The 54,447-nt window shown below is 68.0% G+C and carries 60 protein-coding genes, 1 tRNA gene, 1 other RNA gene and 1 riboswitch (2 of these 63 running past the window's edge); of the genes, 17 read left to right on the top strand and 45 right to left on the bottom strand.

The window, feature by feature from the left end; genetic code table 11:
- From BUE42_RS23320 to BUE42_RS23220, 21 genes are all read right to left on the bottom strand, one after another.
- A protein-coding gene (locus BUE42_RS23320) for an NADH-quinone oxidoreductase subunit M (protein WP_073467681.1) crosses the window boundary here: on the bottom strand, positions 1-1,457 show its 5' portion. It extends 19 nt beyond the left edge of the window; 1,457 of the gene's 1,476 nt are visible here — the first part of the coding sequence; it begins with the start codon at positions 1,455-1,457; its stop codon lies off the left edge, out of view.
- A gap of 22 nt (positions 1,458-1,479) precedes the next feature.
- On the bottom strand, positions 1,480-3,531 hold the full coding sequence (gene nuoL, locus BUE42_RS23315; protein WP_073467680.1) for an NADH-quinone oxidoreductase subunit L: 2,052 nt from the start codon (positions 3,529-3,531) through the stop codon (positions 1,480-1,482).
- 7 nt (positions 3,532-3,538) lie between these two features.
- Positions 3,539-3,865, bottom strand: a complete 327-nt coding sequence (gene nuoK, locus BUE42_RS23310) for an NADH-quinone oxidoreductase subunit NuoK (RefSeq protein WP_056807921.1) — start codon at positions 3,863-3,865, stop codon at positions 3,539-3,541.
- Entirely contained in the window at positions 3,862-4,536 is a 675-nt protein-coding gene (locus BUE42_RS23305; RefSeq protein ID WP_073467679.1) for an NADH-quinone oxidoreductase subunit J, read from the bottom strand. The genes nuoK and BUE42_RS23305 overlap by 4 nt, the downstream gene beginning before the upstream one ends.
- A gap of 40 nt (positions 4,537-4,576) precedes the next feature.
- On the bottom strand, positions 4,577-5,074 hold the full coding sequence (gene nuoI / locus BUE42_RS23300) for an NADH-quinone oxidoreductase subunit NuoI (protein ID WP_073467678.1): 498 nt from the start codon (positions 5,072-5,074) through the stop codon (positions 4,577-4,579).
- Between the two features lie 12 nt (positions 5,075-5,086).
- On the bottom strand, positions 5,087-6,151 hold the full coding sequence (nuoH, locus tag BUE42_RS23295) for an NADH-quinone oxidoreductase subunit NuoH (RefSeq protein ID WP_073467677.1): 1,065 nt from the start codon (positions 6,149-6,151) through the stop codon (positions 5,087-5,089).
- A 10-nt stretch (positions 6,152-6,161) separates the two neighbouring features.
- Positions 6,162-8,480 carry an NADH-quinone oxidoreductase subunit NuoG gene (nuoG, locus tag BUE42_RS23290; RefSeq protein ID WP_073467676.1) on the bottom strand — a complete coding sequence of 773 codons (2,319 nt, stop codon included), beginning with the start codon at positions 8,478-8,480 and terminating at the stop codon, positions 6,162-6,164.
- A gap of 18 nt (positions 8,481-8,498) precedes the next feature.
- Complete coding sequence (nuoF, locus tag BUE42_RS23285; protein WP_073467675.1) at positions 8,499-9,866, bottom strand: NADH-quinone oxidoreductase subunit NuoF; 1,368 nt, start codon at positions 9,864-9,866, stop codon at positions 8,499-8,501.
- A gap of 14 nt (positions 9,867-9,880) precedes the next feature.
- Positions 9,881-10,363: an NADH-quinone oxidoreductase subunit NuoE family protein gene (gene nuoE, locus BUE42_RS23280; RefSeq protein ID WP_073467674.1), complete on the bottom strand. Its 483-nt coding sequence runs from the start codon at positions 10,361-10,363 to the stop codon at positions 9,881-9,883.
- On the bottom strand, positions 10,360-11,616 hold the full coding sequence (locus BUE42_RS23275; protein ID WP_073467673.1) for an NADH-quinone oxidoreductase subunit D: 1,257 nt from the start codon (positions 11,614-11,616) through the stop codon (positions 10,360-10,362). The genes nuoE and BUE42_RS23275 overlap by 4 nt, the downstream gene beginning before the upstream one ends.
- Before the next feature lie 24 nt (positions 11,617-11,640).
- Complete coding sequence (locus tag BUE42_RS23270; protein ID WP_073467672.1) at positions 11,641-12,237, bottom strand: NADH-quinone oxidoreductase subunit C; 597 nt, start codon at positions 12,235-12,237, stop codon at positions 11,641-11,643.
- Positions 12,238-12,245: 8 nt separating this feature from the next.
- On the bottom strand, positions 12,246-12,722 hold the full coding sequence (locus BUE42_RS23265) for a NuoB/complex I 20 kDa subunit family protein (RefSeq protein WP_047502926.1): 477 nt from the start codon (positions 12,720-12,722) through the stop codon (positions 12,246-12,248).
- A gap of 3 nt (positions 12,723-12,725) precedes the next feature.
- On the bottom strand, positions 12,726-13,085 hold the full coding sequence (locus tag BUE42_RS23260) for an NADH-quinone oxidoreductase subunit A (protein WP_047502928.1): 360 nt from the start codon (positions 13,083-13,085) through the stop codon (positions 12,726-12,728).
- 61 nt (positions 13,086-13,146) lie between these two features.
- Positions 13,147-13,231, bottom strand: a tRNA-Leu gene (locus BUE42_RS23255).
- Between the two features lie 154 nt (positions 13,232-13,385).
- Positions 13,386-13,826 carry a preprotein translocase subunit SecG gene (gene secG, locus BUE42_RS23250; RefSeq protein WP_073467671.1) on the bottom strand — a complete coding sequence of 147 codons (441 nt, stop codon included), beginning with the start codon at positions 13,824-13,826 and terminating at the stop codon, positions 13,386-13,388.
- 33 nt (positions 13,827-13,859) lie between these two features.
- Positions 13,860-14,600: a triose-phosphate isomerase gene (tpiA, locus tag BUE42_RS23245; protein ID WP_073467670.1), complete on the bottom strand. Its 741-nt coding sequence runs from the start codon at positions 14,598-14,600 to the stop codon at positions 13,860-13,862.
- A 23-nt stretch (positions 14,601-14,623) separates the two neighbouring features.
- Entirely contained in the window at positions 14,624-15,610 is a 987-nt protein-coding gene (locus BUE42_RS23240) for an NAD(P)H-quinone oxidoreductase (RefSeq protein WP_073467669.1), read from the bottom strand.
- Positions 15,611-15,680: 70 nt separating this feature from the next.
- Positions 15,681-17,795, bottom strand: coding sequence for a polyribonucleotide nucleotidyltransferase (gene pnp, locus BUE42_RS23235; RefSeq protein WP_073467668.1), 2,115 nt, complete (start codon positions 17,793-17,795; stop codon positions 15,681-15,683).
- A gap of 207 nt (positions 17,796-18,002) precedes the next feature.
- Positions 18,003-18,272 carry a 30S ribosomal protein S15 gene (rpsO, locus tag BUE42_RS23230; RefSeq protein WP_073467667.1) on the bottom strand — a complete coding sequence of 90 codons (270 nt, stop codon included), beginning with the start codon at positions 18,270-18,272 and terminating at the stop codon, positions 18,003-18,005.
- 155 nt (positions 18,273-18,427) lie between these two features.
- Entirely contained in the window at positions 18,428-19,579 is a 1,152-nt protein-coding gene (locus BUE42_RS23225; RefSeq protein ID WP_073467666.1) for a pyridoxal phosphate-dependent aminotransferase, read from the bottom strand.
- Positions 19,576-20,871, bottom strand: a complete 1,296-nt coding sequence (locus BUE42_RS23220; protein WP_073467665.1) for a branched-chain amino acid ABC transporter substrate-binding protein — start codon at positions 20,869-20,871, stop codon at positions 19,576-19,578. Before BUE42_RS23220 ends, BUE42_RS23225 begins: the two co-directional genes overlap by 4 nt.
- 93 nt (positions 20,872-20,964) lie before the next feature.
- Here BUE42_RS23220 and BUE42_RS23215 point away from each other — a divergent pair, with 93 nt between their 5' ends.
- Positions 20,965-21,393 carry an Hsp20/alpha crystallin family protein gene (locus BUE42_RS23215; RefSeq protein ID WP_073467664.1) on the top strand — a complete coding sequence of 143 codons (429 nt, stop codon included), beginning with the start codon at positions 20,965-20,967 and terminating at the stop codon, positions 21,391-21,393.
- On the opposite strand, the gene tsaD is transcribed toward BUE42_RS23215, so the two are convergent.
- Positions 21,386-22,441, bottom strand: coding sequence for a tRNA (adenosine(37)-N6)-threonylcarbamoyltransferase complex transferase subunit TsaD (gene tsaD / locus BUE42_RS23210; RefSeq protein ID WP_073467663.1), 1,056 nt, complete (start codon positions 22,439-22,441; stop codon positions 21,386-21,388). The two genes, BUE42_RS23215 and tsaD, sit on opposite strands and share 8 nt — an antisense overlap.
- 184 nt (positions 22,442-22,625) lie before the next feature.
- Between tsaD and BUE42_RS23205 the strand changes: the two genes are divergently transcribed.
- The 5 genes from BUE42_RS23205 to BUE42_RS23185 all read left to right on the top strand — a co-directional run bounded on the left by BUE42_RS23205 (position 22,626) and on the right by BUE42_RS23185 (position 26,884).
- A complete protein-coding gene (locus BUE42_RS23205) occupies positions 22,626-22,919 on the top strand; it encodes a hypothetical protein (protein WP_143171705.1) in 294 nt (97 codons plus the stop codon).
- 64 nt (positions 22,920-22,983) lie between these two features.
- Entirely contained in the window at positions 22,984-23,634 is a 651-nt protein-coding gene (locus BUE42_RS23200) for an ANTAR domain-containing response regulator (RefSeq protein WP_073467661.1), read from the top strand.
- A 287-nt stretch (positions 23,635-23,921) separates the two neighbouring features.
- On the top strand, positions 23,922-25,145 hold the full coding sequence (locus BUE42_RS23195; protein ID WP_369822992.1) for a CmpA/NrtA family ABC transporter substrate-binding protein: 1,224 nt from the start codon (positions 23,922-23,924) through the stop codon (positions 25,143-25,145).
- A gap of 21 nt (positions 25,146-25,166) precedes the next feature.
- Positions 25,167-26,075, top strand: coding sequence for a nitrate ABC transporter permease (gene ntrB, locus BUE42_RS23190; protein WP_073467659.1), 909 nt, complete (start codon positions 25,167-25,169; stop codon positions 26,073-26,075).
- Positions 26,076-26,077: 2 nt separating this feature from the next.
- Positions 26,078-26,884, top strand: a complete 807-nt coding sequence (locus BUE42_RS23185; RefSeq protein WP_073467658.1) for an ABC transporter ATP-binding protein — start codon at positions 26,078-26,080, stop codon at positions 26,882-26,884.
- 3 nt (positions 26,885-26,887) lie between these two features.
- Here the strand turns inward: BUE42_RS23185 and BUE42_RS23180 are convergent, their stop codons facing one another.
- The 11 genes from BUE42_RS23180 to uvrB all read right to left on the bottom strand — a co-directional run bounded on the left by BUE42_RS23180 (position 26,888) and on the right by uvrB (position 35,820).
- On the bottom strand, positions 26,888-27,211 hold the full coding sequence (locus tag BUE42_RS23180; RefSeq protein ID WP_073467657.1) for a type II toxin-antitoxin system RelE/ParE family toxin: 324 nt from the start codon (positions 27,209-27,211) through the stop codon (positions 26,888-26,890).
- The gene (locus BUE42_RS23175; RefSeq protein WP_073467656.1) at positions 27,208-27,480 is read right to left on the bottom strand and encodes a YlcI/YnfO family protein; all 273 of its coding nucleotides are present in this window, start codon (positions 27,478-27,480) and stop codon (positions 27,208-27,210) included. The genes BUE42_RS23180 and BUE42_RS23175 overlap by 4 nt, the downstream gene beginning before the upstream one ends.
- A 182-nt stretch (positions 27,481-27,662) precedes the next feature.
- Positions 27,663-28,001, bottom strand: coding sequence for an ISC system 2Fe-2S type ferredoxin (gene fdx, locus BUE42_RS23170; RefSeq protein WP_047502959.1), 339 nt, complete (start codon positions 27,999-28,001; stop codon positions 27,663-27,665).
- A gap of 6 nt (positions 28,002-28,007) precedes the next feature.
- Positions 28,008-29,864 (bottom strand): Fe-S protein assembly chaperone HscA, encoded by a 1,857-nt coding sequence (gene hscA, locus BUE42_RS23165; protein ID WP_073467655.1) that lies wholly within the window; start codon positions 29,862-29,864, stop codon positions 28,008-28,010.
- 5 nt (positions 29,865-29,869) lie between these two features.
- On the bottom strand, positions 29,870-30,388 hold the full coding sequence (gene hscB / locus BUE42_RS23160) for a Fe-S protein assembly co-chaperone HscB (RefSeq protein WP_073467654.1): 519 nt from the start codon (positions 30,386-30,388) through the stop codon (positions 29,870-29,872).
- Between the two features lie 65 nt (positions 30,389-30,453).
- Positions 30,454-30,777: an iron-sulfur cluster assembly protein IscA gene (iscA, locus tag BUE42_RS23155; protein ID WP_073467653.1), complete on the bottom strand. Its 324-nt coding sequence runs from the start codon at positions 30,775-30,777 to the stop codon at positions 30,454-30,456.
- A gap of 4 nt (positions 30,778-30,781) precedes the next feature.
- On the bottom strand, positions 30,782-31,201 hold the full coding sequence (gene iscU, locus BUE42_RS23150; RefSeq protein WP_073467652.1) for a Fe-S cluster assembly scaffold IscU: 420 nt from the start codon (positions 31,199-31,201) through the stop codon (positions 30,782-30,784).
- A 30-nt stretch (positions 31,202-31,231) separates the two neighbouring features.
- On the bottom strand, positions 31,232-32,446 hold the full coding sequence (locus tag BUE42_RS23145; protein ID WP_073467697.1) for an IscS subfamily cysteine desulfurase: 1,215 nt from the start codon (positions 32,444-32,446) through the stop codon (positions 31,232-31,234).
- Positions 32,447-32,500: 54 nt separating this feature from the next.
- Positions 32,501-33,037 (bottom strand): Fe-S cluster assembly transcription factor, encoded by a 537-nt coding sequence (locus BUE42_RS23140; RefSeq protein ID WP_056807984.1) that lies wholly within the window; start codon positions 33,035-33,037, stop codon positions 32,501-32,503.
- Positions 33,038-33,220: 183 nt separating this feature from the next.
- Positions 33,221-33,718 carry a low molecular weight protein-tyrosine-phosphatase gene (locus BUE42_RS23135; RefSeq protein ID WP_073467651.1) on the bottom strand — a complete coding sequence of 166 codons (498 nt, stop codon included), beginning with the start codon at positions 33,716-33,718 and terminating at the stop codon, positions 33,221-33,223.
- On the bottom strand, positions 33,715-35,820 hold the full coding sequence (gene uvrB / locus BUE42_RS23130; RefSeq protein ID WP_304442396.1) for an excinuclease ABC subunit UvrB: 2,106 nt from the start codon (positions 35,818-35,820) through the stop codon (positions 33,715-33,717). Before uvrB ends, BUE42_RS23135 begins: the two co-directional genes overlap by 4 nt.
- Positions 35,821-36,036: 216 nt before the next feature.
- Here uvrB and BUE42_RS23125 point away from each other — a divergent pair, with 216 nt between their 5' ends.
- The 6 genes from BUE42_RS23125 (at position 36,037) to nth (ending at position 40,641) form a co-directional block, all read left to right on the top strand.
- Positions 36,037-37,236, top strand: coding sequence for an amino acid aminotransferase (locus tag BUE42_RS23125; protein ID WP_073467650.1), 1,200 nt, complete (start codon positions 36,037-36,039; stop codon positions 37,234-37,236).
- Positions 37,237-37,425: 189 nt separating this feature from the next.
- Positions 37,426-38,721 (top strand): polyhydroxyalkanoate depolymerase, encoded by a 1,296-nt coding sequence (locus tag BUE42_RS23120; RefSeq protein ID WP_073467649.1) that lies wholly within the window; start codon positions 37,426-37,428, stop codon positions 38,719-38,721.
- Positions 38,722-38,728: 7 nt separating this feature from the next.
- Positions 38,729-39,370 (top strand): electron transport complex subunit RsxB, encoded by a 642-nt coding sequence (gene rsxB / locus BUE42_RS23115; RefSeq protein WP_073467648.1) that lies wholly within the window; start codon positions 38,729-38,731, stop codon positions 39,368-39,370.
- Positions 39,371-39,415: 45 nt separating this feature from the next.
- Complete coding sequence (locus tag BUE42_RS32535; RefSeq protein ID WP_143171704.1) at positions 39,416-39,727, top strand: CsbD family protein; 312 nt, start codon at positions 39,416-39,418, stop codon at positions 39,725-39,727.
- A gap of 42 nt (positions 39,728-39,769) precedes the next feature.
- Entirely contained in the window at positions 39,770-39,907 is a 138-nt protein-coding gene (locus tag BUE42_RS33165) for a hypothetical protein (protein WP_159445480.1), read from the top strand.
- Between the two features lie 59 nt (positions 39,908-39,966).
- On the top strand, positions 39,967-40,641 hold the full coding sequence (gene nth / locus BUE42_RS23105) for an endonuclease III (protein ID WP_073467647.1): 675 nt from the start codon (positions 39,967-39,969) through the stop codon (positions 40,639-40,641).
- Here the strand turns inward: nth and BUE42_RS23100 are convergent.
- Genes BUE42_RS23100 through BUE42_RS23045 form a run of 12 tightly spaced genes read right to left on the bottom strand, consistent with a single transcriptional unit; the run spans position 40,605 to position 52,083 of the window.
- Positions 40,605-41,147, bottom strand: coding sequence for a histidine phosphatase family protein (locus BUE42_RS23100; protein WP_073467646.1), 543 nt, complete (start codon positions 41,145-41,147; stop codon positions 40,605-40,607). The genes nth and BUE42_RS23100 overlap by 37 nt on opposite strands.
- Positions 41,144-41,935: an adenosylcobinamide-GDP ribazoletransferase gene (gene cobS / locus BUE42_RS23095; protein ID WP_073467645.1), complete on the bottom strand. Its 792-nt coding sequence runs from the start codon at positions 41,933-41,935 to the stop codon at positions 41,144-41,146. The genes BUE42_RS23100 and cobS overlap by 4 nt, the downstream gene beginning before the upstream one ends.
- A 3-nt stretch (positions 41,936-41,938) precedes the next feature.
- Positions 41,939-42,982 carry a nicotinate-nucleotide--dimethylbenzimidazole phosphoribosyltransferase gene (gene cobT / locus BUE42_RS23090; protein WP_073467644.1) on the bottom strand — a complete coding sequence of 348 codons (1,044 nt, stop codon included), beginning with the start codon at positions 42,980-42,982 and terminating at the stop codon, positions 41,939-41,941.
- 3 nt (positions 42,983-42,985) lie between these two features.
- Positions 42,986-44,443, bottom strand: coding sequence for a cobyric acid synthase (locus tag BUE42_RS23085; protein WP_073467643.1), 1,458 nt, complete (start codon positions 44,441-44,443; stop codon positions 42,986-42,988).
- Complete coding sequence (locus BUE42_RS23080) at positions 44,440-45,396, bottom strand: aminotransferase class I/II-fold pyridoxal phosphate-dependent enzyme (RefSeq protein WP_073467642.1); 957 nt, start codon at positions 45,394-45,396, stop codon at positions 44,440-44,442. The genes BUE42_RS23085 and BUE42_RS23080 overlap by 4 nt, the downstream gene beginning before the upstream one ends.
- 1 nt (position 45,397) lies before the next feature.
- A complete protein-coding gene (gene cbiB, locus BUE42_RS23075; protein WP_073467641.1) occupies positions 45,398-46,288 on the bottom strand; it encodes an adenosylcobinamide-phosphate synthase CbiB in 891 nt (296 codons plus the stop codon).
- Positions 46,288-46,857, bottom strand: coding sequence for a cob(I)yrinic acid a,c-diamide adenosyltransferase (gene cobO, locus BUE42_RS23070; RefSeq protein WP_073467640.1), 570 nt, complete (start codon positions 46,855-46,857; stop codon positions 46,288-46,290). The genes cbiB and cobO overlap by 1 nt, the downstream gene beginning before the upstream one ends.
- Positions 46,858-46,861: 4 nt before the next feature.
- Positions 46,862-47,623 carry an ABC transporter ATP-binding protein gene (locus BUE42_RS23065; protein WP_073467639.1) on the bottom strand — a complete coding sequence of 254 codons (762 nt, stop codon included), beginning with the start codon at positions 47,621-47,623 and terminating at the stop codon, positions 46,862-46,864.
- Entirely contained in the window at positions 47,620-48,582 is a 963-nt protein-coding gene (locus BUE42_RS23060; protein WP_073467695.1) for a FecCD family ABC transporter permease, read from the bottom strand. The genes BUE42_RS23065 and BUE42_RS23060 overlap by 4 nt, the downstream gene beginning before the upstream one ends.
- Positions 48,583-48,628: 46 nt before the next feature.
- A complete protein-coding gene (locus BUE42_RS23055) occupies positions 48,629-49,516 on the bottom strand; it encodes an ABC transporter substrate-binding protein (protein ID WP_369822991.1) in 888 nt (295 codons plus the stop codon).
- Positions 49,513-50,073 carry a bifunctional adenosylcobinamide kinase/adenosylcobinamide-phosphate guanylyltransferase gene (locus BUE42_RS23050; protein WP_369822989.1) on the bottom strand — a complete coding sequence of 187 codons (561 nt, stop codon included), beginning with the start codon at positions 50,071-50,073 and terminating at the stop codon, positions 49,513-49,515. Before BUE42_RS23050 ends, BUE42_RS23055 begins: the two co-directional genes overlap by 4 nt.
- A gap of 12 nt (positions 50,074-50,085) precedes the next feature.
- Positions 50,086-52,083 carry a TonB-dependent receptor gene (locus BUE42_RS23045; protein WP_083614445.1) on the bottom strand — a complete coding sequence of 666 codons (1,998 nt, stop codon included), beginning with the start codon at positions 52,081-52,083 and terminating at the stop codon, positions 50,086-50,088.
- 73 nt (positions 52,084-52,156) lie between these two features.
- Positions 52,157-52,393, bottom strand: a riboswitch (cobalamin riboswitch).
- 60 nt (positions 52,394-52,453) lie between these two features.
- On the opposite strand from BUE42_RS23045, the gene zapB reads away from it, so the two are divergent.
- The 5 genes from zapB to BUE42_RS23020 form a co-directional block, all read left to right on the top strand.
- Positions 52,454-52,684 carry a cell division protein ZapB gene (gene zapB, locus BUE42_RS23040; protein WP_073467637.1) on the top strand — a complete coding sequence of 77 codons (231 nt, stop codon included), beginning with the start codon at positions 52,454-52,456 and terminating at the stop codon, positions 52,682-52,684.
- The gene (locus BUE42_RS23035) at positions 52,681-53,001 is read left to right on the top strand and encodes a cell division protein ZapA (RefSeq protein ID WP_073467636.1); all 321 of its coding nucleotides are present in this window, start codon (positions 52,681-52,683) and stop codon (positions 52,999-53,001) included. Before zapB ends, BUE42_RS23035 begins: the two co-directional genes overlap by 4 nt.
- Positions 53,002-53,039: 38 nt before the next feature.
- A non-coding RNA gene (ssrS, locus tag BUE42_RS23030) (6S RNA) lies at positions 53,040-53,224 on the top strand.
- A gap of 45 nt (positions 53,225-53,269) precedes the next feature.
- Positions 53,270-53,722, top strand: a complete 453-nt coding sequence (locus BUE42_RS23025) for an EVE domain-containing protein (protein ID WP_304442394.1) — start codon at positions 53,270-53,272, stop codon at positions 53,720-53,722.
- A protein-coding gene (locus BUE42_RS23020) for a sulfite exporter TauE/SafE family protein (RefSeq protein WP_073467634.1) crosses the window boundary here: on the top strand, positions 53,722-54,447 show its 5' portion. It continues 102 nt past the right edge of the window; only the first 726 of its 828 coding nucleotides appear in the window; its start codon is at positions 53,722-53,724; the stop codon falls past the right edge of the window. The genes BUE42_RS23025 and BUE42_RS23020 overlap by 1 nt, the downstream gene beginning before the upstream one ends.

The raw sequence follows: 54,447 nt of genomic DNA, 5'->3' as shown, positions 1-54,447 counted from the left end.
GCCACGTGCTTCAGCAGCTCGGTCACGCTGACGTGCATGGTGTCGGTAAAGGGCTTCGGGTACACGCCCATCCACAGCACGGCCACGGCCAGCAGGGCGAGCATCAGGAATTCGCGGGCGTTGATGTCTTCGAGCGCGCGCACGTCTTCGTTGGCCACCGGCCCGAAGTACACGCGCTTGACCATCCACAGCGTGTAGGCGGCGCCGAACACCAGCGTGGTCGCGGCCGTCGCGCCGAGCCAGAAGTTGGCCTTCACCGCGCCGAGGATCACCATCCACTCGCCGACGAAGCCGCCGGTGCCCGGCAGGCCGCAGTTGGCCATCGCGAACAGCACCGCGAACGTGGCGAACTTCGGCATCGTGTTGACGACGCCGCCGTAGCTCGAGATCTCGCGCGAGTGCACGCGGTCGTAGAGCACGCCGATGCACAGGAACATCGCGCCCGACACGAAGCCGTGCGAGATCATCTGCACCAGCGCGCCCGAGACGCCCAGCTCGCTGAAGATGAAGAAGCCGAGCGTCGCGAAGCCCATGTGGGCGATCGACGAATAGGCCACCAGCTTCTTCATGTCCTGCTGCACCAGCGCGACCAGGCCGATGTAGACCACCGCGATCAGCGACAGCGCGATGATGAACCAGTCGTAGGCATGGCTAGCGTCGGGTGCGATCGGCATCGAGAAGCGCAGGAAGCCGTAGGCACCGAGCTTCAGCATGATGGCCGCCAGCACCACCGAGCCGCCGGTCGGCGCCTCGACGTGGGCGTCGGGCAGCCAGGTGTGCACCGGCCACATCGGCACCTTGACCGCGAAGGCCGCGAAGAACGCGAAGAACAGCAGCGTCTGCGCATGCATGCCCAGCGGCAGCTTGTGCCAGGTGAGGATCTCGAAGCTGCCGCCCGACTTGAAGTACAGGAAGATCAGCGCGATCAGCATCAGCAGCGAGCCGGCCAGCGTGTACAGGAAGAACTTGAACGCCGCATAGACCCGTCGCGGGCCGCCCCAGACGCCGATGATGATGTACATCGGGATCAGCGTGGCCTCGAAGAACACGTAGAACAGCAGGCCGTCGAGCGCGCTGAACACGCCGACCATGATTCCCGACAGGATCAGGAACGCGCCCATGTACTGGTTGACGCGGTCGGTGATCACCTGCCACGCGGCGATCACGACGATGATCGTGATGAAGGCCGTCAGCAGCACGAACCACACCGAGATGCCGTCGACCCCCAGGTGGTAGTGCACGTTCAGGCGCTCGATCCAGTTCAGGTTCTCCTGGAACTGCATCGCGGCGGTACCGGCATCGAAGCCGGTGATCAGCGGAATCGTGACCGCGAAGCTCGCGATCGCGGCGACCAGCGCGATCCAGCGCACCGCATTGGCATGCTCGTCGCGGCCGACCAGCAGCAGGACGATGCCCGCGACGATCGGCAGCCAGATGGCAAGGCTCAGCAAACCCATGTTCTTGTTCTCCGTGCCACTTTTACTTGCTGAACAGGCTGCCGGCCGCGCTCATCAGCGGACCCCACAGCTGCCAGGTCATCAGGAGGATCACGCCGAGGATCATCACCAGCGCATACCAGTAGAGGTAGCCGGTCTGCACGACGCGCACCACCGACGCGAACGCACCGACCGCACGCGCCGAGCCGTCGATCAGCACGCCGTCGATGATGGCGGCGTCGCCGCCCTTCCACAGCCCGCGGCCCAGCAGGCGCGCGCCGGCCGACAGCACGTTCTCGTTGAACCAGTCGAAGAAGTACTTGTTCTCGAGCAGCGTGTAGACGAAGCCGAACTTCGACTTGATCCACGCCGGAATGGCCGGCTTGACCATGTAGAACACGTAGGCGGTGACGACGCCGGCGAGCGCCAGCCAGAACGGCAGCGACGTGAGCCCGTGCAGTGCCATCGCGACGGCACCGTGGAACTCGTTCTTCATCTCTTCCATCGCCGGGTGCTTTTCCGGGTTGATGAAGATCGAGTCCTCGAAGAAGCCGCCGTACAGCATGCCCTGGATCGTCATGAAGCCGATCACCACCGACGGGATCGCCAGCAGCAGCAGCGGCGCGGTGACGACCCACGGCGATTCGTGCGGCACGTGCGGTTCATGGTGGCCGTGCTCGTCATCGTGGTGACCGTGCTCATCGTCTTCCACCGGGAACGGCTTGTGGCGGAAGTTCTCCTTGCCGTGGAAGACGAGGAAATACATCCGGAACGAATAGAAGGCCGTGACGAACACGCCGACGATCACCGCGATGTACGCGAAGCCGGCACCCGGCAGGTGGCTCGCATGCACCGCCTCGATGATGCTGTCCTTCGAGTAGAAGCCCGAGAACAGCGGCGTGCCGATCAGCGCGAGCGAACCCAGCAGCGACGTGATCCAGGTGATCGGCATGTACTTGCGCAGGCCGCCCATGTTGCGGATGTCCTGGTCGTGGTGCATGCCGATGATCACCGAGCCGGCCGCGAGGAACAGCAGCGCCTTGAAGAACGCATGCGTCATCAGGTGGAACACCGCGACCGAGTAGGCCGAGGCGCCGAGCGCCACCGTCATGTAGCCGAGCTGCGACAGCGTCGAGTACGCGACGACGCGCTTGATGTCGTTCTGGATGATGCCGAGGAAGCCCATGAACAGCGCGGTGATCGCGCCGATCACCAGCACGAAGCTCAGCGCCACGTCGGACAGCTCGAACAGCGGCGACATGCGCGCCACCATGAAGATGCCGGCCGTCACCATCGTCGCCGCGTGGATCAGCGCGGAAATCGGCGTCGGGCCTTCCATCGAGTCGGGCAGCCAGACGTGCAGCGGCACCTGCGCGCTCTTGCCCATCGCGCCGATGAACAGGCAGATGCAGGCCACCGTCAGCAGCATCCATTCGGTGCCGGGGAACACCGCCTTGGCCAGCTCGGGCGCCTTCGCGAAGATCTCGCTGTAGTTCAGCGTGTTGCCGAAGGCCAGCAGCAGGCCGATGCCGAGGATGAAGCCGAAGTCGCCGACCCGGTTCACCAGGAAGGCCTTCATGTTGGCGAACACCGCCGACGGCCGCGTGAACCAGAAGCCGATCAGCAGGTACGACACCAGGCCCACCGCCTCCCAGCCGAAGAACAGCTGCAGCATGTTGTTGCTCATCACGAGCATCAGCATCGAGAAGGTGAACAGCGAGATGTACGAGAAGAAGCGCTGGTAGCCCGGGTCTTCTTCCATGTAGCCGATGGTGTAGATGTGCACCATCAGCGACACGAAGGTCACGACGCACATCATCATCGCGGTCAGGCCGTCGACCAGGAAGCCGATCTCCATCTTCAGCGCGCCGAGCGTCATCCACTCGTAGACGGTGGCGTTGAAGCGCGCGCCGTCGACGGCCACCGCCTTCAGCGTCATCGCCGAGATGATGAAGGCGATCAGCACGCCGAGGATGGTCACGGTGTGCGCGCCGCGGCGGCCCACCTGCTTGCCGAAGAGACCGGCGACGACGGCACCGACCAGCGGCGCCAGCGGCACCGCGAGCAGCATGTTCTGGGAGAGTGTTGCGGACATGTGGTGCTCAGCCCTTCAGCGAGTCGAGCTCGTCGACGTTGATCGTGGCGCGGTTGCGGAACAGCACGACCAGGATCGCGAGACCGATGGCCGATTCGGCCGCGGCGACGGTCAGGATGAAGAACACGAACACCTGCCCCGCCATGTCGCCCAGGAAGTGGGAGAACGCGACGAAGTTCAGGTTGACCGCCAGCAGCATCAGCTCGATGGCCATCAGCAGCACGATCAGGTTCTTGCGGTTCAGGAAGATGCCGATCACCGACAGCGCGAACAGGATCGCGCCCAGCGTCAGGTAGTGGCCCAGCGTGACCGGGCCGAGGGCGAAGGTGCTCATGACTTGGCTTCTTTCTTGGCTTCCCCTGCGACCAGCGGCGCGCTGTCCAGCGACGCGGGGGGCGCGGGCGGCGGCTCCACCTCGGCCTTCATCTTGATGATGCGCACGCGGTCGGCCTTCTTCGCGCGGACCTGCTGCGACGGGTTCATCGCCTTCGAATCCTTGCGCTGGCGCAGCGTCAGCGCGATCGCCGCGATGATCGCCACCAGCAGCAGCACGGCCGCGATCTGCAGCGGGTACAGGTAGTGCGTGTAGATCTGGATGCCGAGCAGCTTGGTGTTGCCCAGCTGCAGCGCGGCGGCATCGGCCACCGGGGCGCTGCGCACGTCGAAGCCGGGGATCAGCACCGCGGCCATCTCGAGCACGATGATCACGCCGACCAGCGCCGCGACCGGAAAGTGCGTCCAGAAGCCCTGGCGCAGCGAGTCGACGTTGATGTCGAGCATCATCACGACGAACAGGAACAGCACCATCACGGCGCCGACGTAGACGAGCACCAGCGAGATCGCAAGGAACTCGGCGTGCAGCAGCATCCACACGCAGGAGGCCGAGAAGAACGCCAGCACCAGGAACAGCGCGGCATGCACCGGGCTGCGCGCGGTGATCACGCGGAACGAAGCTCCCAGCAGCACGGCCGAGAAGATGTAGAAGAGCGCGGTCGGAATGTCCATATTCTTGTCGAGCACCGTGCCGACCGTCCTCGGGGGACGGTCAACGATAGCGGGCGTCTGCCTCCTTGTTTGCCGCGATTTCCGCCTCGTAGCGGTCACCGACGGCCAGCAGCATGTCCTTCGTGAAGTACAGGTCGCCGCGCTTTTCGCCGTGGTATTCGAAGATGTGCGTCTCGACGATCGAGTCGACCGGGCAGCTCTCTTCGCAGAAGCCGCAGAAGATGCACTTGGTCAGGTCGATGTCGTAGCGCGTCGTGCGGCGCGAGCCGTCGTCTCGCACCTCGGATTCGATCGTGATCGCCATCGCCGGGCACACCGCTTCGCACAGCTTGCAGGCGATGCAGCGCTCTTCGCCGTTGTCGTAGCGGCGCAGCGCGTGCAGGCCGCGGAAGCGCGGCGACGCCGGCGTCTTTTCTTCCGGGAACTGCACGGTGATGTGCGGCGACAGGAAGTGCCGGCCGGTCAGGGCCAGGCCCTTGAACAGCTCGGTGAGCATGAAGCTCGAGAACAGGTCCTTGATGGAAGCCACTGCAGACATGGTCTTCTCTCCTTACTTCCAGAGGCTGAGAGGGGACTGCAACCACAGCCCGACGACCACCAGCCACACCAGCGTGACCGGGATGAAGATCTTCCAGCCCAGGCGCATGATCTGGTCGTAGCGGTAGCGCGGGAAGGTCGCGCGCACCCACAGGAACATGGTCACGACGACGAAGGTCTTGGCACCCAGCCAGATCCAGCCCGGCACCCAGTTGAACAGCCAGTGGTCGACCGGCGACAGCCATCCGCCGAGGAACAGCGTCACGCACAGGATCGACACCAGGATCATGTTGGCGTATTCGGCCAGGAAGAACATCGCGAACGACATGCCCGAGTACTCGACCATGTGGCCGGCGACGATTTCCGATTCGCCTTCGACGACGTCGAACGGGTGGCGGTTGGTTTCCGCGAGCCCCGAGATGAAGTAGACGACGAAGATCGGCAGCAGCGGCAGCCAGTTCCACGAGAAGATCGTGAAGCCGTGGCTGGCGGCGAAGCCCTTGCCCTGGCCGAGCACGATGTCGGTCATGTTGAGGCTGCCGCTGACCATCAGCACGACGACCAGCGAGAAGCCCATCGCGATCTCGTAGCTGACCATCTGCGCCGAGGCGCGCAGCGCGCCGAGGAAAGCGTACTTCGAGTTCGACGCCCAGCCGGCGATGATCACGCCGTAGACCTCCATCGAGGTGATCGCCATCAGGAACAGCAGGCCGGCGTTGATGTTGGCCAGCGCCACCTCCGGGCCGAACGGCACGACGGCCCAGGCGGCCAGCGCCGGCATGATCGTCATCACCGGACCGATCAGGAACAGCGGGCGGTTCGCCGCGGTCGGCAGGATGATCTCCTTGAAGATCAGCTTGACCGCATCGGCGATCGGCGTCAGCAGGCCCCACGGGCCGACGCGGTTCGGACCCGGGCGGATCTGCGTCCAGCCGATGGCCTTGCGCTCCCACAGCGTGAGGTAGGCGACGCAGCCCAGCAGCGGCAGCACGACGACGATGATCTTGATCAGCGTCCAGACCACCGGCCAGGCCGCCCCCAGGTACTGGGTGCCGTAGAGGTTGAAGGTATCGATCATGGTGGGTGCTTCAGGCCTTCTCGATCGACAGCGGGCCGAACATCGCGCCGAGCGCGGCGGTCAGCGCGTGGCCGGCGGGAACGCGGACGGTGCCGGCCGCCAGGCTCGCGTCGAGCCGCGCGGGCAGCGTGATGGCGGCGCCGCCTTGCGAGACGCGCACGGTGTCGCCGTCCGCCAGGCCGAGCTGCGACCACTGCGCGCTGCCCAGCGATGCGACCGGCGGGCGGGCATCGGCGGTCAGCTGCAGCGACGTGGCACGGCGCACCAGGCTGTCGGCCGCGTAGATCGGCACGTCGGCGATGCGCTCGGTGCCGGCGGCGGCGGCCGACGCGGTGGCCGCCTGCGTGGTGGCATTGCTCAGGCGCGCGGCCACGGTGGCGACATCGCCCAGCGCCTCGGCCCGCACTTCTTCCGAGGTCTCCTGGTCGAAGCCCTTCAGGCCCAGCAGGTTGCCCAGCACGCGCAGCACCTTCCAGGCCGGACGGGCGTCGCCCAGCGGCTTGACGACGCCGTGGAAGCTTTGCACCCGGCCTTCGGCGTTGACGAAGGTGCCCGAGGTCTCGGTGAACGGTGCGATCGGCAGCAGCACGTCGGCGACGTCGAGCGCGGCGTCCTTGAAGGACGTGAGCGCCACCACCATGTCGGCCGACTGCAGCGCTGCCTTCGCGGCCAACGGGTTCGCGGCGTCGAACTCGGGCTCGACGTTCAGCAGCAGGCAGGCGCGCAGCGATCCGCCGAGCATCTGGCCGGCGTTCAGGCCGCTGGCGCCCGGCAGCGCGTTGACGAGCTGCGCGCCGACGCTGTTGCCGGCTTCGGTCAGGTAGCCGACGCTGGCGCCGGTCTGCGCGCCGATCCAGTTGGCGAGCGCCAGCAGCTCGGTGGCTTGCGGATGCTGCGCGGCCGCGTTGCCCAGCAGCACGGCCTTGCGCTCGCCGCTCAGCAGCGATGCCGCAACGGCATTGGCGGCATCGGTCGCGGCGAACGACGACGGTGCGGCCACGCCCTTCGCAGCGGCCACGGCCGCGGCGATCGCGCCCAGCGCGTTGACCCAGCCGCTCGGCGCCACGGCCTGCTGGCTCGCCATCGGCATCAGCCAGTCATCGGCCAGCGCGTGCAGGCTGTGCACCTTGGCGCCCTTGCGGGCGGCCTGGCGGATGCGCTGCGCGAACAGCGGGTGGTCCTTGCGCAGGAACGAGCCGACGACCAGCACGCGCTGCAGCGTCGACAGCGATGCGATGCTGGTGCCCAGCCAGCGCACGCCGGCTTCGCCCGCGCTGCGGAAATCGGCATGGCGGGTGCGGTGGTCGATGTTCTCGCTGCCGAGCCCGCGCACCAGCTTCGCGAGCAGGTGCAGCTCTTCGACGGTGGCGTGCGCCGAGCCGACGGCGCCGATGCTCTTCGCACCGTGGTCGGCCTTGATCTGCGACAGGCCCTTGGCCACGTACTCGAGCGCAGTGGTCCAGTCGACGGTGGTCCACTCGCCGCCCTGCTTGATCATCGGCGCGGTCAGGCGCTGGTCGCTGTTGACGGCTTCGTACGAGAAGCGGTCGCGGTCGGCCAGCCAGCATTCGTTGACGTCTTCGTTCTCCAGCGGAACGACGCGCAGCACCTTGTTGTTCTTGACCTGCACGATCAGGTTGGCGCCGGTGCCGTCGTGCGGGCTGACGCTCTTGCGGCGCGACAGCTCCCAGGTGCGGGCGCTGTAGCGGAACGGCTTGCTGGTCAGCGCGCCGACCGGGCAGATGTCGATCATGTTGCCCGACAGCTCGCTGTCGACGGTGTCGCCGACGACGGTGGTGATCTCGGAGTGCTCGCCGCGGTGGATCATGCCGAGCTCCATCACGCCCGACACTTCCTGGCCGAAGCGCACGCAGCGCGTGCAGTGGATGCAGCGGCTCATCTCTTCCATCGAGATCAGCGGGCCGACGTCCTTGTGGAAGACGACGCGCTTTTCTTCGGTGTAGCGCGACGACGAACCGCCGTAGCCGACCGCCAGGTCCTGCAGCTGGCACTCGCCGCCCTGGTCGCAGATCGGGCAATCGAGCGGGTGGTTGATCAGCAGGAACTCCATCACGCCCTGCTGGGCCTTCAGCGCCTTGTCGCTCTTGGTGCGAACGACCATGCCCTGCGTCACCGGCGTGGCGCAGGCGGGCATCGGCTTCGGCGCCTTCTCGACGTCGACCAGGCACATGCGGCAGTTGGCCGCGATGGACAGCTTCTTGTGATAGCAGAAGTGCGGGATGTAGGTGCCCGCCTTGTCGGCCGCATGCATCACCATGCTGCCTTCGGTGACCTGGACCTTCTGGCCGTCGAGTTCGATTTCAATCATGTGAGGGAGCCCAGCAGGTCAGGCATGCACCTTGACCGCGCAGGTCTTGTGCTCGATGTGATGGATGAACTCATCACGGAAGTGTTTGATCATCGCGCGCACCGGCATCGCCGCCGCATCGCCCAGCGCGCAGATGGTGCGGCCCTGGATGTTGTCGGCCACCGAGTTCAGCAGGTCGATGTCTTCCATGCGGCCCTGGCCGTGCTCGATGCGGTCGACCATGCGGTACAGCCAGCCGGTGCCTTCGCGGCACGGCGTGCACTGGCCGCAGCTCTCGTGCATGTAGAAGTACGACAGGCGCAGCAGGCTCTTGACCATGCAGCGCGAGTCGTCCATCACGATGACGGCGCCCGAGCCGAGCATCGAGCCGGCCTTCGCGATGGCGTCGTAGTCCATCGTCGTGTCCATCATGATCGACGCCGGCAGCACCGGGGCCGACGATCCGCCGGGGATCACCGCCTTCAGCGTGCGGCCCTGGCGCACGCCGCCGGCGAGTTCGAGCAGCTTCGAGAACGGCGTGCCCAGCGGCACCTCGAAGTTGCCGGGGCGCTCGACGTCGCCGACCACCGAGAAGATCTTGGTGCCGCCGTTGTTCGGCTTGCCGATCTCGAGGTAGGGCTGGCCGCCGTTGCGGATGATCCACGGCACCGCGGCGAAGGTCTCGGTGTTGTTGATCGTGGTCGGCTTGCCGTACAGGCCGTAGCTGGCCGGGAACGGCGGCTTGAAGCGCGGCTGGCCCTTCTTGCCTTCGAGCGATTCGAGCAGCGCGGTTTCTTCGCCGCAGATGTAGGCGCCGAAGCCGTGCGCGCCATGCAGTTGGAAGCTGAAGTTCGAGCCGAGGATCCGGTCGCCCAGGAATCCGGCCGCACGGGCTTCCTCCAGCGCGGCTTCGAAGCGGTCATACACCTCGAAGATCTCGCCGTGGATGTAGTTGTAGCCGACGCTGATGCCCATCGCGAACGCGGCGATCGCCATGCCTTCGATGACGATGTGCGGGTTGAACATCAGGATGTCGCGGTCCTTGCAGGTGCCCGGCTCGCCTTCGTCGGAGTTGCAGACGAGGTACTTCTGCCCCGGGAACTGGCGCGGCATGAAGCTCCACTTCAGGCCGGTCGGGAACCCCGCGCCGCCGCGGCCGCGCAGGCCGGAGGTCTTGACTTCGGCGATGACCTGCTCGGGCGTCATCGGCTCGCCGGTGGCGCCTGCGAATTCGCCGGTCAGGATCTTGCGCAGCGCCTGGTAGCCGCCGCGCGCGACGTAGTCCTTCAGCGACCAGTTGCTGCCGTTCAGGTCGGCATAGATCTGCGCGCCGATGTGGCGGCCGTGGAAGCAGGTCTCGGCACCGGTGGCCTGGAACTTCGAGAGGTCCAACAAGGGTTGCGACATGGTTCGGTTTCCGTTCACTTCGCCGCGCGCAGCGTGTCGACGAGTTCGTCGAGGCGCTGCTCGTTCATGAAGCTGCACATCTGGCGGTCGTTGACCAGCATCACCGGCGCATCGGCGCAGGCGCCCAGGCATTCGCTCTTCTGCACGGTGAAGAGCCCGTCGGCGGTGGTGCCGCCTTCGTCGACGCCGAGCCGGCTGCACAGGTGCTCGAGCGCGGTCTGGCCACTGCGCAGCTGGCACGGCAGGTTGGTGCAGACGTTGAGCTTGAAGGTGCCCCGCGGCTGCTGGTTGTACATGTTGTAGAAGGTCGTCACCTCGTGCACCGCGATCGGCGGCATGCCGAGGTACTCGGCAACCAGCTTCTCGCTGTCGGCCGAGACGAAGCCCTGCTCCTGCTGCACGATGGCCAGGCAGGCCATCACGGCGGACTGCTTCTGGTCGGCGGGGTACTTGGCCACTTCGCGGTCGAAGCGGACGCGGGTCGATTCCGAAATCATCGGTCGATTTCTCCAAACACGATGTCCATGGTGCCGATCACGGCAACGGCGTCGGCAATCATGTGGCCGCGCGCCATCTCGTCGAGCGCGGCAAGGTGCGCGAAGCCGGGGGCGCGGATCTTCAGGCGATACGGCTTGTTCGCACCGTCGCTGACGATGTAGATGCCGAACTCGCCCTTCGGGTGTTCCACCGCCGCGTAGGCCTCGCCTTCGGGCACGTGGAAGCCTTCGGTGAAGAGCTTGAAATGGTGGATCAGCTCTTCCATGCTGGACTTCATGTCCACGCGCCCGGGCGGCGCCACCTTGTGGTTCGCGGTGATGACCGGGCCGGTGGGGTTGGCACGCAGCCAGTCGACGCACTGCTGCACGATGCGGTTGGCCTGGCGCATCTCTTCGACGCGCACCAGGTAGCGGTCGTAGGTGTCGCCGTTGACGCCGACCGGCACGTCGAAGTCCATCTGGTCGTAGACGTCGTAGGGCTGCTTCTTGCGCAGGTCCCAGGCGATGCCCGAGCCGCGCAGCATCGGACCGCTGAAGCCGAGGTTCAGCGCGCGTTCGGGCGACACCACGCCGATGCCGACGGTGCGCTGCTTCCAGATGCGGTTGTCGGTCAGCAGCGTTTCGTAGTCGTCGACGTTCTTCGGGAAGCGCTTGCTGAAGTCTTCGATGAAGTCGAGCAGCGAACCCTGGCGGTTCTCGTTCAGGCGGCCGATGGTCTTCGCGTTGCGGACCTTCGAGGCCTTGTACTGCGGCATCGCGTCGGGCAGGTCGCGGTAGACGCCGCCCGGGCGGAAGTAGGCCGCGTGCATGCGCGCGCCCGACACCGCCTCGTACATGTCGAAGATGTCCTCGCGCTCGCGGAAGCAGTAGATGAGGATGTTCATCGCGCCGCAGTCGAGCCCGTGCGCGCCCAGCCACAGCAGGTGGTTCAGGATGCGGGTCAGCTCGGCGAACATCACGCGGATGTACTGCGCGCGCAGCGGCACGTCGACGCCCAGCAGGCGTTCGATGGCCAGGCAGTACGCATGCTCGTTGGACATCATCGACACGTAGTCGAGGCGGTCCATGTAGGGCAGCGACTGGATGTAGGTCTTGCTCTCGGCGAGCTTCTCGGTCGCGCGGTGCAGCAGGCCGATGTGCGGATCGGCGCGCTGGATCACTTCGCCGTCGAGCTCCAGCACAAGCCGCAGCACGCCGTGGGCTGCAGGGTGCTGGGGTCCGAAATTGAGCGTGTAGTTCTTGATTTCAGCCATGTCATCGCCTCGAGGCCCGAGCCTCTAGTGCAGCCCGCCGTAGTTGTCTTCGCGGATGATCCGGGGAGTGATCTCGCGCGGCTCGATCGTCACCGGCTGGTAGATCACGCGCTTCTGCTCGGGGTCGTAGCGCATCTCGACATGGCCCGAGGTCGGGAAATCCTTGCGGAACGGGTGGCCGATGAAGCCGTAGTCGGTCAGGATGCGGCGCAGGTCGACGTGGCCGTCGAACAGGATGCCGTACAGGTCGAAGGCCTCGCGCTCGAACCAGTTGGCCGAGTTCCAGATGTCGTTGACGGACGCGACCATCGGCAGGTCGTCATCGGGCGCGAACACCTTCAGGCGCAGCCGCCAGTTGTGCGTGATCGACAGCAGGTGCGAGGCGACGCAGTAGCGCAGGCCTTCGTTCGGCTGGTCCTTGTACGACGAATAGTCGAGGCCGCACAGGTCGACCAGCTGCTCGAAGCGCAGCGTGGGGTCGTCGCGCAGCACGAGTGCGACGGCGGCATAGTGCTCGGCGGTGACGGTCAGCGTGAGTTCACCGCGGTCGCGCACCAGGCGCTTGATCTTGCCGGCAAAGGCCGCTTCGAGCGCCGCCTGCAGGGTATCGAGTTTGCTCATGCGGGCTTTCAGCGGGCGATCGTGTTTTCGCGGCGGATCTTGGTCTGCAGCTGCAGCACGCCGTACAGCAGCGCCTCGGCCGTCGGCGGGCAGCCGGGCACGTAGACGTCGACCGGCACGATGCGGTCGCAGCCGCGCACCACCGAGTAGCTGTAGTGGTAGTAGCCGCCGCCGTTGGCGCACGAGCCCATCGACAGCACCCAGCGCGGCTCGGCCATCTGGTCATAGACCTTGCGCAGCGCCGGCGCCATCTTGTTGCACAGCGTGCCGGCGACGATCATCAGGTCGCTCTGGCGCGGGCTGGGGCGAAACAGCATGCCGAAGCGGTCGATGTCGTAGCGGGCGGCGCCCGCGTGCATCATTTCCACCGCGCAGCAGGCCAGACCGAAGGTCATGGGCCACAGCGAACCGGTCTTCGACCAGTTGATCAGCGTGTCGACGCTGGTGGTGACGAAGCCTTCCTTGAGAACGCCATCAATGCTCATAGCTCACTCCCAGTCAAGGGCGCCTTTTTTCCACTCGTAGGCAAAGCCGACGACGAGGATTCCCAGGAACACCATCATCGACCAGAAGCCCGCCGGACCGATTTCCTTGAGCGACACCGCCCACGGAAAGAGAAATGCAATCTCGAGGTCGAACAGGATGAAGAGAATCGCGACGAGGTAATAGCGCACGTCGAACTTCATGCGCGCGTCTTCGAAGGCCTCGAAGCCGCATTCGTAGGGGGAATTCTTCGCGGCGTCCGGCTTGTGCGGACCCAGCAGGAAACCGAGCACCTGAGGCGCTACGCCTACCCCTACGCCGACCAGGATGAACAGGATGACGGGCAGGTAGGGAGCGAGGTTCATGGTGTGGTTTGAGCGGTCTTGAAACAAACGAGGCACTGGGTAAGTGCCTCGTTCAAAGATCTGGTGCCGTCGGCGAGACTCGAACTCGCACAGCTTTCGCCACTACCCCCTCAAGATAGCGTGTCTACCAATTTCACCACGACGGCTGCACTCAAAATCGCTGTTCGGTTGGCATGAGGACTGGCTTACCGAACAGCCGCAAATTCTAACCTCAAAGACCCCGGGTTTACGCGCTGTGCACCGCAGTGCAGCACGACAGTCGGATACCCGCAAGCCTTCGAGCCTCAACTCACCCGCGAATCACTTGGTCGGGATCGCGCCCGCCCCCGACGCGGCCTGCACCGGCGCGGCCGGAACGACTGCAGCCGAAGCGGCGGCATCGGCCGGGATCGCGCCCGCACCCGAAGCCGCACCCGATGCGCCACCGACGGGAGCGCTTGCAGCGAGGCCCGGCGCGCGGTCGAGGATGGTCGAGGTACCCGACTGGGCCGCGCCGATCGCGCGCTCGTGCGAGAAGTACGCGAGCGTCAGCGTGCAAACGAAGAAGACCGCCGCGCACACCGCCGTCGAGCGCGACAGGAAGTTCGCGCTGCCGGTGGCACCGAACAGGCTGCCGGACGAGCCGCTGCCGAACGAGGCGCCCATGTCGGCCCCCTTGCCGTGCTGCACCAGCACCAGGCCGATCATGATCAGGGCCGCCAGCATCTGGATGGCCACGACGAAATTCAACAGCACTTGCATTGTTCTTGCTCCAGAAAAATCAGGGGCCGCGGATCAGGCCGCGGCTTTGCATATGGCCGCGAAATCCGCGGCCTTCAGTGACGCCCCGCCGATCAACCCGCCGTCGATGTCGGCTTGGGCAAACAGGCTGGCGGCGTTGTCGGCTTTCACACTCCCGCCGTACAACAACAACATCTCATCGGAATTCTGCGTCGCCGCGTGCAGCTGCGCGCGCAGCAGCGCATGCACCGCCTGCGCCTGCTCGGGCGAGGCGGTCCGGCCGGTGCCGATCGCCCACACCGGCTCGTAGGCCACGACGACCTGCGAGATGCAGTGCGCGAGCGTGTGGATCACCGCCGACAGCTGGCGCTTGACCACCGCATCGGTCTGGCCGGCCTCGCGCTCGGCCAGCGTCTCGCCGACGCAGACGATTGGCGTCAGCTTGTGGGCGAGCGCCGCCTTCGCCTTGTCGGCGACCAGTTGATCGGATTCGGCATGCAGCGCACGGCGCTCGGAGTGGCCGACGATCACGTAGCGGCAACCGAACTCGGCCAGCATCGAGGCCGACACCTCGCCGGTGAACGCACCGCTGTCGTGCTTCGAGCAATCCTGCGCGCCCCAGGCGAGGCGCTGGCCTTGCAATGACAGCGCGACCTCGCCGAGGTACGGGAACGGTGCGCACACCGCGACGTCGGCATCGAACGGACCTGCGGCCACCAGCCCGGCCAGCAGCTCGGCATTCGCCACGCGGCTGCCGTTCATCTTCCAGTTGCCGACGACGAGTTTGCGACGCATGCCCGAAGCTCCTTGTTGAGCACTCACCATGTGAGCACCAGCTTGCCGATGTGCTGGTTCGATTCCATCAGCGTGTGGGCCTCGGCCGCCTGCGCGGCCGGGAACACCTGGTGGATCACCGGCTTCACGCGGCCGGCTTCGAGCCACGGCCACACCTGCTGGCGCAGCGCCTTCGCGATCGCGGTCTTGAACGCGACCGAGCGCGGGCGCAGCGTCGAGCCGCTGATCGTCAGCCGCCGGCGCAGCACGGCACCGGCGTCGATCTGCGCTGCGGTGCCGCCCTGCACCGCGATCAGCGCGATGCGGCCGTCGTCGGCCAGGCACTGCAGCTCGCGGGCGATGTAGTCGCCGGCCACCATGTCGAGGATCACGTCGGCGCCACGGCCATCGGTGACCCGCTTCACTTCGGCGACGAAGTCGTGCGTGCGGTAGTTGATCGCGTGGTCGGCGCCGAGCGCCACGCAGGCGGCGCACTTGTCGTCGCTGCCGGCCGTCGCGATCACGCGCGCGCCGAAGGCCTTGGCCAGCTGGATCGCGGTGACGCCGATGCCGCTGGTGCCGCCCTGCACCAGCAGCGTCTCGCCGGCCTGCAGGTGCGCGCGCTCGAACACGTTGGACCAGACGGTGAAGAAGGTCTCGGGCAGGCTGGCGGCCTCGATGTCGCTGAAGCCCTTCGGCACCGGCAGGCACTGGCCGACCGGTGCGACGCACAGCTCGGCATAGCCGCCACCGGCGACCAGCGCGCAGACACGGTCGCCGACCGCGATGCCAGCCTCGGCCAGCGCCGCCGCATCGCCATCGACCACCTCGCCCGCGACCTCCAGCCCCGGCAGGTCGGACGCGCCCGGCGGCACCGGGTACAGGCCCTTGCGTTGCAGCACGTCGGGCCGGTTGATGCCCGACGCGGCCACGCGGATCAGCAACTCGCCGGCCGCAGGCACCGGTGCCGCGCGCTCGATGGCGCGCAGCACGTCGGGCGCGCCGGGGGTGGTGATCGCGATGGCTTTCATCGGAAGCTCGGTGGGCAGGACGCCGCCACACGGCCACCGCGTCGAGACGCAGCAGCCGCGCGGCCGGTCATCACTCCTGCACAGGCGCCTGGTCGCGGTCGATCAGGGCCTTCATCGACAGCTTGACGCGGCCCTTCTCGTCGGTCTCGAGCACCTTGACCTTGACGATCTGGCCTTCCTTCAGGAAGTCGGTGACCTTCTCGACGCGCTGGTGCGCGATCTGGCTGATGTGCAGCAGGCCGTCCTTGCCCGGCAGCAGGTTGACCAGTGCACCGAACTCGAGCAGCTTGGTGATCGGGCCTTCGTAGATCTTGCCCACTTCGACTTCGGCGGTGATCTCTTCGATGCGCTTCTTCGCGTAGGCGGCCTTGTCGGAGTCGGCCGACGCGATGGTGATGGTGCCGTCTTCGCCGATGTCGATCGTCGTGCCGGTTTCTTCGGTCAGCGCACGGATGGTCGCGCCACCCTTGCCGATCACGTCACGGATCTTCTCCGGGTTGATCTTCATCGTGTACAGGCGCGGGGCGAACTGCGAGACCTCGGTCTTGGCTTCACCCATCGCCTCGGTCATCTTGCCGAGGATGTGCAGGCGCGCTTCCTTGGCCTGCGCCAGTGCGACCTGCATGATTTCCTTCGTGATGCCCTGGATCTTGATGTCCATCTGCAGCGCGGTCACGCCGGCGGTCGTGCCGGCCACCTTGAAGTCCATGTCGCCGAGGTGATCTTCATCGCCGAGGATGTCGGTCAGCACCGCGAAGCGGTTGCCGTCCTTGATCAGGCCCATCGCGATGCCGGCGACGTGCGCCTTCAGCGGCACGCCGGCGTCCATCAGCGCGAGGCAGCCGCCGCACACCGAGGCCATCGACGACGAACCGTTCGATTCGGTGATCTCCGAGACCACGCGCATCGAGTACGGGAACTCGACGCGGTCCGGCAGCACCGCGACCAGCGCGCGCTTGGCGAGGCGGCCGTGGCCGATCTCGCGGCGCTTCGGGGTGCCGACACGGCCGGTTTCGCCGGTGGCGAACGGGGGCATGTTGTAGTGCAGCATGAAGTGCTCGCTGAACTCGCCGGCGAGTGCATCGATCTTCTGCGAATCGCGGTCGGTGCCGAGCGTCGCGGCGACCAGCGCCTGCGTCTCGCCACGGGTGAACAGCGCCGAGCCGTGGACGCGCGGCAGCACGCCGTTGCGGATCTCGATCGCGCGCACGGTGCGGGTGTCGCGGCCGTCGATGCGGGGCTCGCCCGACAGGATCTGGCTGCGCACGATGCGGGCTTCGATGTCGAACAGCACGTTGTCGACCTTGACCTTGTCGACCACGACGCCTTCAGCCGTCAGCGCGGCGACGACCGACGCGGTGGCTTCGCGCGTGGCCTGCGTGCGGGCCTGCTTCGAGCGGATCTGGTAGGCGGCGCGCAGCTTCTCTTCGGCCAGGCCGGTGATCTTGCCGATGAAGGCTTCGTCCTTGGCGGGCGCGGCCCAGTCCCAGGACGGCTTGCCGGCGTCACGCACCAGCTCGTTGATCGCGGCAATGGCGATCTTGCTCTGGTCATGGCCGTAGACCACGCCGCCGAGCATGATCTCTTCGCTCAGTTGCTGGGCCTCGGATTCGACCATCAGCACGGCGGCTTCGGTGCCGGCGACGACCAGGTCCATCTGCGAATCGAGCAGCTGGGTCTTGCCCGGGTTCAGCACGTACTGGCCGTTGACGTAGCCGACGCGTGCGGCACCGATCGGGCCGTTGAACGGGATGCCGGAGATCGCGAGCGCGGCGCTCGAGCCGATCAGCGCGGCGATGTCGGCCGAGACTTCCGGGTTCAGCGACAGCACGTGGATCACGACCTGGACTTCGTTGTAGAAGCCTTCGGGGAACAGCGGGCGCAGCGGGCGGTCGATCAGGCGCGAGGTCAGCGTCTCGAGTTCGCTCGGGCGGCCTTCACGCTTGAAGAAGCTGCCGGGGATCTTGCCGGCGGCATAGGTCTTCTCGATGTAGTCGACGGTCAGCGGGAAGAAATCCTGGCCCGGCTTCGCGTTCTTGGCACCGACCACGGTGGCGAGGATGACGGTGTCCTCGATGTTGACCAGCACGGCACCGCTCGACTGGCGGGCGATCTCGCCGGTTTCCAGCGTGACCGAGTGCTGGCCCCATTGGAAGGTCTTGGTGACTTTGTTGAACATGCTCATGTCATTTCTCCGGTTTGTTGTCAGCGCCTCGTGAGGGCGGCGCCTTTCGACCCGGAACTGCGGCAACCTGGCGCGATGCCATTCCAGCGGCGCTCATGACTTCGAACGCTGGTGGAATGACACATCGTCATCTGTGGGTGCTCAGCTCCAAAAGCGCAAAGAGCCTGTGCTGGTGATCCAGACAGGCTCTCGGCTTTCATTCGCGGATTACTTGCGCAGACCCAGCTTCTGGATCAGCGCGGTGTAGCGGTCGGCATCGGTCTTGCGCAGGTAAGCCAGCAGGCTCTTGCGGGTGTTGACCATCTTCAGCAGGCCGCGGCGACCGTGGTGGTCCTTCAGGTGCAGCTTGAAGTGGGGGGTCAGCTCGTTGATGCGGGCGGTCAGCAGGGCCACTTGCACTTCGGGGGACCCGGTGTCGTTGGCGGTGCGGGCATTGGCCTTGACGATCTCGGCCTTGTTCAGATCTGCGACGGACATGTCAGTTTCCTGATGTTCCCGCCCTCTGGCTTGTCAGCCTTTTCGTGGGCGGGAGGTTGCTACTTGCGGTCGCGGGTGAAACTGACCCGCGCCGTGCGATTTGCCTGGCGCCCTGGGCACCCATCTGGATGGGATCAGGACGCAAAGCCCGTCGATTATAGCCTCAACGCGCGTTTCAGCCGATCCACCCCGTCCACCAGCCGCGCCGGGTCGCGCGATGCGAAGCACCAGCGCAGCCAGCCCTCGGCCTCGTCGCCGAAGGCCGCGCCGGGCGCCAGGCCCAGCCCGACGCCGGTGACCAGCCGCTTGGCCAGCGCCAGCGAATCGTCTTCGCCGTCGACGCGGAAGAACGCATACATGCCGCCCGCCGGCATCGCGAGCGTGACGCCCGGCAGCGCCTGCAGGCGCGGCACCAGCGTGTCGCGGCAGGTCTTCAGCCGCCCGATCAGGCCCGGCACGAAGCCGTCGGCGCCCTGCAGTGCCGCGATGCCGGCGCGCTGCACGAACACCGGCGCACACGAGGTGTTGAATTCGATCAGCTTGCCGATGTCGGCCGTCAGCGCCGACGGCACGACCAGCGAGCCGAGCCGCCAGCCGGTCATCAGGAAGCTCTTCGAGAAGCTGTGGGCGACCACCAACCGGTCATCGGCCTCGGCGATGTCGAGGAAGCTCGGCGCTGCTGCGTGGTCCGGCCCGTAGTACAGCCGCTCGTAGACCTCGTCGGCGACGATCCAGGTGCCGGTGCGGCGGCAGTGGTCGAGCACCGCCTGCTGCTCGGCGCGGGTCATCGTCCAGCCGGTCGGGTTGTTCGGCGCGTTGACGAGCAGCAGCCGGGTCTTGCCGGTGATCGCGGCCAGCAGGCGCTCGAGGTCGAGCTGCCACGCACCGTCGCGCACCTGCAGCGACACCCGCTTCACGTCGGCACCGAGGATCGCCGGCTGCGCGGTGATGTTCGGCCACACCGGCACCACCGCGACCACCTCGTCGCCGGCGCCGACCAGCGCCTGCGTCGCGATCATCAGCCCGTTGACACCCGACGACGTGACCGCGATGCGCCCGGCATCGACCGGCCGGTGCAGCCCGCTCGCGTAGCCCGCCAGCACCTCGCGCAACTCCGGCAGGCCGAGGTTGTGCGCATACGCCGTCTCGCCGCGGCGCAGCGATGCGACCGCGGCCTCGGTGACGAAGTCCGGCGTCGGCTCGTCGCTCTCGCCGAACCAGAACGGCAGCACGTCGGCGCGGCCGATCGCCGCATTCGCGACCTCGCGGATCTTCGATGCCGGCAGGTTCGCAATCACATCTCTCATGGGCGCTCCATCGCACAGCGGTGTGGCATCTCGGTCTGGGATTCGGTGAGCTGCAGCACGGTCTTGAAGCCGTAACCGGAGCCCTCGTTGTCGAAGCGCACGCCAGGGCTGCCGACGCGCTGCATCACGCTGACGACCAGCGGCTGCTCGAACTGGTGGTCGCCGGCGCGCATCGTGCCATGGTGGAAGCCGCCGAGGTGGCGCGGGTCCAGCTTCAGGCCTTCGAGCGCGCGCGCCACCGCCAGCGGGTCGGCGCTGCCGGCCTTCTCGATCGCGGTCGCCAGCATCTCGACCATCGCCTGCATGCGCATGTGCACGTAGTCGTCCTGCGGGCTCGGGAAGCGCTCGCGAAAAGCCGCATAGAACTTGTCCGACGCCGCGCCGCCAACGTTCGGATGCCATTCAGCCACCGCCAGCACACGGTCGACACCGGCCTCGCCGATCGCCGCCGGCGCGCCGAGTGCGTTGCCGTAGAAGGTGTAGAAGCGCGCATCCAGCCCGGCCTCGCGCCCGGCGCGGATCAGCAGCGTCAGGTCGTTGCCCCAGTTGCCGGTCAGCACCGCCTGCGCACCGCTCGCCTTGATCTTCGCTGCGTACGGCAGGAAATCCTTGATGCGGCCGAGCGGGTGCAGTTCGTCGCCGACGATCTCGATGTCGGGCCGCTTGGCCGCGAGCATCGTGCGCGCCTGGCGCAGCACGCTCTGGCCGAAGCTGTAGTCCTGGCCGATCAGGTAGACCTTCTTCACGCGCGCATCGGCGGCCAGCACGTCGGTCAGCGCCTGCAGCCGCATGTCGGCATGCGCATCGAAGCGGAAGTGCCAGAAGCTGCACTTCTCGTTCGTCAGCGCCGGGTCGACGGCCGAGTAGTTCAGGAAGATCGCGCGACGCGATGGTTCGCGCTGGTTCTGCTTGTTCAGCGCCTCGATCAGCACGGCCGCGGTGGCCGAGCTGTTGCCTTGCATCACGACGCCGATCTTCTGGTCGATGGCCGAGCGCAGCAGCGACAGCGCCTCTTCATTGCTGCCCTTGCTGTCGAAGCGCACCAGCTCGAGCGGATGGCGGCCGTCCGGCAGGTTCACGCCGCCGCGCTGGTTCACGCGCTCGACGGCCCACAGCAGGTTGCGGTAGACCGCCTCGCCGGCGTTCGCGAACGCGCCGGACAGGCCTTCGATCAAGGCCACGCGCACCGGCTCCGGTGCCGCAGTGGCTGCAGGCGCCGCGATCCCCTGCCCTGCCAGCGCCAGCCCCGCCAGCACTGCAGCACAGCGCTTCACCCAACGCACGATCTTCATTTTTCAACCCACTTGAAAACAAAAATGCCGCTCCAAGTTTCAGCGGCATGGTTGCTGCGCTGTGCAGCGATTGAATGGATTGTAGGAGCCATCATGTTCGTTCTGACCCCCTCGCTGTCGTCGCGCCGTGCCACCTCGCTGGAACGCGCTTTCGATCACCTGTTCGCCGACCGCCTGCCGCCCGCCCCGGCGCAGCCGCGCGTGCCCGCCCTCGACGTCGTCGAGAGCGATACTGCGTACACGCTGACGCTGGACCTGCCGGGCCTCGCGAAAGACCAGCTGAAGGTCTCGGTGGAAGGCCGCCGCGTGACGCTGGAAGCCGGTGACGCGAAGACCGCCGACGCCAAGGAAGGCGAGCGCGTGCTGTACCGCGAACGCGCCGCCGCGCATTACGCCCGCACGGTCGCGCTGCCGGCCGAAGTGGACCAGGCGAACTCGAACGCGAAGTTCGAGAACGGCGTGCTGACGCTGACGCTCGCCAAGCGCGTGCCGACCGGCGCGACGCAGATCAGCATCAGCTGATCACAGCCGCGTCGGCGGCGGCAAGCGACGCCAGCGGCCAGCGCGGCTTCACGTCGAAGCCGTAGTCATGGCCGGCTGCCGCGCCACGCTGCAGCCGCATCGCGGCGGCGAGCGCAATCATCGCGCCGTTGTCGGTGCACAGCGCCAGTTCGGGGTAATGCACCCTGACCTGGCGCTTCGCACATTCGGCGTTCAACTGCGCGCGCAAGCGGCTGTTCGCACCGACCCCGCCGGCAACGACGAGCCGCTTCAGCCCGGTCTGCTTCAGCGCCGCGAGCGACTTCTTCAGCAGCACCTCGACGATCGCGGCCTGCGTCGACGCGGCCACGTCGGCGCGCTGCACGTCGGTCGGCGTGTCGCCGAGCTTGCGCAGCTGCGTCATCACCGCGGTCTTCAGCCCGGCGAACGAGAAATCGAGGTCGCCGCTGTGCAGCAGCGGCCGCGGCAGCGCGTAGGCGTCGGGCCGGCCCGATTCGGCGAGTTGCGCCAGCGCCGGCCCGCCCGGGTAGCCGAGCCCGAGCAGCTTGGCCGACTTGTCGAAGGCCTCGCCGGCCGCATCGTCGATGCTTTCGCCGAGCAGTTCGTAGCGGCCGACCTCGTCGACCCGCATCAGCTGCGTGTGGCCGCCGGACACCAGCAGCGCGACGAACGGAAACGCCGGCGGATCGCTTGCGAGGAACGGCGACAGCAGGTGGCCTTCGAGGTGGTGCACGCCGAGCACCGGCTTGCCGAGCGCCGCCGCCAGCGCGCACGCGACACCGGCCCCCACCAGCAGCGCCCCCGCCAGGCCCGGCCCGCGCGTGAACGCCACCACGTCGATCTCGGCCAGCGTCGCGCCGGCTTCGTGCAGCACTTGCTCGGTCAACGGCAGCACGCGCCGGATGTGATCGCGCGAGGCCAGCTCCGGCACCACGCCGCCATAGGCCTGGTGCATCGCGATCTGGCTGTGCAGCGCGTGGGCCAGCAGGGTCGGCACCCCGGTCGGGCCGGCCTCCACCAGCGCCACGCCCGTTTCGTCACACGATGATTCCACGCCCAGGACCTTCATCCACCCAGTGTAGCCAGCGCGTTCGCACGGCCCGTCGGCGCCAAATCCGTCACGGCCGACACAAGGGTTTACCCTTTATCCCTATCCGACCCCCTTCCCCGTTCGGCCGCGGGCGACTACCCTCCGAGCCCGAGCAGTGCATCGAAGCAACTGCCAACTACAACAACGTCGTTAGGGAACCCCCATGAAGGAATACCGCCTGTTGGCCTGGACGGAGCTACCAGCGCCGTTCCATCGCACCGCGTATCGCCGGATGCTGAGCGACATGTCGCACCGGCACATGACGCTGGAGCAACTCGCTTCCATCGCCGGGCTGAAGCGCCAGGAGGTGCAACTCTTCATCGACGCGCTCGAAGCGCAAGGCCTGCTCGAAGAACGCGAGTTCGACGTGCCGCACACCGATTCGGTGTTCGACTCGCTGCGGCCGCTGGGTGGCTGGATCCGCCGCGCACTGCACACGACACCTCACGAGCGCTGATTTTCCGGCGATCCGGCACACGGCGCGCCCACCGCGTGGCGCGGATGTTGCTGCGTTCGCCTCCATGAAGCCGCCGCGCGCGCCGACCGCCCCGGTCCTGCGCATCGTCATCGTTGCCCCCGACACGCTCGCCCCCGACGGCAGCGAAGGCGCGCCCGACCCGATCGAGGCCGAGCGCTCGCGGGCGCTGCGCATCGGGCTGCTGGAGAACGGCTACAACATCGTCGCGGTGCTGCCGGCCGACGTCTACCTGCCGGACCGGCTGGCGCAGATCCAGCCCGACATGATCATCATCGACGCCGAGAGCCAGGCGCGTGACACGCTGGAGCATGTCGTGATGGCCACCCGCGATGCGCGCCGGCCGATCGTGCTGTTCACCGACGACGACGACACCAGCCATGTGCCCGACGCGATCGCCGCCGGCGTCACCGCCTACGTGGTGGCAGGCCTCGCGCCGGAGCGGGTGAAGCCGGTGCTGGATGTCGCGATGGCGCGCTTCCGGCATGAAGAAGGCCTGCGCCGCGAGCTGGCCGATGCACGCACCGAGCTCTCGGATCGCAAGCTGATCGACCGCGCGAAGGGCCTGCTGATGTCGCGCCAGGGCCTGACCGAAGAAGCCGCCTACGCGCGGCTGCGCAAGGCCGCGATGGACAAGGGCCTGCGGCTGGCCGACGTCGCCCAGCGCATCCTCGACGTCTCCGACCTGCTGGGCTGAACGCACTCCGGCAGTGCGGCATGCGGCGCAATTGGTGCGTCGCAGCATCTCCACCCTGCCCTGTTCCCCGGAAGACCGCTGTGGCACGCCGCTTGCGTAAGCCCCTGGCGGAAGGTCAACGGCGATCTTCCACAGACATCCGCACGCACCAAGGTTGGCGCGAGGCGGGTCGGACGATGGCGTCCCCACGTGACAGGCCCCGCCTGCATCGTGCGGACGCCTTTTTGTTTTTGCTTTCCGAGAACCTGAGCCACGCCATGACAAGCCCACTCACGCGAAAGAACCTGATGAGCCGCCGAACCCTGATCAAAGCCGCTGCCGCCGGCGGTGCAGCCGGCCTGGTGCCGGGGCTGCAGAGCGCCGTGTACGCGCAAGGCTCCGACAAGCCCGAGAAGGAAGAAGTGCGCATCGGCTTCATCCCGCTGACCGACTGCGCGTCGGTCGTGATGGCCTCGGTGCTCGGCTTCGACAAGAAGTACGGCGTCAAGATCATCCCGACCAAGGAGGCCTCGTGGGCCGGCGTGCGCGACAAGCTGGTCAACGGCGAGCTCGACATGGCACACGTGCTGTACGGCCTGGTCTACGGCGTGCACCTGGGCATCAGCGGTCCGAAGAAGGACATGGCCGTGCTGATGAGCCTGAACAACAACGGCCAGGCCATCACCTTGTCGAAGGCTCTGGCCGACAAAGGTGCCGTGGATGGCGGCTCGCTGGCGAAGGTGATGTCCAGGGAGAAGCGCGAGTACACCTTCGCCGGCACCTTCCCGACCGGTACCCACGCCATGTGGATGCACTACTGGCTGGCCGCCTCGGGCATCAACCCCGTCAGCGGCGCCAAGCTGATCACCGTGCCGCCGCCGCAGATGGTGGCCAACATGCGCGTCGGCAACATGGACGGCTTCTGTGTGGGCGAGCCCTGGGGCCACCGCGCGATCATGGACAACATCGGCATCACCGCCGTGACCACGCAGGACATCTGGCGCGACCATCCGGAGAAGGTGCTCGGCACCACCGCCGATTTCGCCAAGAAGAATCCGAACACCTGCCGCGCCGTGATGATGGCCGTGCTCGAAGCGAGCCGCTGGATCGATGCGAGCCTGCAGAACAAGCTGAAGATGGCCGAGACGGTGGCCGACAAGTCGTACGTCAACACCGGTGTCGACGCGATCAACCAGCGCATCCTGGGCCGCTACCAGAACGGCCTGGGCAAGACCTGGGACGACCCCAACCACATGAAGTTCTTCAACGACGGTGCGGTGAACTACCCGTACCTGAGCGACGGCATGTGGTTCCTGACGCAGCACAAGCGCTGGGGCTTGCTGAAGGAGCACCCGGACTACCTGGGCGTCGCGAAGCAGATCAACCAGATCGATCTGTACAAGCAGGTCGCCACGGCGATGAAGATCAGCATACCCACGGATCCGATGCGCAGCAGCAAGCTGATCGACGGCATCGTCTGGGATGGCAAGGATCCTGCGAAGTACGCCGACAGCTTCAAGATCAAGGCCTGAGGGCCACCCAAGGAGAACGCCATGGTCAGTGCCGTGTTTCACTCTCCGCTCGGAGGCGCCGACGACGAGGCGCCTGCCGCCTCGCCCGCTGCTGCCGCCACTGCTGCGCCAACTGCAGCGCCGGCTCCCGCCACCCCGGTGCCTCGCATGCCCTTCGACTGGAACGGGCTGCTGTTGAAGGTGCTGCCGCCGCTGATCGGCATCGGTTTGCTGGTCGGCATCTGGGCGCTGCTGACGATGAACGGCGGCAGTTTCCCGACGCCGGCCGCGACCTTCACCGAAGCGGTCAAGCTGTTCTCGGACCCGTTCTACAGCAAGGGCCCGAACGACCAGGGCATCGGCTGGAACATCCTGTTCTCGCTGCAGCGCGTCGCGATCGGCTTCGGGCTGGCGGCGCTGGTCGGCATCCCGGCGGGTTTCCTGATCGGGCGCTTCAGTTTCCTGAACCACATGGCCTCGCCGCTGATCAGCCTGCTGCGCCCGGTGTCACCGCTGGCGTGGCTGCCGATCGGGCTGCTGGTGTTCAAGGCCGCGAACCCGGCGGCGATCTGGACGATCTTCATCTGCTCGATCTGGCCGATGATCATCAACACCGCGGTCGGCGTGCAGCGCGTGCCGGCCGACTACCTGAACGTGGCGCGCGTGCTGAACCTGTCGGAGTGGAAGGTGATGACGCGCATCCTGTTCCCTGCGGTGCTGCCGTACATGCTGACCGGCGTGCGGCTGAGCGTGGGCACGGCCTGGCTGGTGATCGTCGCGGCCGAGATGCTGACCGGTGGCGTCGGCATCGGCTTCTGGGTGTGGGACGAGTGGAACAACCTGAACGTCACGCACATCCTGATCGCGATCTTCGTGATCGGCATCGTCGGGCTGCTGCTCGAATGGGCGCTGATCGCGGTGGCCAAACGCTTCACCTACGACGAGGTCTGACCATGGCATCGAACTCCAGCTTCATCGAGGTGCACCAGGCCGAGATGGTCTTCAGCACGAAGAAGGGCCGCTTCCATGCGCTGCGCGAGATCGACCTGTCGGTCGCCAAGGGCGAATTCGTCACGCTGATCGGGCACTCGGGCTGCGGCAAGTCGACGCTGCTGAACCTGATCGCCGGACTCACGCTGCCGACCGGCGGCTCGCTGATCTGCGATGGCCGCGAGATCGCTGCCCCCGGGCCGGAGCGCGCGGTGGTGTTCCAGAACCACTCGCTGCTGCCGTGGCTCACCTGCCACGAGAACGTGCACCTCGCGGTCGAGCGGGTGTTCGGCGCGAGCGAATCGAAGGTGCAGTTGAAGGAACGCTCGCTCGCGGCGCTAGCGCTCGTCAACATGGCGCATGCGGCGGGCAAGCGCCCGCATGAGATCTCCGGCGGCATGAAGCAGCGGGTGGGCATCGCACGGGCGCTGGCGATGGAGCCCAAGGTGCTGCTGATGGACGAGCCCTTCGGCGCGCTCGATGCGCTGACCCGCGCCCATCTTCAGGACGAACTGCTGAAAATCGTCGCGCGCACGCACAGCACGGTGGTGATGGTGACGCACGATGTCGACGAGGCAGTGCTGCTGTCGGACCGGATCGTGATGATGACCAACGGGCCGGCGGCGACGATCGGCGAGATCCTGTCGATCGACCTGGCCCGGCCGCGCGATCGGGTCGAGTTGGCGGAAGATCACCAGTACGTGCACTATCGCAAAGAGGTGCTGGACTTTCTCTACACGCGGCACGGCCACGTCGAGCAGGCCGCCTGAGCGTCAGTGGTAGTCGTCTTCGCGTTGATGCCTGACCGCGAGGACCGTGACCGTCCCGGCGTTCTCGATCTCGTACAACGCGACGTAGCCCCTGCCGCGAAGCGGAATGATCAGCTCCCGCTGGAACGCGCTGCCGGCTGACGATTTCCGGTACAGGAACGGTGCGTGACCGAGGCGGTGCTCGACCTCGTCGCGAATGGTGTCGATGGCAAGCTGCGCGTGATCGAAGTCTTCGATCGTTTCAGCCTCCTGCAACAGGAAATCGAAGAGTTCGATGAGGTCGTTGCGGGCTGCGTCGGTGTAGCGGACCTTGAAATTCCCGCTCATCCCAGCACGCGTTTGCGCCGATCGTCCAGCCTGCGCTGAAGTTCATCGTGCACATCGGCCGCTGCATGGTAGACCCCGGTTCGCCGCGCCTCTTCCGCGGAACTCAACCCGCGTGCGATGAATTCGTCCTGCATGCGTCGGCGCTGGATGGTGTCCCGCACGGCCGTCTCGATCAGGCTGCTCAGCGTTTCCCCCTCGCGAAGCACGCTTTCGGCAGCCTCTCGCAGTTCGGCATCGACGCGAAGCGAAGGGAATGTGGACGGCTTCATGGAGTGCGTTGCAATTGCGACGCGTCGAGTGTAGCCGCGACCGAAGACCCCATCGAGTGGCACACTCCTTGCTTGAAGAACTGCGGCAAGAGCGATGCGCTTGTCGTCTATCTCCTCAGTAGGGCCCGGCCCTTTCCGAACCGCCTGATCCGCATGGGTCAGGCGGTTTTTTTACGCCAGGATCAGTGGTTTTCCTTGGCGTGGTTGATCGTGTACTTCGGGATCTCGATCGTCACGTCGGTCTGCGACAGGATCGCCTGGCACGACAGGCGCGATTGCGGCTCCAGGCCCCAGGCGCGGTCCAGCAGGTCTTCCTCCGATTCGTCCATCTCGCCGAGCGACGAGAAGCCTTCGCGCACCACGACGTGGCAGGTCGTGCACGCGCAGCTCAGTTCGCAAGCGTGCTCGATCTCGATTCCGTTCTCCAGCAGGGCCTCGCAGACCGAGGTGCCCGGCGTGGCGGTGATCTGCGTGCCGGTCGGGCAGTACTCGGGGTGGGGCAGGATCTTGATGACAGGCATGGGGGCTCAGACTTCCTCGACGCGCCGGCCGGCCAGCGCCTGCCGGATGCCGCGGTTCATGCGCTCGGCCGCAAAGGCTTCGGTGCCCTTGGCCAGCGCCTCGACGGCGGCGTCGATCTGGTGGTGATCTTCGGATTCGCGGCTCGCTTCGAGCGCCGCGAGCAGTTGGGTGATCGCGGCCTGCTCGTCGGCGCTCAGCAGGTCGCCATCGGCGGCCAGCGCGGAACGCGTCGCGAGCAGCATGCGCTCGGCCTCGACGCGCGACTCGCGCAGGCTGCGCGCGCGCATGTCGGCATCGGCGGTGCTGAAGCTCTCGGTCAGCATGCGCGCGACCTCGTCGTCGGACAGGCCGTAACTCGGCTTCACGGTGATCGCGGCCTCGACGCCCGACACCTCCTCGCGCGCGCTGACGCTCAGCAGCCCGTCGGCATCGACCTGGAAGCTGACGCGGATGCGCGCCGCACCAGCCACCATCGGCGGCATGCCGCGCAGCTCGAAGCGCGCGAGCGAGCGGCAATCGCTGACCAGTTCGCGCTCGCCCTGCACCACGTGCAGCGCCATCGCGGTCTGGCCGTCCTTGAAGGTCGTGAACTCCTGCGCGCGCGCGGTCGGGATCGTGCTGTTGCGCGGGATGATGCGCTCGACCAGGCCACCCATCGTCTCGAGGCCGAGCGACAGCGGGATCACGTCGAGCAGCAGCAGTTCGTCGGCACCGGCATTGCCGGCCAGCGCATTGGCCTGGATCGCGGCGCCGAGCGCGACGACCTCGTCCGGGTTCAGGTTGGTCAGCGGCGTCTTGCCGAAGAACCCGGCGACCGCCGACTGCACCATCGGCATGCGCGTCGAGCCGCCGACCATCACGACGCCCTGCACTTCGTCCTTCGACGCCTGCGCATCGCGCAGCACCTTGCGCACCGCCGCCAGCGTGCGTGCCATCAGCGCGGCACCCAGCGATTCGAACTGCTCGCGCGTCACGCGCACCGACAACTCGCCGGACGACAGCGGGCTCGCGAGCGTGGCATGGTCGGCCGACGACAGCTTCTCTTTCGCGGCGCGCGCGGCCACCAGCACCGCCCGCTTGTCCTGCGGCGTGTCCGCGCGCAGGCCGGCTTGGTCCAGCGCCCAGTCGGCGAGCGTGCGATCGAAATCGTCGCCGCCCAGTGCCGAATCGCCGCCGGTCGCAACGACCTCGAACACGCCCTTCGTCAGCTTCAGCAGCGAGATGTCGAAGGTGCCGCCGCCCAGGTCGTAGACCGCGTACAGCCCTTCGGAGCCGTTCTCCAGCCCGTAGGCGATCGCCGCGGCGGTCGGCTCGTTGATCAGGCGCAGCACATTCAGGCCGGCGAGCTGCGCGGCGTCTTTGGTGGCCTGGCGCTGCGCGTCGTCGAAATAGGCCGGCACCGTGATGACCGCGCCGAACAGGTCGTCGGCGAAGGTGTCTTCGGCACGGTAGCGCAGCGTCGCGAGGATCTCGGCCGACACCTCGACCGGCGACTTCACGCCGTCGATCGTGCGCAGCTGCACCATGCCGGGCGCATCGACAAAATCGTACGGGAGCTTCTCGACGTGCGCGATGTCGCGCAGCCCGCGTCCCATGAAGCGCTTGACCGACACGATGGTGTTGGCCGGATCGATCGCGGCCTGCGCCAGCGCAGCGTGGCCGATCTCGCGCCGCCCCTCGGGCAGGTAGCGCACCGCCGACGGCAGGATCACGTGGCCGGCTTCGTCCGGCAGGCATTCGGACACGCCGTTGCGCACCGCGGCGACCAGCGAATGCGTGGTGCCGAGGTCGATGCCGACCGCAATGCGGCGCTGGTGGGGATCGGGGGCGCCCCCGGGTTCGGAAATTTGCAGCAGGGCCATGGTGTCTATTGTCCCAGCGCTTCCAGGCGCTGATCGACGTCGTCGGCAAAGCGCTCTACGAACATGAGGGCTCTGACCTGTTGCGCCGCGGCAGCCCAGTCGTGGCGCTCGTCCAGCGTGGCCTGCAACGCGGCAAGGGCCTGCTGGCGATGCAACGCCACTTCGTCGGCGAGGGCCTCGACGGCGGGCAGGTCGCCGGCATCGTCGAGCGCCTCGCGCCACTCCATCTGCTGCATCAGGAAGCTGCCGGGCATCGCGGTGTTGTTCTCGGCATCGATCGCCGCGCCGTTCAGCTCGCACAGGTAGGCGGCGCGCTTCAGCGGGTTCTTCAGCCGCTGGTAGGCCTCGTTCACCCGCACCGCCCATTGCATCGCAACGCGCTGGGCCGCACCGCCCTCGCTGGCGAAGCGGTCCGGGTGCACCTCGGCCTGCAGCGCACGCCAGCGGGCATCGAGCTCGTCGCGGTCGAGCACGAAGCGCCGCGGCAGGTCGAACAGTTCGAAATCGTCGCTATCGAGCTTCATGGCTTGATTTCAGGCAACAAAAAGGCGCGGCTTGTGGCCGCGCCTGGTTGGCAAGCGCTTGAGCGCTATACGCGGAAGGATTCACCGCACCCGCAGCGGTCTTTCTCGCGAGGATTCTGGAACTTGAACCCCTCGTTCAAGCCTTCGCGCACGAAGTCGAGCTGCGTGCCGTCGATGTACGGCAGGCTCTTCGGGTCGACCAGCACCTTCACGCCGCGGTCTTCGAACACCGCGTCTTCGGGTGCCACGTCATCGGCGTATTCCAGCTTGTAGGCCAGGCCCGAGCAACCGGTCGTCTTGACGCCCAGCCGGACGCCGACGCCCTTGCCGCGCTTGGTGATGTAGCGCGACACGTGGCGTGCCGCGGCTTCGGTCAGCGTGACGGCCATGGTCTCAGTGGGTCGTGACAGCGGCGGTGGCAGACGCCGACGCACCGGTCTTGGCCTTGTAGTCGTTCACGGCCGCCTTGATCGCGTCTTCGGCCAGGATCGAGCAATGGATCTTGACCGGCGGCAGCGCCAGTTCTTCGGCGATGTGCGTGTTCTTGATCGTCAGCGCCTCGTCGAGCGACTTGCCCTTGACCCATTCGGTCACCAGCGAACTCGACGCGATCGCCGAGCCGCAGCCGTAGGTCTTGAACTTCGCGTCTTCGATCAGGCCCGTGACCGGGTTCACCTTGATCTGCAGCTTCATCACGTCGCCACAGGCCGGTGCGCCGACCATGCCGGTGCCCACGGTGTCGTCGCCCTTTTCGAACGAACCGACGTTGCGCGGATTCTCGTAGTGCTCAACCACTTTTTCGCTGTAAGCCATTTCAGTTCTCCGTACTTCTTGTCTACAACTTCAGTGGGCAGCCCACTGAATCGTGCTGATGTCGATGCCGTCCTTGAACATCTCCCACAAGGGCGAGAGTTCGCGCAATTTCGCGACGCGGTCTTTCAGCGTCGTGATCACGTAGTCGATTTCTTCGGTGGTCGTGAAGCGGCCGATCGTCATGCGCAGGCTGGAGTGCGCGAGTTCGTCGCTGCGGCCGAGTGCGCGCAGCACGTAGCTCGGCTCCAGGCTGGCGGACGTGCAAGCCGAGCCCGACGACACCGCGATGCCCTTGATGCCCATGATCAACGATTCGCCTTCGACGAAGTTGAACGACATGTTCACGTTGTGCGGCACGCGCTGCTCGGCGTGGCCGTTCAGGAAGGTCTGCTCGATGTCCTTCAGGCCGTTGATCAGGCGCTGCTGCAGCATGCGGATGCGCTCGTTGTCGGCACCCATCTCGGCGCGCGCGATGCGGTAGGCCTCGCCCATGCCGACGATCTGGTGCGTCGCGAGCGTGCCCGAGCGCATGCCGCGCTCATGGCCGCCACCGTGCATCTGCGCCTCGATGCGCACGCGCGGCTTGCGGCGCACGTACAGCGCGCCGATGCCCTTCGGGCCGTAGGTCTTGTGCGAGGCCAGGCTCATCAGGTCGACCGGCAGCGCGGCCAGGTCGATCGCCACCTTGCCGGTGGCCTGGGCCGCGTCGACGTGGAAGATGATGCCGCGCTCGCGGCACATCGCACCGATCGTCTCGATGTCCTGGATGACGCCGATCTCGTTGTTGACGAACAGCACCGAGACCAGGATGGTGTCGGGGCGCATCGCCGCCTTCAGCGTGTCGAGGTCGAGCAGGCCGTCTTCCTGCACGTCGAGGTAAGTCACCTCGAAGCCCTGGCGCTCCAGTTCGCGCATCGTGTCGAGCACGGCCTTGTGCTCGGTCTTCAGCGTGATCAGGTGCTTGCCGCGCGTCTTGTAGAACTGCGCGGCGCCCTTCAGCGCCAGGTTGATGGATTCGGTCGCGCCCGAGGTCCAGACGATCTCGCGCGGATCGGCACCGACCAGCGCCGCGACCTGCTCGCGCGCCTTCTCGACCGCTGCTTCCGCCTCCCATCCCCACGCATGGCTGCGCGAGGCCGGGTTGCCGAAATGCTCGCGCAACCACGGGATCATCGCGTCGACCACGCGCTGGTCCACCGGCGTCGTCGCGCCGTAGTCCATGTAGATCGGGAAATGGGGGGTCATGTCCATGGGAATTCAGCTACAAAGAAGCGGTGAACAAGCGAAGGTTGGAAGCAGTTACTTCGAGAAGGCAGCGCCGCCGAGTGCGAAGACCGAATTCGGCGCGGTGATCTTGATCGGCTTGACGACCGGCTGCGTCGAGATCGCGCGCTTGACCGGTTGCTCCTCGATCGAGATGCCCTTGGCGAGCTGCTCATCGACCAGCTTGCGCAGCGAGATCGAATCGAGATACTCGATCATCTTGGAATTCAGACTGGCCCACAGGTCGTGCGTCATGCACCGGCCGGAGTCCTCGCCCATGCAATTTTCCTTGCCGCCGCAGCCGGTGGCGTCGATCGGTTCGTCGACGGCGACGATGATGTCGGCGACGGTGATTTCCTCGGACTTGCGACCCAGCGAATAACCGCCGCCGGGGCCGCGGGTGCTCTCGACGAGCCCATGGCGGCGCAGTTTGCCGAACAACTGCTCGAGGTAGGACAGCGAAATCTGCTGACGGGCGCTGATCGCTGCGAGCGCAACCGGACCCGAAAGCTCACGCAGAGCCAGGTCGATCATCGCGGTCACTGCAAAACGGCCTTTGGTGGTCAGACGCATGAAATTCTCCTGAAGCCGATGGGCGGCCAACTGTGTCAACGAAGCAGATGAGGGCGATTTCACGCTTGTCGAGTCCCCGCTTGCCTTCCCCGGGGTAACCCTCGGAATGATCCCGAGAGGATTACTCAAGTATAGATGAAACCTAGTTTTTTGGTCGGCATTGGGGCTGAAAGTTCCGTGGGGTTATTCGATCCTTGACGAGGACAGATGCTGGACAAGTCCGTCGCACGCGTCCTCGACCAGGTCGAGCACGTGGTCGAAGCCGTCCGGCCCGCCTTGGTACGGGTCCGGCACGGCCGGGCTCGAGAAGCGCACGCCGTGCTGCGTCAGCCGCCCCAGTTTGGCGCGGTGCTGCGGCGGGCAGCGCTCTTCCAGCTCGGCGAGGTTGTCCCAGTCCATTGCCAAGATGAGGTCGAATCGCTCGAAATCAGCCGCCGTCACGACCCGCGCCCGCAAATTCGCCAGGTCGTAGCCGCGGCGCGCCGCATGCCTGACGGAGCGCGGGTCCGGCGGCTCGCCGCCGTGCCACGAATGCGTGCCGGCCGAATCGACCGCGACCGCCTCGCCCAGCCCGGCCGCGCGCAGCTTGTGGCGCAGCACCGCCTCGGCGGTCGGCGAGCGGCAGATGTTGCCGAGGCAGACCATCAGCACCCGCACCGGCGGCCGCGGTTGCGTCGTCATGCCTTGCGGGCGTCTGCCGCCGGCAGCAGCACCACGTTGTCGGTGCCGGGCGCGCCGAAGGCCTGCTCGCGCAGGTGGGCGAGCTGGTCGCGCACCCGGGCGGCCTTCTCGAACTCGAGGTTGCGGGCGTGCTCGAGCATCTGCTTCTCGAGCTGCTTGATGCGCCTGCCGAGGTCCTTCTCGCTCATCGCCTCGACCTCGGCGGTCTCGGCCGCGTTCTTCAGGTCGTCCTTCGCGCTCTTCTCGCTGTAGACGCCGTCGATCAGTTCGCGGATCTGCTTCTTCACGCTGCGCGGCGTGATGCCCTGCTCCAGGTTGTGCTGGATCTGCTTCGCGCGGCGCCGCTCGGTCTCGTCGATCGCGCGGCGCATCGACTCGGTCATCTTGTCGGCATACAGGATCGCCTTGCCGTTGATGTTGCGCGCCGCGCGGCCGATGGTCTGGATCAGCGAGCGCTCGGCGCGCAGGAAACCTTCCTTGTCGGCATCGAGGATCGCCACCAGCGACACCTCGGGAATGTCCAGCCCCTCGCGCAGCAGGTTGATGCCGACCAGCACGTCGAAGGTGCCGAGCCGCAGGTCGCGCAGGATCTCGACGCGCTCCACCGTGTCGATGTCGCTGTGCAGGTAGCGCACCTTGACGCCGTTGTCGCTCAGGTAATCGGTGAGCTGCTCGGCCATGCGCTTGGTCAGCGTGGTGATCAGCACGCGCTCATGGATCTCGACGCGGTCGCGGATCTCCTGCAGCACGTCGTCGACCTGGTGCGTGGCCGGCCGCACCTCGACCAGCGGGTCGACCAGGCCGGTCGGCCGCACCACCTGCTCGACCACCTGGCCGGCGTTGCGCTTCTCGAAGTCGGCCGGCGTCGCCGAGACGAACACCACCTGCCGCATCTTCTTCTCGAACTCCTCGAACTTGAGCGGCCGGTTGTCGAGCGCCGACGGCAGCCGGAAGCCGTACTCGACCAGCGTGGTCTTGCGCGCGCGGTCGCCGTTGTACATGCCGCCCAGCTGGCCGATCATCACGTGCGATTCGTCGAGGAACATCAGCGCATCGGCCGGCAGGTAGTCGACCAGCGTCGACGGCGGATCGCCCGGTGCCGCGCCCGACAGGTGCCGCGTGTAGTTCTCGATGCCCTTGCAGTGGCCGATCTCCTGCAGCATCTCCAGGTCGAAGCGGGTGCGCTGCTCCAGGCGCTGCGCCTCGACCAGCTTGCCGCCCGTCACCAGCTCGTCGAGGCGCGTGCGCAGCTCGGCCTTGATGGTGTCGATGGCCGCGACCACGCGATCGCGCGGCGTCACGTAGTGGCTGGACGGGTAGACGGTGAAGCGCGGGATCTTCTGGCGGATGCGCCCGGTCAGCGGGTCGAACAGCTGCAGCGTCTCGACCTCGTCGTCGAACAGCTCGATGCGGATCGCCAGCTCGGAATGCTCGGCCGGGAACACGTCGATCGTGTCGCCGCGCACGCGGAAGGTGCCGCGGCTGAAGTCCATCTCGTTGCGCTGGTACTGCATGCGGATCAGCTGCGCGATCACGTCGCGCTGGCCCATCTTGTCGCCGGCGCGCAGCGTCATCACCATGCGGTGGTAGTCGCTCGGGTTGCCGATGCCGTAGATCGCGCTGACGGTGGCGACAATCACCACGTCGCGCCGCTCCAGCAGGCTCTTGGTGGCCGACAGCCGCATCTGCTCGATGTGCTCGTTGATCGAGCTGTCCTTCTCGATGAACAGGTCGCGCTGCGGCACGTAGGCCTCGGGCTGGTAGTAGTCGTAGTAGCTGACGAAGTACTCGACCGCGTTCTTCGGGAAGAACTCGCGGAACTCGCTGTAGAGCTGCGCCGCCAGCGTCTTGTTGGGCGCGAACACGATGGCCGGGCGGCCCATGCGGGCGATCACGTTGGCCATCGTGAAGGTCTTGCCGGAGCCGGTGACGCCGAGCAGCGTCTGGTAGCTCAGCCCGTCTTCGATGCCCTCGGCCAGCGCGGCGATCGCGGTCGGCTGGTCGCCGGCCGGAGGATACGGCTGGAACAGCTGGAACGGCGAGTCGGGGAAGCTGACGAACTCGCCTTCGACCGGCTCGCTCACCGGCGTGTCGGCGAGCACGATGTCGGGGCCGCGTTGCGGCGCTTTCGGTGCCAGCTTCGGTGTCGACTTTGGTGCAGCTCGGAGTGCCGGTTTTGGTGCCGAATTTTGTGGCAGGTCAGCCATGGCGATTAAAATCCTCGGGTTTTTCCTGTACCGCTGACGTGCTGTGAATGCACCGGGCAATCGAGAAGCCTAGCCCAAATCCCGCATCCGCTCTACTGACAAGGACTGTCCATGACCTCGCTGTTCGCCGCTGTCGAAATGGCACCCCGCGACCCCATCCTCGGCCTGAACGAGCAGTTCAACGCCGACCCGAACCCCGCCAAGGTGAACCTGGGCGTCGGGGTCTACTACGACGACAACGGCAAACTCCCGCTGCTGAAGTGCGTGGCCGAGGCCGAGCGCCAGATGCAGGAGTCGCCGAAGCCGCGCGGCTACCTGCCGATCGACGGCATCGCCGCCTACGACAAGGCCGTGCAAGGCCTGGTGTTCGGCGCTGACAGCGCTGAAGTCGCCGCCGGCCGCGTCGCCACCGTCCAGGGCCTGGGCGGCACCGGCGGGCTGAAGATCGGTGCCGATTTCCTGAAGCGGGTGAACCCCGGCGCCAAGGTGCTGATCAGCGACCCGAGCTGGGAGAACCACCGCGCGCTGTTCACCAACGCCGGCTTCGTCGTCGAAAGCTACCCTTACTACGACGCGGCCAGGCGCGGCGTCAACGTCGACGGCATGCTGGCCGCGCTGAACGCCGCGCCGGCGGGCACGGTCGTCGTGCTGCACGCCTGCTGCCACAACCCGACCGGCTACGACATCACGCCCGCCGACTGGCTGAAGGTGATCGAGGCCGTCAAGGCGCGCGGCTTGGTGGCCTTCCTCGACATGGCCTACCAGGGCTTCGGTGAAGGCATCGCCGAAGACGGCGCGGTGATCGCGCAGTTCGTCGCCGCCGGCATCGACTTCTTCGTCGCGACCTCGTTCTCGAAGAGCTTCTCGCTGTACGGCGAGCGCGTCGGCGCGCTGAGCGTGCTGTGCAGCTCCAAGGATGACGCGACCCGCGTGCTGAGCCAGCTGAAGATCGTGATCCGCACCAACTACTCCAACCCGCCGACGCACGGCGCCCAGGTCGTCGCCACCGTGCTGACGACGCCGGCGCTGCGCGCGATGTGGGAAGAAGAACTGGCCGGCATGCGCGTGCGCATCAAGCAAATGCGTACCGCGTTGCTGCAGAAGCTGCAGGCCGCCGGGATCAAGCAGGACATGAGCTTCATCACGCAGCAGAAGGGCATGTTCAGCTATTCGGGCCTGAACAAGGACCAGATGCAGCGGCTGCGCAGCGAATTCGGCATTTATGGCGTCGATTCGGGCCGGATCTGCGTCGCGGCACTGAACAGCAAGAACATCGACGCCGTCGTCGCCGCGATCGCCAAGGTCAGCTGAAGCAACATCTTCTGTCACGCAAGTGACAGTCAGAACGAAGGCCGCACCATTTTGGGCGGCCTTTTCGCTTCTTTTCCGGGTTTGCACCAAAGCAGTCCCCAGGCACGATCCACATCGCCTGCCTAGAATGCTGCAACGCACAACTTGTGTGAAAGCGATTGCGCGAAGCGGTCGCAAAGGAAAATCCGTATGTTGTACCAGTGGTATGAAGCCCAGCGCGCGTTGTTGAGCCCGTTCTCTGAATTCGCCAGCGCCTCCTCGAAGCTGTACAGCCACCCGCTGTCGCCGTTCACGCACACGCCGATGGCACAGCGCGTGTCGGCCGGGCTGGACTTGGTGCACCGGCTGTCGAAGGAATACGAGAAGCCTCAGTTCAACATCACGTCGGTGCGCGTCGGCACGGTTGATGTTGCGGTGCAGGAGCAGGTGGCGCTCGAGAAACCCTTCTGCCGGCTGCTGCGCTTCAAGCGCTTCACCGACGATTCCCCGGTGCTGACCCTGATGAAGGACCAGCCGACCGTGCTGGTCGTGGCGCCGCTGTCGGGCCACCATTCGACGCTGCTGCGCGACACCGTGACCGCCCTGCTGCGCGACCACAAGGTCTTCATCACCGACTGGACCGATGCCCGCATGGTCGACCAGGCCGCCGGCGCCTTCCACCTGGACGACTATGTCGCCTACGTGCAGGAGTTCATCCGCCACGTCGGCCCCGAGGCCAACGTGATCTCGGTGTGCCAGCCGACGGTGCCGGTGCTGGCCGCGATCTCGCTGATGGCCAGCCGCGGCGAGCCGACGCCGCGCACGATGACGATGATGGGCGGCCCGATCGACGCCCGCAAGAGCCCGACGGCCGTCAACAACCTGGCGATGAACAAGAGCTACGACTGGTTCGAGAACAACGTCATCTACCGCGTGCCGGTCAACTACCCCGGCGCCGGCCGCCGCGTGTACCCGGGCTTCCTGCAGCACAGCGGCTTCATCGCGATGAACCCGGACCGCCACCTGAAGTCGCACTACGACTACTTCATGGACCTGATGCGCGGCGACGACGAGAACGCCGATTTCCACCGCACCTTCTACGACGAGTACAACGCGGTGCTCGACATGCCGGCCGAGTACTACCTCGACACCATCAAGACGGTGTTCCAGGACTTCGCGCTGGTGAACGGCACCTGGGAGGTCGACGGTGAGCTGGTGCGCCCGCAGGACATCACGACCAGCGCGCTGCTGACGATCGAAGGCGAGCTGGACGACATCTCCGGCGCCGGCCAGACCAAGGCGGCGCACGAGCTGTGCACCGGCATCCCGAAGTCGCGCCAGTTCCACTACGACGTCGAAGGCGCCGGCCACTACGGCATCTTCTCGGGTCGCCGCTGGCGCGAGAAGGTCTACCCGCAGGTGCGCGACTTCATCGCGTCGCACCAGCAGGCGGTCAAGCTCGCCAAGCCGACGGCCCGCAAGGCCGCCGCGCGCAAGGCGGCCTGACGGCGCCGTGGACCGGGCTACGCTCGCCGACGCCCTCGACGCCGCCCTGCCGCAGACGCAGTGCACGCGCTGCGGCTACCCCGACTGCCGCCGCTATGCCGAAGCCATCGCCGACGGCGAGGTGGCGATCAACCAATGCCCGCCCGGCGGTGCCGAAGGCATCGCGCGTCTGGCCCACCTGACCGGCCTGCCGGCGCTGCCGCTGAACCCGCTGAACGGCAGCGAAGGACCGCGCCGCCTCGCGGTGATCGACGAGGCCTGGTGCATCGGCTGCACGCTGTGCCTGAAGGCCTGCCCGGTCGACAGCATCGTCGGCGGGCCGAAGTCGATGCACACGGTGATCGATCCGCTGTGCACCGGCTGCGAACTCTGCATCCCGGTCTGCCCGGTCGACTGCATCTCGCTGGTCGACGCGAGCGAGGGCCGCACCGGCTGGGACGCCTGGAGCCCGGCGCAGGCCGACGAGGCGCGCGAGCGCTTCGCGTTCCACCGCGAACGGCTGGCGCGCGATGAACAGGAGCGCCTGGCCCGCATGGCGGCCCGCAGCGCCCCGCCGACGGCGGCCGGAACCGTGGTGAGCGAGGTGAGCGTCAAGAGCAGCGTCATCGAAGCCGCGCTCGCCCGCGCCCGCCAGCGCAAGCCCGGCTGACGCCAGTCAGCGGTTTGTCAGCCGATTCCTACAACTGAATCAGCCGTGTCCTATCCGGACCCCGGGCCGGAACCGACGACGGCGGCGAGCCTGCCCGCCTACGCTTGCGCCACGGATCGCCGATCACGGTCGTCCGACACCACCGTGCAAGGAGCTGCAATGCATCACGATCGGATCCGGGGCCGCTGGAAGGAATTCAAGGGCCAGGCCCGTGAGAACTGGGGCCGCGTCACCGGCAACCAGAACGATGTGGAACAAGGTCAACGCGAACGCCATGCCGGCAAGCTGCAGCGCAAGCACGGCGCCTACGAAGATGAAGCCCGCGAACAGATCCGCGAGCTGCAATCTCGTTACTGATTCGCGCTACTGATTCGCGCACGTCGACAAAGGAGTACCGACATGCATCGACTGCTGTTGGCGATTCTGCTGATGCTCAGCATGGGCGCCACCCTGTCGCTCACCGCCTGCGACAAGCTGGGTTCCGGCACGCCGAAACCGACCGCCGAACCACCTCCGGCGGCCAGCGCGCCACCCTGAACGCCAGGGGCGTCGCCACGCCGGGGTGAGGTATCGCGGGGCTGAGACAATCCCCGGCGATGAACGCCGACCAGATCCAGCCCTTCTTCGCGACGCTCCAGGCCGCCAACCCGCAGCCGAACACCGAGCTCGAATACACCAACGTCTTCGAGCTGCTGGCCGCGGTGCTGCTGTCGGCGCAGGCCACCGATGTCGGCGTCAACAAGGCGACGCGCAAGCTGTTCGCGCTCGCGCCGACGCCGCAGAAGATGCGGGCGCTCGGGCTCGACGGCATCACGCAGCACATCAAGACCATCGGCCTGTACCGCAACAAGGCGAAGAACCTGTTCGAGACCTGCCGCATCCTGATCGAGGAGCACGGTGGCGAGGTGCCGCGCACGCGCGAGGCGCTGGAGGCCCTGCCGGGCGTCGGCCGCAAGACCGCGAACGTGGTGCTGAACGTCGCCTTCGGCGAGCCGACGATGGCGGTCGACACGCACATCTTCCGCGTCAGCAACCGCACCGGGCTGGCGCCGGGCAAGAACCCGTTGGAGGTCGAAATGGGCCTGCTGGAGCGCGTGCCCGAGGGCTACCTCGTCGATGCGCACCACTGGCTGATCCTGCACGGCCGCTATGTGTGCCAGGCGCGCAAGCCGCTGTGCTTCGAATGCGGCGTGGCGCCGTACTGCGATTCGCGCCCCGGCGGGCCGCACCCGATCTACACCCGCACCGGCGAGGACACCCGCGCGCAGTAGGCCGACGCCGCCGGCCAGTCGGCCGCGCGGGCGGGCGTGATGCCGCCGCGCACGCAACGCATGGCATTCAGCCAGCCGGCATGCGCGACGATGCAGGCGTGCGGCGGCAATTCATCGAGCAGCGCGCGGCAACGCGCCAGCAGCTGCGCGACCGTCTCGCCGCCACCTGGCGCCCCGTGCAGGAAGTCGTCGCACCAGGCGTCGACCGGCGCCGCGCCGATCTCGTCCCACGGCCGCCCGTCCCAGTCGCCGAAATCCAGCTCGCACAGCCGGCGGTCGATGCGGTGCGCCCAGCCCCAGCGCGCGAGCCAGCGGCCGACGTCGGCGCAGCGCCGCAGCGGCGAGGTCCACACGATCCGCGGCCAGCCTTCGCGCCGCGCCGCGCGGCGGATGCGATGCGCGAGGCGCTTGCTGCGGCGCCGGTCGACCGGCACGTCGGTGCGGCCGATGCAGCGCCCGGCCACGCCATCGGGCCGCGGATGGCGCCACGCATCGATGCGATTCATGCCCAGCGCAGCGCGACCACCCAGCCCAGCAGCGCGAGCAGCTCGGTGATCTGCTGCGTGGCCCCGAGCGTGTCGCCGGTGATGCCGCCGAGGCGGCGGCGAAACCAGCGGCCGCAGACGACGGTGCCCAGCACGACCCCGGTCAGCGCGAATGCGACATAGGGCCACCAGCCCCAGCGCAGCGCGACCAGCGCCACCGCCAGCAGCGCGACCCAGCCGAGCGCGATGCCGACGCCGAGCGCCGACACCTTCTGCGCGAGCGGCTTCGCCTTGGCCTGCGACACCTCGCCGGCATACGGCAGCAGGCGGATCAGCACCACCGCCGCCGCGCGCGACGCGGTGTGCGCGAGCAGCAGCGCCGGCACCGCCAGCGCCATCGGCAGCGCCGACAGCGTGGCCGCCTTCAGCCCGAGCACCAGCACCAGCGCGACCGCGCCGTAGCTGCCGATGCGCGAGTCCTTCATGATCTCCAGCGCCCGCTCGCGGCTCACCGCACCGCCGAGCGCATCGCAGGTGTCGGCCAGCCCGTCTTCGTGGAAGGCACCGGTCAGCCAGACGGTCGCCGCGATCGACAGCCACACGCCGATCGCGGTGCCGAGCGCCTGGCTGCCGATCACCAGCGCGAGCGCCGCGACGCTGCCGATCAGAAAACCGACCAGCGGGAAATGCCGCGCGCTCGCGTTCAGCCACTCGGGCTCGAAGCCGATGCGCGCCGGCATCGGCACGCGCGTGAAGAACTGCAGCGCGATCGCGATCAACCGCAGTTCGTGCAGCACGGCCTTCAGCATGGGTCAGGTCTCGCTGCGGTCGGAGACACCGGCCGATTCGAAGCTCGCCATCTCGGCCAGCACGCGCACCGCGCTCTCCAGCAGCGGCCATGCGAGCGCGGCACCCGAGCCTTCGCCGAGGCGCAGTCCCAGATCGAGCAAAGGCTCTCCGCCCAGCTCGCGCACCATCAGCACATGGCCCGGCTCGGCCGAACGGTGCGCGAGCACGCAGTAGCCGGCCAGCGCCGGCACCAGCCGCGTCGCCACCAGCACCGCGGCGCTCGCGATGAAGCCGTCGACGACGACGACCCGCCGCTCGGCCGCCGCCTGCAGCGCTGCGCCGGCCAGCATCGCGATCTCGAAGCCGCCGAACGCAGAGAGCGCCTGCAGCGGCTGCGTCGCGCCGGCGTGGCGTTCGAGCACCTGCGCGAGCACCGTGCGCTTGCGCGCGAGGCCGGCATCGTCGAGCCCGGTGCCGCGGCCGACGCAGGCGTCGATCGGCTGGCCACTCAGCCGTGCCAACAGCAAGGCCGCGCTGGAGCTGTTGCCGATGCCCATCTCGCCCAGCAGCACCGCATTGCCCGGGAGTTCATGAACGACCGCCATGCCGGCCGCCAGCGCCTGCTGGCATTGGGCCTCGCTCATCGCCGGTCCGGTCAGTGCATCGGCCGTGCCGCGCGCGATCTTGCGGTCGATCAACCCGGCGCGTGGCGCGAAGTCGTGCGCGACGCCGGCATCGACCACCGTCAGCGCGAGACCGTGCTGGCGCGCGAGCACACTGACGGCCGCGCCGCCGGCCAGGAAGTTCTCGACCATCTGCCAGGTGACGTCGCTCGGAAACGCCGAGACGCCGCGCGCTGCGAGGCCGTGGTCGCCGGCGAACACCAGCATCTGCGGCTGGTCGAGGCGCGGCGCCTCGCTGCGCTGGATCAGCCCGAGCTGCAGCGCGAGCGATTCGAGGCGGCCGAGCGAGCCCTGCGGCTTGGTCTTGCGGTCGAGCCGCTGCTGCAGCCGCTGCGCGAGCGCGGCGTCGTGGATTGGTGCGATGGTGGGCAGTTCAAAGCGCATGGGTCAGTCCCGCGGGGGTTGGAGGAGTTGCATCAACGCGCCGGGCGCGAAGTGCGCGTCGGCGAAATCGGCGAGGCCGTCGAACACGTCGTCGAGCGTGCGCGCGCGCTGGCCGAACAGCGCGCGCAGCACCTCGTCGCATTCGAACACGCCATGCGCGTAGAGGCCGAGCACGTTGCCGCGCTGCCAGCCGATCGGCTCGCCGTCGGCATTGCGCAGCGCGACCGCCAGCGGCGCGGTCGCCTGCGTGCGGCCGTGGCGGATCTCGTAGCCGCGCAACGCGGCCTGCGACAGCGCGGCCCAGGGCCCGTCCAGCGTCTCGAAGCGCGCGTCGACGGTACGCAGCCGCTTGTCGCGCTCGAAGCGCGTGGCCAGCGGCAGCAGGCCGAGGCCGACCGCGTCGCCATCGATGCCGAACGGATCGGCCAGCGATTCACCGAGCATCTGCAGGCCCCCGCACAGCCCGAGCACCGGTCGGCCGGCGGCGGCATGGCGGCACACCGCGTCGGCCAGGCCTTGCTCGCGCAGCCAGGCCAGGTCGCTGCTGGTGTGCTTCGAGCCGGGCAGCACGATCCAGTCGGCATCGGCCAGCGCGGCCGGCGTGCGCGCCCAGCGCATCCGCACGCCGGGCAGGTGGCGCAGCGGCTGGAACTCGTCGAGGTTGCTGATGCGCGGCGGCGCAAGCACGCTGATGCGCAGGCCGTCGGCATCGCCGCTCGGGGTGTCGTCGAACACGCCGTCTTCTTCCGGCAGGCCGTGGCCGCGCCACATCGGCAGCACCGCGAGCGTCGGCACGCCGGTCAGCTGCTGCAGCTGCGACGGGCCGGGCTCGAGCAGCCGTGCATCGCCGCGGAAGCGGTTCAGCACGAAGCCGCGCAGCAGCCGCTGCTCGTCGGGCGCGAGCAGCTGGTGCGTGCCGTACAGATGGGCGAAGGCGCCGCCGCGGTCGATGTCGCTGACCAGCAGGCAGGCGGCGTCGGCCGCGAGCGCGGTGCGCATGTTCACGTAGTCGCTGTGGCGCAGGTTGATCTCGGCCGGCGAGCCGGCGCCTTCGATGACGATCACGTCGTGCCCGGCCTGCAGCGAGCGCAGCGCATCGAGCGCATGCGGCCACAGCAGCGCGCTGCGGTCGTGCCACGGCACGTTGGCCAGGTCGGCGCGCACCGCGCCCATCAGCACGACCTGGCTCGCGGTATCGCGCTCGGGCTTCAGCAGCACCGGGTTCATGCGCACGTCGGGCGCGGCGCGCGCGGCCAGGGCCTGGAAATACTGCGCACTGCCGATCTCGCCGAGGCGGCCGCCCAGGCCCGGCACGACGCGCGCGTTGTTGCTCATGTTCTGCGCCTTGAACGGTGCGACCTTCAGGCCCTGGCGCGCATACCAGCGGCACAGCGCGGTCGCGAGCCAGCTCTTGCCGGCACCGCTGGTGGTGCCGAGGACCATCACGGCGCGGGCGGTCACGTGCTCGTCTCCATCCACGCACGGGCCAGCGCATCCTGGGCCTCGGGCGGCTGCACGCTGAGGCGCACGGCGCCGGGCAGGCCCATCGACGCGGTGTCGCGCAGCTTGATGCCGCGCTCGCGCAATGCCGGCAGCCGGTCGACGAGGCCGGGCGCGCGGGCGATGTGGAACGACGTCTCGCTGGGCTCGCACTGCCAGCCGAGCGATGCGCACAGCGCGAGCTGGCGGGTCTTCCAGGCGCGCAGCGTGTCGAGCGAGGCCTGCAGCCAGGCCTGCACGGCGGGCGAGGTCCAGGCCTGCAGCATCAGCACCGCATGCGCGCCGAGCGGCCACGACGGGGCGAGGACTTCGAGCGGCGCGGTGGTGATCGCGTCATGCGGCGGGGCGATCGCATAGGCGCCGCGGATGCCGGTCAGGCCGAGCGCCTTGTTCGGCGACCAGAGCTGCCACGCGGCCTCGGGCGGCGCGGGGTCGTCGCCTTGCAGCCTCAGCGGGGCGTAGGCGCGGTCGACGATGTGGACAGCGCCGGGCGTCAGTGGAAGCGGCGTCGAGCGCCCGAGCGGGCTGCCGGGCGAGGCGTGCCAGACGAGCGTGGCGGCATCGCATTCGACCTCGCGCAGGCCACGGGCCAGCGCGGCCGCCGCGTAGTCGCCGTAGCAGGGCCGTGGGATGAACACGCCGGCGCTCGGCCGGGTCAGCGCGACGGCGGTGCTGATGCGGGCGATGAACTCGCTGGCGCTGGCGGCGATCACGACGCGGTCGGCGGTGACGTGGTGGTACGCCGCCAGCGCGCGACGCAACGCGATGTACGACGGATCCGGGTAGCGCGTCGGGTCGGCGTCGCGCCAGTCGATCGGCGCGGGGCCGCAGGCGTTCGCGTTGGTCGAGAAATCGTGGCGGGGGATGCCGTGCGCGTCGGGGCCACCATGCGTCCGGGCGACGGAGGATTCCATGTCAAAAACTCCTGGCGAGCGCCGCAACGCCCACCGCGGTCCACGCGCCCACAGCGGCACATCGCAATGCCACCGCCACGTCCGCCGATTGCGGCGCCCTCGCCTGCGCATTCAAGGTGTACACCCCCGGCTTGCCGAGCCGCACGCCCAGCCGCAGCGCCATCGCGCCCATCGGCCAGCCGCCGTTCGGCGACGGGGTCAACCGCGACTCATCCCGCAGCATGCGCCACTGCGCCATCCGCAGCGACGGGTGCAGCAACACGGCCGTGATGCGCGCCGGCAGCCACGACAGCACATCGTCGGCCCGCGCCGCCCACTTGCCGGCCCACTCCCATTCGCCGCGGTAGCCCCACATCGCGTCCGCGGTGTTCGCGAACCGGTACACCACCGCCCCGGGCAACCCGGCCACCGCGTACCAGAACAGCGGCGCGACCAGCGAGTCGCTCAGGTTCTCGGCCAGCGTCTCGATCGCGGTCTCGCGGATCCCGTCGGCACCGAGCGCGGACGTGTCGCGGCTCACGACACGCGCCAGCCGCCGGCGGGCCGCCTCCAGCCCGCCGCCCAGCGCCGCCTCGATCGCCGCCACCTCGTCACGCAACATGCGCCACGCGAACGTCGGCTTCAGCAGCAATGCGAGCGCCGGCACCGCGGCCCACCACGGCCAGGCCGCGAGTTCACGCTCCAGCCACGTCGCCGCAACCGCCAGTCCGGCAGCAATCAGCAGCCACGCCAGCGCCCCGCCGATGAACGCCCGGCGCGGCGTGCAGCGCCGCAGCCACCGCCCGATCGTCGCGAGCACCCACCCCAGCCACGCCACCGGGTGCAGCGCATTGCGCGGTTCGCCGAAGCAGGCGTCCCACGCCCAGGCGAGCAGCAGCGCGGCGCCGAACATCAATCCTCGATGCCGCGCTGCGCCGGCACGCCGGCCTTGTAGTGGTGCTTGACCAGCGTCATCTCGGTGACGGTGTCGGCCAGTTCGACCAGCTCGGCCGGCGCGCCGCGCCCGGTCAGCACGACGTGCACGTGGGCCGGCCGCTCGCGCAGGCAGGCCAGCACCGCGTCGAGCGCCAGCCAGCCGTAGCGCAACGGGTACATCACCTCGTCGAGCACGACCAGGAAATGCTCGCCGGCGCGGATCGTCGCCTCGGCGCGCGCCCAGCCGTCCTTCGCGAGCTGCGCCGAATGCTCGAGGTCACGGCTCTTCCAGCTGAAGCCGTCGCCCAGGCCTTCGATCGGCACGCCGAGCTGCTCGAACACCCGGTGCTCGCCGAAGCGGGCCGACGGCACCTTCATGAACTGGTAGATCTTCACCGCCTTGCCGCGGCCGTGCGCACGCAGCGCGAGGCCGAAGGCCGCGGTGCTCTTGCCCTTGCCGTCGCCGGTGTGGACGATGACGAGCCCGCGGCGCTCGCCGTCGGGCTTGTCGCTGCGCCGTTCGGTCGGCGGGGTTTCGATCTGCATGGGCTCAGTCCAGGTTCGGAATCGTCAGGAATCGCGTGCCGACGCGCTGCACGCGCACCGCGTGGTCGAACACCGATTCGAGCGCGGCATGCACGTGGGGGTCGTCGTGCGCGCCCTCGGCTTCGATGCGGCCCAGCTTCATCACGACCAGCCTGTCCGCCTGCAGCGCGAGCGACAGGTCGTGCAGCACGCTGACCACCGTCTGCGTGCGCGCGAGGCGCTGGAACAGCCGCACCAGCGCGACCTGGTGCGGCGGGTCGAGGTGGGTCGTCGGTTCGTCGAGCAGCAGCACCGCGGCCTGCACCGCCAAGGCACGCGCGATCAGCGCCCGCTGGCGCTCGCCGCCCGACAGCCCGTGCAGCGACCGGTGCTGCCAGGCACCGCATTCGGTCGCGGCCATCGCCGCATCGACGATCGCCTCGTCGTCCGGCCCCGGCGGCGTGAACAGCCCCAGGTGCGGCAATCGGCCGAGGTGCACCACGTCGCGCACCGTCAATTCGCCGCGCGCCTCGCCCTGCTGTGCCAGCCACGCGAGCCGCTGGGCGCGCTCACGCGCCGGCCAGTCAGCGAGCGCCCGGCCCTGCAGCGTCACGCTGCCGGCAGCCGGCTGCAGCAAGCCGGCCAGCACGCGCAACAGCGTCGACTTGCCGACGCCGTTCGGCCCGACGATCACCGTCCAGCCCGGCTGCAGCGCGAGCGACACGTCATTCAGCACCGGCGTGCCACCCAATGACACCCGCAGACGCTCGCAAGACAACGCGCTCATTCGATCCCCCGCCGGTGCAGCAGCCACAGCAGGTAGCCGCCGCCGAGCAGCGCGGTCAGCACGCCGACCGGCAGCTCCTGCGGCGCGATCAGCAGGCGCGCCAGCACGTCGGCCGCGAGCAGCAGCGTGCCGCCCACCAGCGCGCTGACGACCAGCAGGTAACCCTGCGCCGATGGCGCGAAGCGCCGCACCAGGTGCGGCGCGACCAGCCCGACGAACGCGATCAGGCCCGACTGCGCCACCGCGAGCCCGGTCGCCAGCGCCAGCACGATCACCAGCACCAGGCGCAGCTTCGGCAGGTCCAGCCCCAGGCTCAGTGCGCTGTCGGTGCCCAGCGTCAGCGCATCGAGCGCCCGCGCCAGCCGCCACGCGAGCGGCACGCACACCAGCGCGCCGGCGCCGAGCAGCAGCACGCTGTCCCAGCCGAGGAACGAGGTGCTGCCGAGCATGAACCACTGCTTGCCGCGCAAGGCATCCGGCGCGACCGTGGTGACGAGGTCGCTGGCCGCACCGAGCACCACGCCGACCACGACGCCGGCCAGCAGCAGCCGCGTCGTGTGCTGCGCGCCGCGCGACAGCAGCAGCGTCAACAGCACGCCGCCGAGCGCGCCGAGGAAGGCGCCCAGCACCAGCCCGGCGCGCGACAGCAGGTCGGCGGCCGACAGGCTGATGTAGTGCCCGGCCAGCGCCTGCGCGGCCAGCCCGAGCACCACCGCGAGCGTCGCGCCCGACGCGGCGCCCAGCAGGTAGGGATCGGCCAGTGGGTTGCGGAACAGCCCTTGCGCGACCGCACCGGCCAGCCCGAGCAAGGCGCCGACCAGCCACGCGCCCAGCGTGCGCGGCGCGCGGATCTGGCCGACGATCAGCGCCGCATCGGGTCCCCACAGCGACGGCAGCGACCAGCCCTCGCTGCCGGACGCGAGCCCGGCGACGAGCAGCAGCAGCGTCGACGCCAGCATCGCGACGACCAGGCGCCGTCGCAGGCGGAGCGCAAGTCCGTTCACGTCAGCGCGGCTCCGGGAGATTGGCCACGCAGCCTGCGAGCTGCAAGGCCGCCTCGCCCATGCGCGGCCCCGGGCGGATCAGCACCTCGTACTTCACCGGGTCGAAGCCACAGACGCGCCCGCCCTGCACCGCCCGCAGCGCGCGCCAGCCCGGGCGCGCCGGCATCTCGCTCACGTTGCGCTGAGCACCGATCAGGATGTCGGGCTGCGCCTTCAGCACGTACTCCGGGTTCAGCTTCGGGAACGGCCCGAGCTCGGGCGTGACGATGTTGCCGAGGCCGAGCCGCGTCAGCGTCTCGCCGATGAACGAGCTGCTGCCGGCCGCGTACGGCGACGCATCGACCTCGAAGTACACCCGCTGCCCGCGCACCCGCGCCGGCACGCGCGCCGCGGCCTCGGTCATCTCGCGCTGGATGCGCGCCCACACCGGCGCGGCGCGCTCCGGCGTGCCGAGCAGCTGCGCGATCGTCGCGAGGCTGCGCTGCACGTCGGCATGCGTCTTCGATTCGACGACGACGACGCGCACGCCGAGCTGTTCGAGCCGCTCGATGATGCGCGCCGAGGTGGCCGCCAGCACCACGTCGGGCTTCAGCGCGACGATGCGCTCGACCTGCGCATCGTCGATGCCGCCCAGCTTGGGCAGCATCAGCACCTCGGCCGGCGAATTGGAATAGCGGTCGGTGCCGACCAGCCGCGCGCAGCCGCCGAGCGCGCAGACGCTCTCGGTCAGCGACGGCAGCAGGCTGATCACGCGCTGCGGCGGCGCGGGCAGGGTCAACGCGCGGCCGCGGTCGTCGGTCAGCGTGATGGGGGCGGCGACCGCACCCAGGCTCGTCAGCGCCCACAACAAGGCCGCGGCACCCCGCGCAAAGAATGCGTTCATCGTCATCGTGCTTCCGACTTCACCGGCATCTCCAAGCCCGCCACCATCAGCGTCACGCGCGCGCAGTGCGCGGCGACCGCCTGGTGCAGGCGCCCCAGTTCATCGACGAAGTGTCGCGCCTCGCGCGTCATCGGCGACAGGCCGAGCCCGATCTCGTTCGACACCAGCACCACCGGTCCCGGCGCGGCATCGAGCGCACGCAGCAGGGCCTGCGACGCGGCCCGCCAGCTCTCGGGGGCGGGGGCCACGCCGTCCATCGGCATCAGCCAGTTGGTGGTCCACAGCGTCAGGCAGTCGATCACCAGCAGGCACTGCCGCCGGCCGTGCTCGGCGACGGCCAGCGCGAGGTCGGTCGGCACCTCGTGCACCAGCATCCGCGGCACGCGCTCGGCGCGATCCCGGCGGTGCTGCGCGATGCGTTCGCGCATCTCGCCATCGCCGGGCAGCGCGGTGGCCAGCAGCGCGGCCTCGTGCCCCGGCACCGCGAGCCACGCGATCGCACGCGACTCGGCGCAGCGCGACTTGCCGCTGCGCTGGCCGCCGAGGATCAGTTCATGGCTCACGATCGACCGCGATCAGAACTGGATCCGCACCGAGCCGGTGAAGGCCCGGCCATCTTCCGGGTAGATCGAGCTGGTCTGGCCACCCACGCAGCGGAAAGCCAGCGTGTAGTACTGCTTGTCGGTCACGTTGGTCACGCCGAGCGCGAACTCCAGCATCTGCCACTGGTAGGCATAGCGCAGGTCCAGCGTCGTGTGGGCCGGCATCGTGCAGGCGTTCGCGAAGTCCGGCGTCTGCGACGACACGTAGTTCACGCCGGCATCAACGCGATGCCCCGCCGCGAACGACCAGTCGCCGCGCAGCGCGAGCGTGGTCTTCGCGGTCAGCGGCACGTCCTTGCCGTCGTTCTCGCCAGCCGTGAAACGGGCCTGGCGCCGCGCGGCGACGACGCGCACGTTGGCCGTGCTACCCAGTGCCTGCGACAGCTCCGCCTCGATGCCCTGGCGGCGCGTCGGGTCGAGGTTGACGTTGGCGCCGGTGCCGAGGCCGTACGGGCCATCTGCATTCGGGTTGTAGCCGATCTCGTCGGTCAGCTTGCTGCGGTAGGCGCGCACTTCGGTGCGCGTCCCACCGGCTTGCCAGCGCAGGCCGATCTCGGTGTCGCGCGAGGTCTGCGGACGCATCGGCACGTCGGGCGTCGTGAAGCTGAATTCGTCGGCATTGGCCAGCCGGTAGCTGTGGCCGAAGCGCGCGTACACCGAGGTCGAGGTCGACAACGGCTGCAGCAGGCCCAGCTCCCAGGCATGCATCGTGTCGTCGATGCCGGCGGTCGTGCTGGTGTTGGTCTTCTCGATGTGCTCGCTGCGCCCGCCGACGCTGACCCGCGTGCCCGACGCGAAGCTGTAGTCGTCTTTCGCGTAGAGCGCGCGCGAGGTCTGGTCGGCGCGGCCGCCGAAGGCTCCCGGCACGTCGCGCGTCCAGTCGGCGTGGTCGATGCCGAAGCTCAGCGCATTGCGGCCGCCGGCCAGCGCCATCTCGTTGCGCGCACGCAGCGCGTAGTTCTTCGCGTTGATGTCGTAGCCGTAGGTCGAGACGCCGCTGCTGGTGCTCTCCAGGTGCTTGTCGCGCCAGCCGGCGTCCAGGCCGAGCTGCCAATCGCCCAGCACCGCCGAGCCGAACAGCCCCTGGTTGCGGTTGCGGATGCGCCCGCGGTCGTTCGGCGTGTTCGTCTGGCGCGGGTTGTCGGCGTACTGCGCGGCCGTCAGCGAACCCGGCAGGCCGCTGTCGAGCTGGTCCCAGCCGGTGCGCGCGCCGACCCGGATGCCATCGGCGACCTGCCATTGCGCGGTGGCCGAGGCGCCTTCGATCTCGGAACGGAAGTTGTCGCGGTGGTTGTCGGTCTCGCGGTGGTTGCCGGCCACGTCGAGCGAGAACTTGCCCGCCACCACGGTACCGCTCGCGCGCGTGTCGAGCAGCGCATGGCTGCCCATCGCGGCGTAGACCTGCGCGCCGCTCTTGCGCTGCAGGCCCGCGCCGGCCTTGGTGGTGATGACGATCACGCCGCCGGTCGCGCCCTCGCCGTACAGCACCGCGCCGCTGCCGCGGATCACCTCGATGCGCTCGACCGAATCGATCGGGATGCCGGCCAGCCGCGTGCCGCCGAGGTCGGCCTCGCTGATCTTGATGCCGTCGACGATCACCGCCTGGTTGTTGTCGGAGGTGGTGCCGAAGTTGCGCAGGTCGAGCGAGTAGTCGCCGCCGCCGTAGAAGTCGAGCCGGCCGGGCACGCCCAGCAGCTTCATGATGGCCTCGTTGACCGTCGTGACGCCGGCTTCGCGGATGTCGGCCGACGTGATCACGCTGACGCCGAATGGCAGCTTCGACGCGTCTTCCGGAAAGCGCGTCGCGGTGACGATCACCGGTGCGAACACCCTGCTGCCGTCGGCCGCGACGGTGGCGGTCTGCGCCTGCGCGGCGGGGATCGCCAGCACGGAAGTGAAAACAGCGGCGCAAGCGCCGGCAAGCAGGCTCGGCGCGACAGGCGCGCGCAGCTGCGGAGTACGAGAATTCATCAGAGGAACTGCCATCGATCAAGCCGTGCGCGCCAGCTTCCCCGCTGGTGCGCACCCATGGCGCCGCGCTTGCACGCGGCGCCGCCCTGTTGGCCGGTATCCGGGCTGGCGGAACCACCCATGCGACCTTCCCAGAGCGGCGAGGCTCCAGTGGCAATGCGCAGGGTTGAAGCCGATCGGCTTCGTCCGCTTACCGTTGCGGGGGCAGCGCAGGTGGGCCGTGCGACCAGGGCGGTCGAGCAACCTCTGCTTCCCGTTTAACTGTGCCGGCGTGAACACCGGCACGGGCACCAACGGGCGCGATTGTAGGTTGTAAGCCGGGCGGGTCGGCCCCTCTACAATCGGCGCTCCCATCCACCATTGGTGCGCCATGGCCAAGATCCACGAACTCGCAGAACGCCTCGAGCGCCTGCTGCTGCGGCACGATGAACTGAAGCGCACCAACGCCTTGCTGGAACAACAACTCGCGACCGTCACGCATGAGCGCGACAACCTGCGCTCGCGGCTGAACGCCGCGCGCGGCCGCATCGATGCGCTGCTCGAGCGCCTGCCGGCCGATCCGGCGGCAGTCGGTGCCGACACCGGAGCACGCTCCAAATGAAGCAGATCGAAGTGACGATCATGGGGCAGAGCTACATCCTCGGCTGCCCGGAAGGCGGCGAGTCGTCGCTGCTCGAGGCGGTCGGCAACGTCGACCGCGAAATGAGCGCGATCCGCGACGGCGGCCGCGTCAAGGCGCGCGAGCGGATCGCGGTGCTGGCGGCCTTGAACCTGGCCTACGCACTGGCCGAACGGCCTGCCGCGCCGAAGTCGTCGCCCGCTCCGGTCGTGCCGTCATCGAACCCCGAAGACATCGACATAGACGCTTTGATCCACCGTGTCGACCAAGCCCTTGGCGCCGACGGGCAATTGCTTTGAACAGACACACTCGCGCCCGATGAGGCGCGTAGAATTCTTCGAGTCCGTTGCGTTCGCGTGAGTTTTATATTTCCTTGAACCGATGCTCTTACGAGCAAGGGCTTGGAACATCGCCCGGTTGGTGTGATCGTCTCGCGTCAGATGAACCCGAAGCCCGGCTGACCTCGCCCACCTGAACTGCCTGGGTTCAGGAATGCGGCTCACGGTGCGTGACGGACACCTTATTTCTCTCTTCTCTTGCAGCACCATGTCCGAACAGTTCTGGCTCATGAAGAGCGAGCCCGACGAGTGTTCGATCGATGACCTGGCCGCTGCCCCGAAGCAGCGCGTGCCCTGGGTCGGCGTGCGCAACTACCAGGCCCGCAACTTCATGCGCGACCAGATGCGCATCGGCGACGGCGTGCTGTTCTATCACTCGTCCTGCCCCGAGCCCGGCATTGCCGGGCTGGCGCGCGTGGCAGGCGAGCCTTACCTCGACGCGACGCAGTTCGATCCGAAGAGCAAGTACTTCGACGCAAAGGCGACGGCCGAGAAGCCGCGCTGGTGGCATGTCGACGTCGCGCTCGAGCGCAAGACGCGGCTGTTGCCGCTGCGCGAGATGCGCGAATCGCCGGCGCTCGCGTCGATGGTGGTGCTGAAGCCCGGCAACCGGCTGTCGATCACGCCGGTTGCGCCGCAGGAGTGGGCCTCGGTGCTCGCCTTGCTGGATCGGAAGCCCTGATGGGCTTCGATCTCGGCTGGCAACTCATCCTCGAACTGCTGATCCTGGGTTCATTCACCGGCTTCCTGGCCGGGCTGCTGGGTGTCGGCGGCGGCGCGATGCTGGTGCCGTTCATGACGCTGCTGCTGACGCTGAAGGGCTTCCCAGAGGCCTACATCGTGAAGATGGCGGTCGCGACCTCGCTGGCGACGATCTGCTTCACGTCGATCTCGTCGGTGCGCGCCCACCACCAGCGCGGCGGCGTGCGCTGGGACATCGTCAAGCTGCTCGCGCCCGGCATCGTGCTGGGCTCGCTGCTCGGTGCGCAGATCGCGAAGGCGCTGCCGGCCAACTGGCTGGCGCTGCTGTTCGCGCTGTTCATCGGCTTCTCGGCGACGCAGATGTTCCTCGACAAGAAGCCCAAGCCGACGCGCCAGTTGCCGCAGGGCGCCGGCATGTTCGGCGCGGGCGGCGTGATCGGCATGCTGTCGGCGCTGGTCGGTGCCGGCGGGGCGTTCGTGTCGGTGCCGTTCATGACCTGGTGCAACGTGCCGATCCGCACCGCGGTCGCGACCTCGGCGGCGCTGGGATTCCCGATCGCGCTGGCCGGCACCCTCGGCTATGTCTATGCGGGCTGGTCGCTGCACGACATGCCGCCGGGCACGCTGGGCTTCATCTACCTGCCGGCGCTGCTGGTGATCGCGGTCGCCAGCGTGATGACGGCGCCGCTCGGGGCACGCACCGCG

Origin of the sequence: Rhizobacter sp. OV335 (assembly GCF_900142965.1) — a bacterium.
Classification (GTDB): Bacteria; Pseudomonadota; Gammaproteobacteria; order Burkholderiales; family Burkholderiaceae_C; genus Rhizobacter.
This window is presented reverse-complemented; position numbering and strand designations above follow the sequence as displayed.

Coding starts and splice junctions, on each gene's coding strand:
- BUE42_RS23120 (WP_073467649.1), top strand. CDS start 37,426: ATGTTGTACCAGTGGTATGAAGCCCAGCGCGCGTTGTTGAGCCCGTTC.
- nuoH (WP_073467677.1), bottom strand. CDS start 6,151: ATGATCGATACCTTCAACCTCTACGGCACCCAGTACCTGGGGGCGGCC.
- BUE42_RS23200 (WP_073467661.1), top strand. CDS start 22,984: ATGAAGCCGCCGCGCGCGCCGACCGCCCCGGTCCTGCGCATCGTCATC.
- cobT (WP_073467644.1), bottom strand. CDS start 42,982: ATGCGCTTTGAACTGCCCACCATCGCACCAATCCACGACGCCGCGCTC.
- BUE42_RS23185 (WP_073467658.1), top strand. CDS start 26,078: ATGGCATCGAACTCCAGCTTCATCGAGGTGCACCAGGCCGAGATGGTC.
- pnp (WP_073467668.1), bottom strand. CDS start 17,795: ATGAGCATGTTCAACAAAGTCACCAAGACCTTCCAATGGGGCCAGCAC.
- BUE42_RS23025 (WP_304442394.1), top strand. CDS start 53,270: ATGAAGAGCGAGCCCGACGAGTGTTCGATCGATGACCTGGCCGCTGCC.
- BUE42_RS33165 (WP_159445480.1), top strand. CDS start 39,770: ATGCATCGACTGCTGTTGGCGATTCTGCTGATGCTCAGCATGGGCGCC.
- BUE42_RS23060 (WP_073467695.1), bottom strand. CDS start 48,582: ATGCTGGCGTCGACGCTGCTGCTGCTCGTCGCCGGGCTCGCGTCCGGC.
- BUE42_RS23215 (WP_073467664.1), top strand. CDS start 20,965: ATGTTCGTTCTGACCCCCTCGCTGTCGTCGCGCCGTGCCACCTCGCTG.
- tsaD (WP_073467663.1), bottom strand. CDS start 22,441: ATGAAGGTCCTGGGCGTGGAATCATCGTGTGACGAAACGGGCGTGGCG.
- BUE42_RS23045 (WP_083614445.1), bottom strand. CDS start 52,083: ATGAATTCTCGTACTCCGCAGCTGCGCGCGCCTGTCGCGCCGAGCCTG.
- BUE42_RS23145 (WP_073467697.1), bottom strand. CDS start 32,446: ATGACCCCCCATTTCCCGATCTACATGGACTACGGCGCGACGACGCCG.
- nuoF (WP_073467675.1), bottom strand. CDS start 9,866: ATGTCGCAACCCTTGTTGGACCTCTCGAAGTTCCAGGCCACCGGTGCC.
- rpsO (WP_073467667.1), bottom strand. CDS start 18,272: ATGTCCGTCGCAGATCTGAACAAGGCCGAGATCGTCAAGGCCAATGCC.
- BUE42_RS23305 (WP_073467679.1), bottom strand. CDS start 4,536: ATGGACATTCCGACCGCGCTCTTCTACATCTTCTCGGCCGTGCTGCTG.
- BUE42_RS23140 (WP_056807984.1), bottom strand. CDS start 33,037: ATGCGTCTGACCACCAAAGGCCGTTTTGCAGTGACCGCGATGATCGAC.
- BUE42_RS23080 (WP_073467642.1), bottom strand. CDS start 45,396: ATGGAATCCTCCGTCGCCCGGACGCATGGTGGCCCCGACGCGCACGGC.
- secG (WP_073467671.1), bottom strand. CDS start 13,826: ATGCAAGTGCTGTTGAATTTCGTCGTGGCCATCCAGATGCTGGCGGCC.
- BUE42_RS23240 (WP_073467669.1), bottom strand. CDS start 15,610: ATGAAAGCCATCGCGATCACCACCCCCGGCGCGCCCGACGTGCTGCGC.
- BUE42_RS23100 (WP_073467646.1), bottom strand. CDS start 41,147: ATGAATCGCATCGATGCGTGGCGCCATCCGCGGCCCGATGGCGTGGCC.
- BUE42_RS23205 (WP_143171705.1), top strand. CDS start 22,626: ATGAAGGAATACCGCCTGTTGGCCTGGACGGAGCTACCAGCGCCGTTC.
- ntrB (WP_073467659.1), top strand. CDS start 25,167: ATGGTCAGTGCCGTGTTTCACTCTCCGCTCGGAGGCGCCGACGACGAG.
- BUE42_RS23035 (WP_073467636.1), top strand. CDS start 52,681: ATGAAGCAGATCGAAGTGACGATCATGGGGCAGAGCTACATCCTCGGC.
- iscA (WP_073467653.1), bottom strand. CDS start 30,777: ATGGCCGTCACGCTGACCGAAGCCGCGGCACGCCACGTGTCGCGCTAC.
- BUE42_RS23175 (WP_073467656.1), bottom strand. CDS start 27,480: ATGAAGCCGTCCACATTCCCTTCGCTTCGCGTCGATGCCGAACTGCGA.
- BUE42_RS23220 (WP_073467665.1), bottom strand. CDS start 20,871: ATGAAGATCGTGCGTTGGGTGAAGCGCTGTGCTGCAGTGCTGGCGGGG.
- cbiB (WP_073467641.1), bottom strand. CDS start 46,288: ATGTTCGGCGCCGCGCTGCTGCTCGCCTGGGCGTGGGACGCCTGCTTC.
- BUE42_RS23260 (WP_047502928.1), bottom strand. CDS start 13,085: ATGAACCTCGCTCCCTACCTGCCCGTCATCCTGTTCATCCTGGTCGGC.
- nth (WP_073467647.1), top strand. CDS start 39,967: ATGAACGCCGACCAGATCCAGCCCTTCTTCGCGACGCTCCAGGCCGCC.
- nuoL (WP_073467680.1), bottom strand. CDS start 3,531: ATGTCCGCAACACTCTCCCAGAACATGCTGCTCGCGGTGCCGCTGGCG.
- iscU (WP_073467652.1), bottom strand. CDS start 31,201: ATGGCTTACAGCGAAAAAGTGGTTGAGCACTACGAGAATCCGCGCAAC.
- cobS (WP_073467645.1), bottom strand. CDS start 41,935: ATGCTGAAGGCCGTGCTGCACGAACTGCGGTTGATCGCGATCGCGCTG.
- zapB (WP_073467637.1), top strand. CDS start 52,454: ATGGCCAAGATCCACGAACTCGCAGAACGCCTCGAGCGCCTGCTGCTG.
- BUE42_RS23125 (WP_073467650.1), top strand. CDS start 36,037: ATGACCTCGCTGTTCGCCGCTGTCGAAATGGCACCCCGCGACCCCATC.
- BUE42_RS23135 (WP_073467651.1), bottom strand. CDS start 33,718: ATGACGACGCAACCGCGGCCGCCGGTGCGGGTGCTGATGGTCTGCCTC.
- cobO (WP_073467640.1), bottom strand. CDS start 46,857: ATGCAGATCGAAACCCCGCCGACCGAACGGCGCAGCGACAAGCCCGAC.
- hscA (WP_073467655.1), bottom strand. CDS start 29,864: ATGGCCCTGCTGCAAATTTCCGAACCCGGGGGCGCCCCCGATCCCCAC.
- BUE42_RS23225 (WP_073467666.1), bottom strand. CDS start 19,579: ATGAGAGATGTGATTGCGAACCTGCCGGCATCGAAGATCCGCGAGGTC.
- BUE42_RS23055 (WP_369822991.1), bottom strand. CDS start 49,516: ATGACGATGAACGCATTCTTTGCGCGGGGTGCCGCGGCCTTGTTGTGG.
- BUE42_RS23265 (WP_047502926.1), bottom strand. CDS start 12,722: ATGAGCATTGATGGCGTTCTCAAGGAAGGCTTCGTCACCACCAGCGTC.
- tpiA (WP_073467670.1), bottom strand. CDS start 14,600: ATGCGTCGCAAACTCGTCGTCGGCAACTGGAAGATGAACGGCAGCCGC.
- nuoI (WP_073467678.1), bottom strand. CDS start 5,074: ATGTCTGCAGTGGCTTCCATCAAGGACCTGTTCTCGAGCTTCATGCTC.
- nuoG (WP_073467676.1), bottom strand. CDS start 8,480: ATGATTGAAATCGAACTCGACGGCCAGAAGGTCCAGGTCACCGAAGGC.
- BUE42_RS23275 (WP_073467673.1), bottom strand. CDS start 11,616: ATGGCTGAAATCAAGAACTACACGCTCAATTTCGGACCCCAGCACCCT.
- hscB (WP_073467654.1), bottom strand. CDS start 30,388: ATGAAGCTCGATAGCGACGATTTCGAACTGTTCGACCTGCCGCGGCGC.
- BUE42_RS23270 (WP_073467672.1), bottom strand. CDS start 12,237: ATGAGCAAACTCGATACCCTGCAGGCGGCGCTCGAAGCGGCCTTTGCC.
- fdx (WP_047502959.1), bottom strand. CDS start 28,001: ATGCCTGTCATCAAGATCCTGCCCCACCCCGAGTACTGCCCGACCGGC.
- BUE42_RS23065 (WP_073467639.1), bottom strand. CDS start 47,623: ATGAGCGCGTTGTCTTGCGAGCGTCTGCGGGTGTCATTGGGTGGCACG.
- BUE42_RS23195 (WP_369822992.1), top strand. CDS start 23,922: ATGAGCCGCCGAACCCTGATCAAAGCCGCTGCCGCCGGCGGTGCAGCC.
- nuoE (WP_073467674.1), bottom strand. CDS start 10,363: ATGATTTCGGAATCGACCCGCGTCCGCTTCGACCGCGAAGTGGCCAAG.
- nuoK (WP_056807921.1), bottom strand. CDS start 3,865: ATGAGCACCTTCGCCCTCGGCCCGGTCACGCTGGGCCACTACCTGACG.
- BUE42_RS23180 (WP_073467657.1), bottom strand. CDS start 27,211: ATGAGCGGGAATTTCAAGGTCCGCTACACCGACGCAGCCCGCAACGAC.